The 43,419-nt window shown below is 63.0% G+C and carries 44 protein-coding genes and 2 pseudogenes; 25 read left to right on the plus strand and 21 right to left on the minus strand.

What is annotated here, in order from left to right; genetic code table 11:
• Positions 1-368: 368 nt before the first annotated feature.
• From erpA to clcA, 3 genes are all read right to left on the minus strand, one after another.
• Positions 369-719, minus strand: a complete 351-nt coding sequence (gene erpA, locus CAK78_RS07685; RefSeq protein WP_005304404.1) for an iron-sulfur cluster insertion protein ErpA — start codon at positions 717-719, stop codon at positions 369-371.
• Between the two features lie 90 nt (positions 720-809).
• The gene (locus CAK78_RS07690) at positions 810-1,505 is read right to left on the minus strand and encodes a DUF6776 family protein (protein ID WP_094696903.1); all 696 of its coding nucleotides are present in this window, start codon (positions 1,503-1,505) and stop codon (positions 810-812) included.
• 86 nt (positions 1,506-1,591) lie between these two features.
• Positions 1,592-2,986: a H(+)/Cl(-) exchange transporter ClcA gene (clcA, locus tag CAK78_RS07695; RefSeq protein ID WP_094696904.1), complete on the minus strand. Its 1,395-nt coding sequence runs from the start codon at positions 2,984-2,986 to the stop codon at positions 1,592-1,594.
• Between the two features lie 224 nt (positions 2,987-3,210).
• Here clcA and hemL point away from each other — a divergent pair, with 224 nt between their 5' ends.
• Positions 3,211-4,497, plus strand: a complete 1,287-nt coding sequence (gene hemL, locus CAK78_RS07700) for a glutamate-1-semialdehyde 2,1-aminomutase (protein ID WP_094696905.1) — start codon at positions 3,211-3,213, stop codon at positions 4,495-4,497.
• Between the two features lie 200 nt (positions 4,498-4,697).
• Positions 4,698-5,512, plus strand: a pseudogene (locus CAK78_RS07705) (hypothetical protein).
• Between the two features lie 60 nt (positions 5,513-5,572).
• On the opposite strand, the gene CAK78_RS07710 reads toward CAK78_RS07705, so the two are convergent.
• Together CAK78_RS07710 and CAK78_RS07715 are read right to left on the minus strand one after the other, a co-directional pair.
• Positions 5,573-6,484, minus strand: a complete 912-nt coding sequence (locus tag CAK78_RS07710) for a sulfite exporter TauE/SafE family protein (RefSeq protein ID WP_094696906.1) — start codon at positions 6,482-6,484, stop codon at positions 5,573-5,575.
• Positions 6,485-6,741: 257 nt separating this feature from the next.
• Positions 6,742-7,464 carry a phosphatase PAP2 family protein gene (locus CAK78_RS07715; protein ID WP_094696907.1) on the minus strand — a complete coding sequence of 241 codons (723 nt, stop codon included), beginning with the start codon at positions 7,462-7,464 and terminating at the stop codon, positions 6,742-6,744.
• Between the two features lie 211 nt (positions 7,465-7,675).
• Here CAK78_RS07715 and CAK78_RS07720 point away from each other — a divergent pair, with 211 nt between their 5' ends.
• The gene (locus CAK78_RS07720; RefSeq protein WP_176452717.1) at positions 7,676-8,203 is read left to right on the plus strand and encodes a DUF2937 family protein; all 528 of its coding nucleotides are present in this window, start codon (positions 7,676-7,678) and stop codon (positions 8,201-8,203) included.
• Between the two features lie 65 nt (positions 8,204-8,268).
• Here the strand turns inward: CAK78_RS07720 and CAK78_RS07725 are convergent, their stop codons facing one another.
• Both CAK78_RS07725 and CAK78_RS07730 read right to left on the minus strand, forming a co-directional pair.
• The gene (locus CAK78_RS07725; protein ID WP_094696908.1) at positions 8,269-9,849 is read right to left on the minus strand and encodes a response regulator; all 1,581 of its coding nucleotides are present in this window, start codon (positions 9,847-9,849) and stop codon (positions 8,269-8,271) included.
• Positions 9,850-9,960: 111 nt separating this feature from the next.
• Positions 9,961-10,842: a LysR family transcriptional regulator gene (locus tag CAK78_RS07730; RefSeq protein WP_094696909.1), complete on the minus strand. Its 882-nt coding sequence runs from the start codon at positions 10,840-10,842 to the stop codon at positions 9,961-9,963.
• 156 nt (positions 10,843-10,998) lie between these two features.
• On the opposite strand from CAK78_RS07730, the gene CAK78_RS07735 reads away from it, so the two are divergent.
• Both CAK78_RS07735 and CAK78_RS07740 read left to right on the plus strand, forming a co-directional pair.
• Positions 10,999-11,397 carry an SMR family transporter gene (locus CAK78_RS07735; RefSeq protein WP_094696910.1) on the plus strand — a complete coding sequence of 133 codons (399 nt, stop codon included), beginning with the start codon at positions 10,999-11,001 and terminating at the stop codon, positions 11,395-11,397.
• Complete coding sequence (locus CAK78_RS07740; protein WP_017766311.1) at positions 11,385-11,705, plus strand: SMR family transporter; 321 nt, start codon at positions 11,385-11,387, stop codon at positions 11,703-11,705. The genes CAK78_RS07735 and CAK78_RS07740 overlap by 13 nt, the downstream gene beginning before the upstream one ends.
• 89 nt (positions 11,706-11,794) lie before the next feature.
• Here CAK78_RS07740 and gloA2 read toward each other — a convergent pair whose 3' ends face one another.
• The 3 genes from gloA2 to hrpB all read right to left on the minus strand — a co-directional run bounded on the left by gloA2 (position 11,795) and on the right by hrpB (position 17,078).
• Entirely contained in the window at positions 11,795-12,193 is a 399-nt protein-coding gene (gene gloA2, locus CAK78_RS07745) for an SMU1112c/YaeR family gloxylase I-like metalloprotein (RefSeq protein ID WP_094696911.1), read from the minus strand.
• 42 nt (positions 12,194-12,235) lie between these two features.
• The gene (gene mrcB, locus CAK78_RS07750; RefSeq protein ID WP_094696912.1) at positions 12,236-14,557 is read right to left on the minus strand and encodes a penicillin-binding protein 1B; all 2,322 of its coding nucleotides are present in this window, start codon (positions 14,555-14,557) and stop codon (positions 12,236-12,238) included.
• 73 nt (positions 14,558-14,630) lie between these two features.
• Complete coding sequence (gene hrpB / locus CAK78_RS07755) at positions 14,631-17,078, minus strand: ATP-dependent helicase HrpB (protein WP_094696913.1); 2,448 nt, start codon at positions 17,076-17,078, stop codon at positions 14,631-14,633.
• A gap of 155 nt (positions 17,079-17,233) precedes the next feature.
• Here hrpB and thpR point away from each other — a divergent pair, with 155 nt between their 5' ends.
• From thpR to panC, 8 genes are all read left to right on the plus strand, one after another.
• Complete coding sequence (thpR, locus tag CAK78_RS07760) at positions 17,234-17,761, plus strand: RNA 2',3'-cyclic phosphodiesterase (RefSeq protein ID WP_094696914.1); 528 nt, start codon at positions 17,234-17,236, stop codon at positions 17,759-17,761.
• A gap of 42 nt (positions 17,762-17,803) precedes the next feature.
• Positions 17,804-18,547 (plus strand): DNA/RNA nuclease SfsA, encoded by a 744-nt coding sequence (gene sfsA, locus CAK78_RS07765; protein WP_094696915.1) that lies wholly within the window; start codon positions 17,804-17,806, stop codon positions 18,545-18,547.
• A 119-nt stretch (positions 18,548-18,666) separates the two neighbouring features.
• Positions 18,667-19,116 (plus strand): RNA polymerase-binding protein DksA, encoded by a 450-nt coding sequence (dksA, locus tag CAK78_RS07770; RefSeq protein ID WP_005304459.1) that lies wholly within the window; start codon positions 18,667-18,669, stop codon positions 19,114-19,116.
• 113 nt (positions 19,117-19,229) lie between these two features.
• A complete protein-coding gene (gene gluQRS, locus CAK78_RS07775) occupies positions 19,230-20,138 on the plus strand; it encodes a tRNA glutamyl-Q(34) synthetase GluQRS (protein ID WP_176452718.1) in 909 nt (302 codons plus the stop codon).
• A 144-nt stretch (positions 20,139-20,282) separates the two neighbouring features.
• Positions 20,283-21,773 carry a polynucleotide adenylyltransferase PcnB gene (pcnB, locus tag CAK78_RS07780; protein WP_094696916.1) on the plus strand — a complete coding sequence of 497 codons (1,491 nt, stop codon included), beginning with the start codon at positions 20,283-20,285 and terminating at the stop codon, positions 21,771-21,773.
• A gap of 11 nt (positions 21,774-21,784) precedes the next feature.
• Positions 21,785-22,294 (plus strand): 2-amino-4-hydroxy-6-hydroxymethyldihydropteridine diphosphokinase, encoded by a 510-nt coding sequence (gene folK / locus CAK78_RS07785; RefSeq protein ID WP_042051344.1) that lies wholly within the window; start codon positions 21,785-21,787, stop codon positions 22,292-22,294.
• Positions 22,291-23,085 (plus strand): 3-methyl-2-oxobutanoate hydroxymethyltransferase, encoded by a 795-nt coding sequence (gene panB, locus CAK78_RS07790; RefSeq protein WP_005304470.1) that lies wholly within the window; start codon positions 22,291-22,293, stop codon positions 23,083-23,085. The genes folK and panB overlap by 4 nt, the downstream gene beginning before the upstream one ends.
• 184 nt (positions 23,086-23,269) lie before the next feature.
• Positions 23,270-24,127 carry a pantoate--beta-alanine ligase gene (panC, locus tag CAK78_RS07795; protein ID WP_094696917.1) on the plus strand — a complete coding sequence of 286 codons (858 nt, stop codon included), beginning with the start codon at positions 23,270-23,272 and terminating at the stop codon, positions 24,125-24,127.
• A 64-nt stretch (positions 24,128-24,191) separates the two neighbouring features.
• Here the strand turns inward: panC and CAK78_RS07800 are convergent, their stop codons facing one another.
• From CAK78_RS07800 to hpt, 8 genes are all read right to left on the minus strand, one after another.
• Positions 24,192-24,719, minus strand: a complete 528-nt coding sequence (locus CAK78_RS07800) for a rhodanese-like domain-containing protein (RefSeq protein ID WP_094696918.1) — start codon at positions 24,717-24,719, stop codon at positions 24,192-24,194.
• A gap of 1 nt (position 24,720) precedes the next feature.
• Positions 24,721-25,161 (minus strand): MauE/DoxX family redox-associated membrane protein, encoded by a 441-nt coding sequence (locus tag CAK78_RS07805; RefSeq protein ID WP_094696919.1) that lies wholly within the window; start codon positions 25,159-25,161, stop codon positions 24,721-24,723.
• 44 nt (positions 25,162-25,205) lie between these two features.
• Positions 25,206-25,466, minus strand: coding sequence for a DUF3343 domain-containing protein (locus tag CAK78_RS07810; protein ID WP_094696920.1), 261 nt, complete (start codon positions 25,464-25,466; stop codon positions 25,206-25,208).
• Positions 25,463-26,245 carry an acyl-CoA dehydratase activase gene (locus tag CAK78_RS07815; protein WP_094696921.1) on the minus strand — a complete coding sequence of 261 codons (783 nt, stop codon included), beginning with the start codon at positions 26,243-26,245 and terminating at the stop codon, positions 25,463-25,465. Before CAK78_RS07815 ends, CAK78_RS07810 begins: the two co-directional genes overlap by 4 nt.
• A gap of 9 nt (positions 26,246-26,254) precedes the next feature.
• A complete protein-coding gene (locus tag CAK78_RS07820) occupies positions 26,255-27,406 on the minus strand; it encodes a double-cubane-cluster-containing anaerobic reductase (RefSeq protein ID WP_094696922.1) in 1,152 nt (383 codons plus the stop codon).
• Between the two features lie 234 nt (positions 27,407-27,640).
• Positions 27,641-28,414, minus strand: coding sequence for an ABC transporter permease (locus CAK78_RS07825; RefSeq protein ID WP_005304632.1), 774 nt, complete (start codon positions 28,412-28,414; stop codon positions 27,641-27,643).
• Positions 28,411-29,328, minus strand: a complete 918-nt coding sequence (locus tag CAK78_RS07830) for an ABC transporter ATP-binding protein (RefSeq protein WP_094696923.1) — start codon at positions 29,326-29,328, stop codon at positions 28,411-28,413. The genes CAK78_RS07825 and CAK78_RS07830 overlap by 4 nt, the downstream gene beginning before the upstream one ends.
• A 111-nt stretch (positions 29,329-29,439) precedes the next feature.
• Positions 29,440-29,970, minus strand: a complete 531-nt coding sequence (hpt, locus tag CAK78_RS07835; RefSeq protein WP_005304637.1) for a hypoxanthine phosphoribosyltransferase — start codon at positions 29,968-29,970, stop codon at positions 29,440-29,442.
• Positions 29,971-30,170: 200 nt separating this feature from the next.
• On the opposite strand from hpt, the gene CAK78_RS07840 reads away from it, so the two are divergent.
• Positions 30,171-30,785 (plus strand): TetR/AcrR family transcriptional regulator, encoded by a 615-nt coding sequence (locus CAK78_RS07840; RefSeq protein ID WP_005304640.1) that lies wholly within the window; start codon positions 30,171-30,173, stop codon positions 30,783-30,785.
• 73 nt (positions 30,786-30,858) lie between these two features.
• Here the strand turns inward: CAK78_RS07840 and CAK78_RS07845 are convergent, their stop codons facing one another.
• Together CAK78_RS07845 and mpl are read right to left on the minus strand one after the other, a co-directional pair.
• Entirely contained in the window at positions 30,859-31,470 is a 612-nt protein-coding gene (locus CAK78_RS07845) for a flavin prenyltransferase UbiX (protein WP_094696924.1), read from the minus strand.
• On the minus strand, positions 31,467-32,837 hold the full coding sequence (gene mpl / locus CAK78_RS07850) for a UDP-N-acetylmuramate:L-alanyl-gamma-D-glutamyl-meso-diaminopimelate ligase (protein ID WP_005304646.1): 1,371 nt from the start codon (positions 32,835-32,837) through the stop codon (positions 31,467-31,469). The genes CAK78_RS07845 and mpl overlap by 4 nt, the downstream gene beginning before the upstream one ends.
• A gap of 179 nt (positions 32,838-33,016) precedes the next feature.
• Here mpl and ppa point away from each other — a divergent pair, with 179 nt between their 5' ends.
• Entirely contained in the window at positions 33,017-33,547 is a 531-nt protein-coding gene (gene ppa / locus CAK78_RS07855; RefSeq protein ID WP_005304649.1) for an inorganic diphosphatase, read from the plus strand.
• 25 nt (positions 33,548-33,572) lie between these two features.
• Here ppa and CAK78_RS07860 read toward each other — a convergent pair whose 3' ends face one another.
• Entirely contained in the window at positions 33,573-33,935 is a 363-nt protein-coding gene (locus tag CAK78_RS07860) for a hypothetical protein (RefSeq protein ID WP_176452719.1), read from the minus strand.
• Positions 33,936-34,059: 124 nt separating this feature from the next.
• Between CAK78_RS07860 and CAK78_RS07865 the strand changes: the two genes are divergently transcribed.
• The 10 genes and pseudogenes from CAK78_RS07865 to CAK78_RS07910 form a co-directional block, all read left to right on the plus strand.
• Entirely contained in the window at positions 34,060-34,938 is an 879-nt protein-coding gene (locus tag CAK78_RS07865) for a hypothetical protein (RefSeq protein WP_005304657.1), read from the plus strand.
• 258 nt (positions 34,939-35,196) lie between these two features.
• Positions 35,197-35,739 (plus strand): annotated as a pseudogene (locus CAK78_RS07870) (YtfJ family protein).
• Positions 35,740-35,783: 44 nt separating this feature from the next.
• Complete coding sequence (locus tag CAK78_RS07875; protein ID WP_021468272.1) at positions 35,784-36,074, plus strand: hypothetical protein; 291 nt, start codon at positions 35,784-35,786, stop codon at positions 36,072-36,074.
• A 35-nt stretch (positions 36,075-36,109) separates the two neighbouring features.
• Positions 36,110-36,706 (plus strand): DUF2796 domain-containing protein, encoded by a 597-nt coding sequence (locus CAK78_RS07880; RefSeq protein ID WP_094696926.1) that lies wholly within the window; start codon positions 36,110-36,112, stop codon positions 36,704-36,706.
• A 4-nt stretch (positions 36,707-36,710) separates the two neighbouring features.
• Entirely contained in the window at positions 36,711-37,400 is a 690-nt protein-coding gene (locus tag CAK78_RS07885; RefSeq protein ID WP_017780513.1) for an ABC transporter ATP-binding protein, read from the plus strand.
• Positions 37,401-37,476: 76 nt separating this feature from the next.
• A complete protein-coding gene (locus CAK78_RS07890) occupies positions 37,477-38,724 on the plus strand; it encodes an ABC transporter permease (protein WP_094696927.1) in 1,248 nt (415 codons plus the stop codon).
• A 30-nt stretch (positions 38,725-38,754) separates the two neighbouring features.
• Positions 38,755-39,234 (plus strand): DUF3299 domain-containing protein, encoded by a 480-nt coding sequence (locus tag CAK78_RS07895; protein WP_017787621.1) that lies wholly within the window; start codon positions 38,755-38,757, stop codon positions 39,232-39,234.
• 140 nt (positions 39,235-39,374) lie between these two features.
• Complete coding sequence (locus tag CAK78_RS07900) at positions 39,375-40,241, plus strand: TIGR03899 family protein (protein WP_017787620.1); 867 nt, start codon at positions 39,375-39,377, stop codon at positions 40,239-40,241.
• A gap of 263 nt (positions 40,242-40,504) precedes the next feature.
• Positions 40,505-42,115, plus strand: coding sequence for a methyl-accepting chemotaxis protein (locus CAK78_RS07905; RefSeq protein ID WP_094696928.1), 1,611 nt, complete (start codon positions 40,505-40,507; stop codon positions 42,113-42,115).
• Between the two features lie 513 nt (positions 42,116-42,628).
• A partial coding sequence (locus CAK78_RS07910; protein WP_141214105.1) for an IS5 family transposase occupies positions 42,629-43,419 on the plus strand: 791 nt, incomplete at its 3' end.

Below are 43,419 nucleotides of genomic sequence, written 5' to 3' on the forward strand. Positions count from 1 at the left end.
GTGAGTGCCCACACAGATTGCTTGATTCAAATTGTTAAAGAGCAGGGTCTGAAACTATAACCCCAACCAGCTTGCTTTGCAAGGTGGACCAGACGCGCACTGCGCCGTGCTGATGGAGGCGCATTATAGGGATATGATTCTCGCTGACAAGCGAAAACTCCGTGTTTTTTTGAAAAAGACGTTCAGCTGTTTAACTAACCACCAATCCGGATGAAAATTACCCCAGCAATGATCCAAAAGAGCCCCCCTGGCTATTTAGCGTTACCGCCTGGTATGACCATCCCACTACAGACATGCCAAGACGGCACAGATGCAGAAACGAAAAGGACCCCATGGGGCCCTTCGATATCACGGGGTATCTCTATAGATCAGATAGAGAAGCTGGAACCACAGCCACAGGTGGTGGTGGCATTAGGGTTGGTCACGGTGAAGCGGGAGCCTTCCAGACCTTCGGTGTAATCCACACTGCCACCAACCAGATATTGCAAGCTCATGGGATCGATCACCATGGTGACCCCGCTCTTCTCGACCACGGTATCCCCTTCGTTGATCTTCTCATCGAAGGTGAAACCATACTGGAAACCGGAGCAGCCACCGCCCGTGATGTACACCCGCAGCTTGAGCTCGGGATTTTCTTCTTCGGTGATCAGGGTCTTCACCTTGTTGGCTGCCGCATCCGTCATCTGGATGGGCAACGGGGCTTCTGCTACTGCACTCATTACTGACCTCACAACCGTTAAATCCACAAACATGGAAACCGCGAAATTATCCAATACCCGACCATTCAGTTCAAGTATTCACCAAGCTTCTTACTGTGCGGCCGGCACAGGTGCCGGTGGAGCAACCACCAGCGGCTTGATCACCTCGCCCCATTCGGCCAACAGCTCCTGGGCCGGTTGCCGACCATCCTTGCCGATGGTGATCCGCACCCGGTCCGGTACAAAGCCTTCCGGCAACTGCCAGTTGCCTTCCAGCAGCTGGAAGTAACGCAGCGCATAGCGCCCCTCCCCCACCTTCATGCCCAGCTCACGGCTGCCGAGGGTTCTGGGCTTGTCACCCTGGCTTCCTTCCACCTTTATCTGTACCTGACCGCGAAACAGCTCGCGCTTCTTGGCGGGCTGGGTCAGCGCCAGCCGATAGTGATAGCGACCTGGAATGCTGGTCTCCTGCAGGGTGAGGTTGTCGATCACCACTCCCACCTGCTCGCCGGTGGGACGCATGATCCGCTCGAAGAAAGCCAGCTGGCGCTTCTGCTCCTGCACCTGGGCTTCCTGATCCTTGAGCCCCTGTTGCAACTGCTCGAATGCTGCCTTTTGGGTAGCCAGCAGGGTCTCCTTGATGCCAAGCTCGCTCTTGAGCTGGCCGATGGCCTTGGCCTGGCGCTCCAGCGTCTCCTGCTGAACCGTCAACAGGCTGCTCTGAGCCAGCTCCTGGCGATTACCGACGAAATAGCCGATGAGCGCCCCCACCATCAGCACTGCCAACCACTTCATTATCTGGGACATAAGGCCTCTTTTGTTACTGCGCATACTGCGGCCACGCTCCCTTCACTATACGCGACACAAGCAGATTCAGGCCGGCAGACAAAGAGTTAACCGGCACTGGCGCCGCTTTCTCCCCGCTTTTGACGCGCCGCGAGCCGTAAAGTTCGCTCCAGGATCTGGGAATAGATGGGGCGGCCTCCCAACCACTGGGCCACCAGGGTCGCACCGACCGTGGTGATCATCATGGGCAGGATCAGCTGATAGTTGTCGGTCATCTCGGTCACCAGCACTATGCCGGTGATGGGTGCACGTACGGTGGCGGCAAACAGCGCCCCCATACCGGCGATGGCAAAGGCACCCGGTTCGATGCCAAGTTCGGGGAAGGCCGAGTGGAACAGGTGACCGAACACCACTCCGAACAGGGTGCCAAGGGCCAGGGTCGGCGCAAATACCCCACCCGGCGCGCCGGAGCAGAAACAGATCAGAGTGGCCACCAACCGGATGGAAAAGATGAGGAACAGGGTGGCCATCGCATACTCTCCGCCCATCAGGTGAGGGATAAGTTCGGTGCCACCGCCGGTCACCGCCGGGGTGAACAGTGACAGTACGCCGAAGGTGCCTGCCACCAGCATGCCGATGGCCACGAAGCGATGACGCTTGTTTTGATGCAGTGCCAGATAACCATCCTGGCAGGCCAGCACCAGCTTGTTGAAGACAAACCCCAGCACGCCGAAAGTGGCCCCCATGAAGAGGAACAACCAGAGCGCCTTGAGGGCCGGCGCATCGTAGTGAGGCAAGCTGATCACCGCCCCCTGCCCCTTCATGTTCTGCAGCATCAGGGTCGCCATGATGGCGGAAATGCCCACCGCCTTGATGGCCAGAAAGGAGTAGCGAAACTGCGGGCGCATCTCCTCCATCACGAACAGGATCCCTGCCAGCGGCGCATTGAAGGCGGCGGCCAGACCGCCGGCCGCACCGGCCGCCAGCAAGGCGTGGCCATACTCCTTGGGCAGCCGGAAGATATCCGCCACCATCTTGCCGAGGTTGCCGCCGATCTGTACCGAGGGCCCCTCCCGCCCCAGCACCATGCCGGAGCTCAGGGTACAGATGCCACCGAAGAACTTGACCGGCAACACCCGCCACCAGCGCACCGGCCGCAACTCGTCCATGGCGCCCTCGATCTCGGGAATGCCGGAGCCCCCGGCCTCCGGCGCAAAGGTGTGGGTCAGGAAATAACCTATCATCCCCAGCAGGGCGCTGAAACCGAAGCCGAGCAGACCGAGCTGCCACCAGGGGCGATCGGCCAGCAGATCAATGCGCTGCTGCGCCAGCCAGTGAACGCCGGACTCAAACAGTCCACAGACCAACCCGGCCAGGGTACCGACCAGTGCCGCCAACAGCAGCACCAGCAGAGGCATCTTGTCTTGATGAATGATCCGCCGCAGGACGGGGCCACGGGGAGGCGAGAGCGGTTCGGAGGAGGAGAGAGCTTGTTGCGACATGAAAAAAACCACATTCGTTTGCTGACGGAGGTGACGACATCCAGCCTGCTGCCCGGCTGCCCAGCACCGGGCCTTTCTGCTATAGTCGGCCCGTTTCATTTAACACGGGGCAGTCCTTGGCCAGGGAGTCAAGAGCGCAAGCATACTCCAGCTCCCCCCGACTGCCGAGCCGCAATCGGCCACCTGCACCTGTGTGACGACCAAAATCCCATTAAGGATGATCCATGTCAAAATCAGATCAGCTGTTTGAACAGGCCCGCCAGACCATTCCGGGCGGCGTCAACTCACCGGTCCGCGCCTTCAATGGGGTCGGCGGCACACCCCGCTTCATCGATCACGCCGATGGCGCCTACCTCTATGACGTGGACGGCCAGGCCTACGTGGATTACATCGGCTCCTGGGGCCCCATGCTGCTGGGTCACAACCACCCGGCCATCAAGGCCGCCGTCATCAAGGCTGTCGAGAAAGGGCTGAGCTACGGCGCCCCCACCGAGATCGAAGTGCTGATGGCCGAGAAGGTACGCCAGATCGTCCCCTCCATGGAGCAGGTGCGGATGGTCAACTCCGGCACCGAGGCGACCATGAGCGCCATCCGGCTGGCCCGCGGCTACACCGGCCGCGACAAGATCGTCAAATTCGAAGGCTGCTACCACGGCCACGCCGACTCCCTGCTGGTCAAGGCCGGTTCCGGCGCCCTCACCCTGGGTCAGCCCAACAGCCCGGGCGTGCCTGCCGACTTTGCCAAGCACACCCTCACCTGCGTGTTCAACGATCTGGAGTCGGTGCGCGAGGCCTTCAGCCAGTACGGTAGCGAGATCGCCTGCATCATCGTCGAGCCGGTGGCCGGCAACATGAACTGCATCCCGCCGGTACCCGGCTTCCTGGAAGGGCTGCGCGCCATCTGTGACGAGTTTGGCGCCCTGCTGATCCTGGACGAGGTGATGACCGGCTTCCGTGTCTCCCTGCGTGGCGCCCAGGGCCACTACAACATCGACCCGGATCTCACCACCCTCGGCAAGATCATCGGTGCCGGCATGCCGGTCGGCGCCTTCGGCGGCAAGAAGAAGGTGATGCAGCATATCGCCCCGACCGGCCCCGTCTATCAGGCCGGCACTCTCTCCGGCAACCCGGTGGCCATGGCCGCCGGCCTCACCATGCTGGATCTGCTGCTGGAGCCGGGCCTCTATGAGCAGCTGAGCGCCAAGACCGCCCGGGTCGCCGAAGGGCTCAAAGCCGCCGCCGCCAAGCACGGCATCCCGCTCGCCATCAACTACGTGGGCGGCATGTTCGGCTTCTTCTTTACCGATGAGACCGAGATCACCCGCTACGAGCAGGTGACCCGCTGCGACATGGATCGCTTCAAACGCTTCTACCATCTGATGCTGGAAGAGGGTGTCTATCTGGCGCCGAGCGCCTACGAGGCCGGCTTCCTGTCGCTGGCCCACGGCGACAAGGAGATCGAACACACCCTGGCCGCCGCCGAGCGCAGCTTCGCCAAGCTGGCCGGCTAAGCCGTCGCCATCTGTCGCACAAGGGCCCTTCGCGGGCCCTTTTTCATTCTCCCCTCCCCATGCCCGCTGCCGGTGCAATCTGCCCGTCGGCAACAGTGATTTGTCACCAAACGGTGCAACCCCCGCCACAGTCGTTGTCATAAAGCAGGCCCACAATTTGCAGCCGTCAGCAAGAACATCCCCTTGTGAGCGAGGTAGGTATGGCGGAAATGAGCCCCATCGATGTGCTGCGACGCTATCAGGAGTACGAAGCCGAACTGGCCCCTCTGCTGCTGGGGCTGCTGACGGCGCCACCCGATTCACTCAAGGATTATCCCTTTATCCTGCATCAGGCGCCCAGCCGGGAACCGCTCGGGATCCTGCCACCCATGCCGGCGCCGCAAGCCCGTTTGCATCTGATAGTGAGAGGTCATGGCCGTGAACTGACCCTCTGCCTGAACCAGCTTATCGCCTGGCTGATGGGGGACAGGGAGCGGCGCCGGGCCATGCCCTGGTTCAAGGGGGTCTATGTGGTGCTGAGTCTGGCACTGTTTCTGATCGTCGCGACGCTTATCTGGTACGGGCTGGAGCAGCTCTACCTGCTGCTGTGCGGGGCGCAGCAGAACCGGCTGGGAGCCTTCAGCGCCATCATCTTTCTGACCCTGGCGCTGGCGGTATTCGACTTGGGCAAGACCATTCTGGAAGAGGAGGTGCTGCTGCATAAAGACATCTTTCGCCACAGCGCCATTCGCCGCACAATTACCCGCTTCATCGCCGCCATTTTGATCGCGGTCTCCATCGAGGGGCTCTTGTTGCTGTTCAAGGGTTCGCTCGGCCAGAGCGAGCTGCTCTGGCCGGCGGTGGGGGTGATGGGGTGCGCCGTGGGACTGCTGCTGGCCCTCGGGCTCTATGTGTTTCTGGGGGCCAGGGCGAGGCGGCACTGGTGCAGGCCAGCCTGCGACCTCTGCCAGCCGGGGTTGTGGCGTCCGCCGCGCCGCCCGCCAAGAAGCGGGCATGGTCTAGGAGGTATAGATAACGCCAAAGGCTTGCAATCACTTCAATACTCTACGGCCAGCACCCACACGCGCCGTCCTGGCTAACCAGTGACGCCTGCCAGCCGGGGTTGTGGCGCCCGCCGCGCCGCCCGCCAGGAGGCGTACATGGTCCAGGAGGTATAGATGACAATGAAGGCCACCAGCCATTTGAGCATCGCCATGTCCATGGACTTGACCAGCATGGCCGCCAGCACCACGCCAACCGGACCGAAGATGGCCACCGCCAGCACCGCCTTGGCATCGAAGGCACCCTTGCGGATGAAGGTGCCCGCCGAGAAGACGCTGAGCACGGCAGTGGAGCCCATCATTATGGGGAAGGCCGCTAGCGGATTCATGCCAAGCAGATAGACCAGGGTCATGCAGGGGGCGAACAGGCCGATGCCCACGTTCATCAGCACGCCGAAGATGAAGTTGCCGGCGAGCGCGATCCCGAGCTTGTAACCGGTCAGCCCCATGGCATCGCCACCGAGGGGGAACAGCCCCAGCAGGCCCGCGAAGATGAGGCCGGCCACTACCAGCAGGGAGACCGCCATCACCAGCCGGATGGTCTGGCGATCGAACGAGGCGACGTGGCGGGCCCCCCAGGCCGCCCCGGCAGCGGCGGCAGCGGCGGCCACCATCATGCCGATGAGGGTGAGCGGATCCACCTGCACGGCGCCGATGAAGATCAGCGACTGGGTGACCGTCGGCAACACGCACTGGCCGTTGAGGGTGCCCGGCAGCAGTCGATCGTCGATCAGCTTGAACTGCTTGTAGCAGGCGGTCTTCACCGCGAAGCTGCCGACCCCCAGGGTATCGAGAAAATTGGCGACAAAACCGATGGCCGCCACCGGCCAGAAGGGAGTCGACTCCAGCGCTCCCTGTTGCCGCTTGTGCCACCAGGCCCGTACCAGCATGAAGATGAAAGCCAGCGCACAGATGATGAATATCAGGCGCAAAAGATTAATTAACATACAGAGTTCTCCAGCAACGGGCGGCGATTCTAAGGCAGCAAAAATAAAAAATCTTGGCCCTGATCAAGCATTCATCCCTTACAAACGATTCCTTGGAGAAACTCTTGTTCGGCAAGCCCGAACGAATCTGCTAATACTTCTCTATGAGGGCCAGCAGGCCTGGGGCCGCCGGTGGTAGTCATGGTCATTTCGCGACGACCACAGTCACCGGCGGGAAGTAGCCAAAAAGAAGGCCGGTATGCACCGACCTTCTTTTTTTATTGCTGACTCGCCGGTGTTTTACCCGCCAGCCACTGCCAGCCCGGCAAGCGGGGCAGCCGCCGGGCGATCCAGCCGATCAGCGCATCCGACAGCCCGGTCGACAGCAACAGCGGCAGACAGAGCAGGGTCAAGGAGAGGGCGCCGACATAGACATCCGTCAGCCAGTGGGCACCGGAGAGGATGCGGGGCGCCGAGAACAACGGCACCATCAGCAGCGCCGTCACCCCTGCCCAGCGCGGCAGATAGCGCAGGGCAAAACCGGCGAAGATCATCAGGAACAGGGCGTGATCGCCGGGGAAGCTGTCGCTGGAGGAGTCCTTGGTCGGGATTTCGCTGAGCTGGGTGACCCGCAGCGCATCCGCTACCATCAGGGTCGGGCTGGGTCGACTGACCGGCAGCAGATGGCCAAACTGGTTGATCACCAGGGCCCCCAGCAGCATGACGATCCCCATGGCCACCAACCGGCGGCGCCCCTGCTCGTCCTCACGCCAGAAGCAGCGGGAGAGGATAAGCCCCATGCAGGAAAGCACGGCCAGATCGAACAACCGGTTGTTGGTCACCGCCACCAGATCGGCCCACCATTGGGCCTGACCCAGCCAGCCATTGACCAGATGGAAGACGACGAGATCCCACTGATCCCAGGGACCGTGATCGGGCAGAGCGGCCCAGCTGACGGCGATGAGACCACCCAACAGATAACAGGGTATAAATTTGCGCATACGAACTCTCCTCCCCGAAAAATGGGGCCGTATTTTAGAGCATAAGAAGCGTGACGTGAATCACACAAATGAGGGAGGAAGCAAAGTTCATGGGGAAAACAGCGCGGCAGCACAGGTTTCGTTTAAGCCCTTTCTGGAATGTTCCGATCCAGATGGCGGGCTTGGCCGTCCCCGGCCTTGCGGCTAGTATGGAACTCTTCCCTTTCGCGAGATGAACAGCAATATGCGCAGCTACCTCAGGATGATGTTGTTTGCCCTTGGCCTGCTGGCCGGTGTGCAGATCCCGGGTCTGATCGACCTCTACTACCAGCGGCTGGATGCCCGTCTGCAACAGGCCAGCCTCAGCCTGGCCCCCTTTCAGGAGACGGCGGATCAGCACTTCGACGGTGATCTGACGGCCCTGGTCAACCACTACCGAACCAACCCGGACCCGGTCTTCGCCAGGGATGCGGCCAGCCTGCAGCTGCTGGTCAGCCAGCGTCAGACCCTGCAGCAGGAGAGCGTCTACAAGAGCGCCCCCTGGTACCGGCAGCTCTCCCACCTGCTGCTGCGCGCCGAGCCCCAGCTCTGGCAAGATACCCTGCAAAACTACAGCTACGTGGTACCGCTCAAGCAGGCCGCCATCGTCTGCGGCATGGCGGCGGGCTTGCTCGCGGCCCTTGTCGGCGATCTGCTGCTCGGCCTCCTGCTGCTGCCGTTTCGCCAGCGCCAGCCGAGAGTACGCTACGGCCAGCGCTGATCCCTCAGCCAGACCCCGCCAACAACAAGGGGGCTCGCGGCCCCCTTGCTGTCTCTTGCTCTCCCCTACAGCTCGTAGGGCAAGCGCGATTCGCTGACCAGCCGGTTGAGCGCCTTCACCACTTCCGGATCGAACTGGCTGCCTGAGCGCGACATGATGTACTCCATGGTCTGAGCCAGCGACCAGGGCTCCTTGTAGGGGCGCTTGCTGAGCAGGGCGTCGAACACGTCGACCACCGCCACGATGCGGGCCGACAGCGGGATCTGCTCGCCAGCCAGTTGCTCCGGGTAACCCTTGCCATCGAAGTGTTCATGGTGGCCGCGGGCGATCTCGGCCCCCAGCGACAGATAGCTGGTTCCCTCCACCATCTCCCCCGCCTTGTGCAATATGCTGGCGCCTATGTCCGCGTGCTGCTCCATGATGGCCCGCTCATCCGGCTCGAATCGGCCCGGCTTGTGCAGGATGTGGTCCGGCGTGCCCACCTTGCCCACGTCGTGCAGTATACTGGCCATGCCGATCATGTCGACGAAGCCGGGGGTCAGCTCGTCGGGATAGGCCCCCGCCTGTTGCAGTTCGGCCACGATGGCGTCGGAGAGCTTCTGCACCCGCAGCACGTGATCGCCAGTATCCGAATCGCGAAACTCCGCCAGCGCCGCCAGCGCCACCACGGTGGCCTCCTGGGCGCGCAGCAGCTGGTTGTAGAGATAGAGGTTGTCGTATGCCGCCGAGATGCGCTGGCAAAACACGTCCAGCAGATCGCACTCGAGCGGGTCGAGGGGCTGGGTAGGGGTGAAGTTGAGCACGAATTCGCGCCCGTTCTGGGCGGCGATGTAGAGCGCATCCTGGGGATGCTCGAAGCGGTTGCAACGATTGGCCAGCGCACTCATCACAGAGTCGTGCAGGGCCGGGAAGGTAGTGAGCGGCACGTCGCTCAGCAGGGATTCATAGTCGCCGGTAGCGGCCAGGATCTCCAGCTCCTGCGAGCCGGGTCGGCGCTCGGCGCAGATGGCCCCCTCGGTGCCCACGTCGAGAATGGCGCTGATCTGCTTGAGCACCCCGGAGGCAAACTCCCGCAGCGAATGCAGGTGATAGAGATCCCCCGCCCCCTCCAGTATCTTGCCGAGCCCCTGCCGGCTCTTGTCGATGGCGCAGAGGGTCTCGTAGGAGCGCAGGGAGGCGATGACGGTGGTGTAGAGCTTCTGCACCGTCAGCTCGGTCTTGGTCTTGTAGTCGTTGATGTCGTAATCGAGGATCACCCGCTGCTCGGGGGCCTGCCCCGGCTGGCCGGTGCGCAGCACGATGCGGACCAGGCCGTTCTTCATCTCGTTGCGGATCTGGTGCACCAGCCGCAGGCCGGCGTCCTCGGTCTCCATCACCACGTCGAGCAGGATCAGGGCGATGCGCGGGTTGGCCTGCAGCATGCTGGCCGCCTCGGCACCGCTGTAGGCGTTGAGCAGGGCCAGCGGGCGGGATTTGTACTGAATGTTGGAGAGTGCCAGCCGGGTGGCATGATGAATATCCGGTTCGTCATCGACGATCAGCACCTGCCAGGGGTTGGCCATCCTGGTCACCACGGCCTCATCGTCATCCAGCTCGATGATGTCGTCATCCAGCCAGATCTCGTCCTTGTCTTGGGCACTGCTCATATCGTTCACGCCTCCAGGCGCTGCATGAGGGTACAGACAGTATGTACCATCAGGCCGCGATGGATCACAAGCCTCGCGCGATCCGCCTGCCACCATCCATGAGCAGATGACTCACTCGAACGGTTCGAGATAGGCCTGGATCGCCTTGCGCAGCCAGGCCAACACCCTGCCGTGGTAGGCATTTTCCGACAGATAGACGCCGTAGTCCCGCCACTGCAGGCTGAACTTGTGCTTGAGGGTGATCAGGGAGCCTTGGCGCAGCTGACTCTGGATCAGCGGCGACGGCAGCACGGCCCAGCCGAGGCCGTCGAGCACCGCATCGCGCATCAGCTCGAAGCTCGACAACCCGATGTGGTGGCCGCCGATGGGCAGCAGGCTCTTGACCGAGAATTCATCCACGTAGGAGAGGGTGACCTGGGTGTGGCCGGTCAGATCCTGCTGCAGTACCCGTGTCAGGCTGGCCAGCGGGTGGCTCGGCGCCACCACCATCAGGGTGCGGATCGGGTTGAGCACCTCGATGTTGAGGCCGCTGCGCTCCTGCTCCTCGGTGATGAGGCCGAAGGCGGCGTCGACAAACCCCTCCTCCACCAGGGCGGGCAGCTCGGGCGGCGAGGCCAGCACCAGCGAGATGCTGGTGCCGGGAAACCGGTGACGCAGCTGGCCCAGCATCTCCCGCCATACCGCCTCGGGAATGGCATCGTCCCGCGCCACCCGCAGCGCCACCTCGGCGCCGGAGGCGTAATGTTCGCACTTGAGCTTGAGGCTGTTGGCCGCCTGCAGCAGCCGCTTGCAGTCGTCCAGCACCTGCTCGCCAATCTCGGTCAACCGACTCTGGTTGGCCCCTCGTTCAAAAAGTTCGACGCCAAGCTCCACCTCCAGTGCCGCTATCGCCGTACTGACCGCACTGCGACTCTTGCCAAGCCGGCGCGCCGTGTTGGCGATGGAGCCGCTACTGGCTGATTCCACAAAGAGTTGTATCTGGTAGAGCTTCATGATCCGGGTCGAGAGCTGGGTATCCGATGTTCACCTTACCTCGCCCGCTTCTGCCAAGGCAAACCGTCAGCATCTGAATTGTCGACGCTCAGCGATTCCAGCCTCCCGCCATGCTGCGACTATCATGGCCCCGTCGCAGCAACAAAAGGACATTTTATGTTATTCAATCGCATGCTCCTGGCCCGCATCTTCCTGACGTGCGCCATCCTGACCGAGGTCGCCGGCACCTCCAGCATGGCCATGATCCCGGAGAACGAAGCCGGCTGGCTCAACTACCTGCCCATGTGGCTGCTCATCTCCTTCTCCTACCTGTTGTTGGCCAAAGCCGCCAAAACAATCTCCATTGGCATTGCCTTCGCGCTCTGGGAGGGGCTGGGGATCGCGCTGATCACCGTCGTCTCCGTGCTGTTCCTCGACTACCAGCTGAATGCTCAGGAGTTGATCGGACTGGCGCTGGCCATAGTGGGGATTGTTCTGGTGACGATGGGCGAGCGCCACGATGAACCGGCCGCTCGCACACCCCGTGCCAACGAGGAGGCCGTATGCACCCGCTGATGATAGTACTGGGCGCGGCCTTGCTGGATATCGGCGCCAACATGGCGATCAACCGTTCGGTCGGTTTTCGTCACAAGGGGTGGGGATTCCTCGGCATCCTGCTGGTGCTGTGTGCCTTCACCCTGCTGTCGGAAGCGGTCAGCACCGGCCAGATCGATCTGGCCGTTGCCTACGCCACCTGGGGCGCCATCGGCATCCTGGGCACCGCCCTCGGCGGCCTGCTGCTGTTTGGCGAGCGGCTCAAGCCCATCGGCTGGGTCGGCATGCTGGTGATGGCCGTCGCGGTCACCCTGCTCACCACCGCCTGATCCCGAGATTGCATCCATGAAAAGCAGCCGCCCGGTACACCGGGCGGCTGCTTGTTTTTTGGCATGGCTTCATGACGGCGAGCGTCTCGTCACCAGGCTTCGTAAAGCTCCAGCGGCAGGCCGTCGGGGTCGGTGAAGAAGGTAAAACGGCGGCCAGTCAGCTCGTCCACCCGCACCGGCTCCACCTCGACGCCATGGCCCTGCAGATGGGCGATGACCCGGTCGAGATCCGCGACCCGAAAGGCCAGGTGGCGCAAACCGCACGCCTCCGGCCGGGAGGGGCGCGGCGGCGGCGCCGGAAAGCTGAACAGCTCCAGCTGGCTGCCGTCCGGCAGCGCCAGATCCAGCTTCCACGACTGGCGTTCGGCCCGCAGCCTCTCAGCGATGATGGGCAGCCCCAGCACCTGGTGGTAGAAGTGGCGCGAGCGCGCATAGTCGCTGGCGATGATGGCCACGTGGTGGATGGCATCGAACAGGGGATGTGACATGAGCACTCCTGGCAGACGGGCAGCCAGGGCTGCCCGCCGCGGTCAGTTGAAGAAACCGTTGAACCAGTTGTCCAGCGCATTGACCGGGCTGGAAACAGGGCTGGCACAGCTCATGGGCTCGGCCAACCCGGCCAGCTTGGCCGGCACCTGCAGACTGCCGGGGCAGTCGCTGGCAACCCGGGCGCCGCTGGCGCGGGAGAAGCTGGCCCAGCTCACCCCCTGCGGCATGTTCATGGCCAGGCTGTTGACCCCGCGCTGGCTCATGTAGCCGCTGAACAGCTGCAAGGCGCCGCTGGCGCCGGTCAGGCCGGCCGGGGTGTTGTCGTCGCGACCGACCCAGATGCTGACCAGCTCGTTGTTGTCGAGGCCGGTGAACCAGGAGTCGCGCAGCTCGTTGGTGGTGCCCGTCTTGGCCGCCATGGTGGCGCCGGGGAACTTGGCACCGAGCGCCCGCGCCGTGCCCTGGCTCACCGTCTTGGTCATGGCGAACAGGGTCAGCCAGCTGGCCTGCTCGTCAGTCACCCGCTTGGCCGCTTCGTCGTGCTGATAGAGCTTGCTGCCGTCGCTGTTGACCACGGCCCGGATCGCCGACAGCGGCTGGGTCAGCCCCTGGTTGGCGATGGGCAGGTACATCTGGTTCACCTCCATCGGCGAGAGCGCCACCGCCCCCAGCACCAGCGACGGATAGGGCAGGATCTCCTGCTCCACCCCCAGCTTGTGCAGGGTGTCCACCACCTTGTCCAGCCCCACCTGCAGACCCAGGTTGACGGTCGGCACGTTGAGGGAGCTGGCCAGCGCATCCATCAGCGGCACGCTCTGGCGGAACTTGCGGTCGTAGTTTTGCGGGGTCCAGATCTGGCCATCCTTGCCACGAATGCGGATCGGCTGATCCTTGAGCGGCGTGCCCAGGGTCAGGCCGTTGGAGAGGCCGGTCAGGTAGACCGCGGGCTTGACCAGGGAGCCTATCTGGCGGCGGGCATCCAGCGCCCGGTTGAAGCCGGCGTAGCGCGGATCCCGGCCCCCCACCATGGCCACCACCTCGCCCTTGTGCCAGTCGGAGACCACCATGGCCGCTTCCAGCTTCTTCTTGCCACGCTGCTTCTCGATGGTGGCCAGACCCGACTCCACCGCCTGCTCGGCGGCGTGCTGGGCGATGGGATCCAGACTGGTGAAGATCTTGAGGCCGGACTGCTTGAGCAGATCCGGGCCGAAGCGGCTCTGGATCTCCCGCTTGAGCAGCCCCATGAAGGCCGGGGTGCGGCCATAGCTCATCTGGCCGCGGGTAATGATGCCGAGCGGCTGCTTGCTGGCCAGGGTGTATTCAGCCTGGGTCAGACTGCCGTGATCCATCAGCAGCTTGAGCACCAGATCACGGCGCGCCTTGGCCCGCTCCGGGAAGCGCCAGGGATCGTAATAGGAGGGGCCCTTCACCATGCCCACCAACAGGGCCACCTGATCGATGTCCAGCTCGTTGACCGGAATACCGAAGTAGAAGTAGGAGGCGAGCCCGAAGCCATAGACCCCCTGGGAGAAGTTCTGCCCCAGATAGACCTCGTTGAGGTAGGCCTCCAGGATCTCGTCCTTGCTGTAGCGATAGTCGATCAGCACCGCCATGTAGGCTTCCTGCGCCTTGCGCCACAGGCTGCGTTCCCGGGTCAGGAAGAAGTTCTTGGCCAGCTGCTGGGTCAGGGTACTGCCGCCCTGCACGGTGCGCCCCGCAAGCAGGTTGGCCGCCATGGCGCGCATGATGGCCACCGGGGAGACGCCGCCGTGCTGGTAGAAGTCCCGATCCTCGGTGGTGAGCAAGGTCACCAGCAGGCTGTCCGGCACCTCGGCGAGGCGCACCAGCAGCCGATCCTCCCGATCCTCGGTGTTGAGGCGATCGAGCAGCACAGGGTCCATCTGGGCATAACCGAGTTGACGCTGGTTCTCCAGCGACTGGATCCCTTCCAGCCGCGCACCGTTGAAGGTGAGGCGCAGGCCGCGGGCGGCATCGGCCCCGTCATGGAAGGCAAACGGCCGGCGCACCAGCTCGATGCGATTGCCGCTCACCGCATACTCGCCCGGGGAGTGGGGCTGGCGCACCTGCTTGTAGCTCAGCATGTTGAGCTCGCGCAGCATCTGGGTCTGGGAGAGGCGCTGGCTGGGATAGAGCTCCAGCGGCCGGCTGTAGACCATCACTGGCAACTGCCACTTCTCGCCGTCGAAGCGTTCACGCACCTTGGTATCCAGGTAGATGCCAAACACCACCATGAAGGCCGCTCCCACCAGGGAGAGCTTGAAGCCCAGCCAGAACAGCGTGCGCCAGATGGTGCGTTTGGGCGCCGCCTTCTTGGGGGTGCGCTTGCGTCGTTGCGTTGCCATAAATCCTCTTTGCTTTCCTTTCTACTTGTTATGTCGCGTTCGCGAACGTCCGATCAGACTTGGCCAATCGAACCTACATCCCCATCTTCTTCTTGGTGACCCTGGTCGGCATCGCCTCCAGCGGATTGTCCGGCCAGTAGTGGCGGGGGTAGCGTCCCTTCATCTCTTTTTTCACCAGCTCGTAGGAACCGGCCCAGAAGGCGGCCAGATCGGCGGTGATCTGCAGCGGCCGCTGGGCCGGGGAGAGCAGCTCCACCACCAGTGCCACCCGGCCATCGGCCACGCACGGGGTCGCAGCCTGGCCGAACATCTCCTGGATGCGCACCGGGATCACCGGCGCCTGACCAGGCTGATAGCGGATCCGCACCCGGCTGCCGGTCGGCGCGGTAAAGTGGCCTGGCAGCGCCTCGTCCAGCCGTCTTGGCAGGGGCCAGGGCAGAGACTGGCGCAGGATGTCGGCAAGGTCGAGCTTTTTCAACTGCTCCAGCCGGGTCATGCCGCTCACCGCCGGCAGCAGCCACTGCTCGAGGTTAGCCAGCAGGCTCTCCTCGTCCATGGCGGGCCACCCTTCGTCAGGCAGCCAGTCGGCGGCGCAGCGCAAGCGGGCCAGCAGCCCCTCGCTGGCGTCATCCCAGGGCAGCACATGCAGCCCCTTGCGGCGGATCCCCTGCAGCAGGCAGCGCCCTTTCTGTTCATCGGAGAGATCCGTCAGCGGCCGCTGGCTCAGCACCAGCTCGCCGAGCACCTGCTGGCGTTCGGCCCGCACCCGTTCCTCACGCTCGTCCCAGTCGAACCACTGACGCTCGCCGACCAGCTCGGGCAGCTGGCGCACCAGCTCATCCAGTTCCACCGGCTCGGCGATGAAGATGCGGCTACCGCGCTCGTTCTGACCCATCTCGATGGCAATGAGCGCCCCCTGCCCCTGACAGGGGTGACCTTCTACCAGATCGCAGCTCACCCCGCCACTGAGCTGATAGCGGCTGCCGCTGCGCAGCTTGCCGATGCGATCGGGCCAGCCGAGGGCACACAACAGCCCCAGCCATTGCCCCTGCGCACTGGCGGGGCGAGCGCCGAGCCGCTCGAACCAGCGGGCCGCACTCTGGCGCAGGCCCCCCTGGCGGCGGTGAAACAGAACGGATAGGCGCTCCGATCCTCGCAGATCTTCTTCCAACAGCGCCACCAAGAAAGCCGCATCGGCGACAATCCCTGTCAGACCCTCGGCCTCCAGATCGCGAACGCGCAGCAGCATGCGAGCAAGCCGGGGATGGGTACCGAAGGCCGCCATGGCGCGGCCGGCCGGGGTAAGTTGTTGCTCACCCTCCGGCTTCATGGCGCCGAGGGCCACCAGCAACCGCTGGGCGCTGGCGACGGCGGCGGCCGGCGGCATGTCCAGCAGCGGCAGCTCTTCGACCTTGGCCCCCCACTGGGCGGCGTCCAGCAGCAGGCCGGTCAGCTCCTGGGTGAGGATGTCGGGCGGGCTCTGCTCGGCGAGGCGCTCCTGCACCTCGCTGCTCCAGAGCCGGTAGCAGACGCCGGGGCCGAGACGCCCCGCGCGGCCCGCCCGCTGGGTGGCGGAGGCTTTGGCAATCGGGCGGGTCTCCAGCCGGGTGACGCCGCTCTTGAGGTCGAAGGAGGCGCGCCGCTCCAGCCCGCTGTCGACCACCACCGAGATCCCCTCGATGGTGAGCGAGGTCTCCGCCACATTGGTGGTGAGCACCAGCTTACGGCGCCCAGCAGGCGCAGGCTCGATGGCCGCCTGCTGGGCCGCCATGTCGAGGCGGCCGTAGAGGGGGGCGAGGGTCACCTCGTCCGGCAGCCGTCCTTCCAGCCACTGTGCCAGCCGCTCGATCTCTCCCTGGCCCGGCAGGAATACCAGCAGGCTGCCGGCATGGGCGGCCAGCGCCTCCAGCACCACGGCGCCAACCTGAGGCTCCAGCCACTGCTGGCGATTGGCGGGACGGTAGTGGTAGTCGATGGGAAAACCACGCCCCTCCGATCGAACCACCGGGGCCCCCGGCAGCAGCGCCTCCAGCGCCATGCCGTCCAGGGTGGCAGACATCACCAGCAGCTTGAGGTCATCGCGCAGCCCCTGCTGGCTCTCGATGGCGAAGGCCAGCGCGGTATCGGCGTGCAGGCTGCGCTCGTGGAACTCATCGAAGATGACGAGCGACACGCCCGCAAGCTCAGGATCCTGCTGCAGCATCCGGGTCAGCACCCCTTCGGTAACGATCTCGAGCCGGGTCTGGCTGCTGGTGCGGCTCTCGCCACGTACCCGCAGGCCAATGCGCTCGCCCACCCTCTCCCCGAGCTGGCGCGCCAGAAAGCCCGCGATGTTGCGCGCCGCGAGACGTCTGGGCTCCAGCATGATGATGCGACCGGGCAGCCGGTGCTGGCGCACCAGTTCCAGCGGCAGCAGGGTCGATTTGCCCGCGCCGGGGGGCGCCTGCAGGATCACGCTGGCATGGTTGTCGATGGCGGCAAAGAGTGCGGGCAGCACCGACACTATGGGGAGGGAAGACAAAGGGATCAGCACCTTCTTGTTGCAAGCCGTAAAACGGCGCCTATTCTGCCACAGCCTGCCCGGCCACCGTGAGTGGATGTCGGCCGGCGAGACAGGAACGGACGGCTGCCATAGAATGGGCCACCCGTCCGCATCAAAGAGGCACCCTCACCCGAATGGCCAAACTCTTCTTTGCCCTGCCCGCCGAGGCGCTGGCCGCCGATATCGTCGCCTGGCGCGATCAACTGCCCTGGCCGGGCCAGCCGGTCCCCGCCGCCAACCTCCACCTGACGCTGGCCTTCCTCGGCGAAGCGAACGAGGCCACCACCGCGCAGCTGATGGCCGCCGTCGAGCGTCAACACTGTCCGCCGCTCACCATAGCGCTCAATGAAACCGGCTGGTTCGGCCGTGCCAAGGCCGCCTGGATTGGCCCGAAAGAGTGGCCCAACGAGCTGACCGTGCTGGCCAGGGCGCTGCGTCGCCATGGCGAGAAGCTGGGGCTTGGCAACGGCGAGCAGGGCTATCGCCCCCACGTCACCCTGTCACGCAAGGCGAGCGAACCGCCGGCGCTGCTGCCCGCCCCCGACTTTGTGCTGCGGGCCGACCGCTTCTGCCTCTATCAATCCATCTCGACCCCGGACGGGGTGCGCTACGAACCCCTCGCCTGCTGGCCGCTGCGGGCCAGAGAGAAGATGGCATCCTGACCGGTTGCCAAGCCCAGACTCATCGATTAAGAGAGCCATACCATGATCTTCGATCCCCCCTTGCAATCCGGGCAGCTGGTCGCCCGCTACAAGCGCTTCCTGACCGACGTGCGGCTCGACAACGGCGAGGTGATCACCATCCACTGCGCCAATACCGGCGCCATGACCGGCTGCGCCGAGCCGGGTACCCGGGTCTGGTATTCCACATCAAGCAGCCCCAAGCGCAAGCTGCCCCACAGCTGGGAGATCGCCGAGAGCCCGGCTGGTCACTTCATCTGCGTCAACACGGCGCGCGCCAACCAGCTGGCCCGGGAGCTGATCGAGCAGGATGCCCTCGCCCCGCTGCGCGGCTATGCCAGACTGCGCACCGAGGTGAAATACGGCGAAGAGAACAGTCGCATCGATCTGCTGCTGGAAGATGACCACCTGCCTGCCTGTTATATCGAGGTGAAATCGGTGACCCTGCTCGACGAGCGGGAGCAAGCCGGCATGGGCTACTTCCCCGATGCGGTAACCACCCGTGGCGCCAAGCACTTGCGTGAATTAATGGCCATGAAGGCGGCAGGGCACAGAGCCGTGCTGTTATTTATGGTTTTGCACTCCGGAATCGTGAGAATGCGCCCGGCAGCGCATATAGATCCGCACTATAGTCTGCTTATTGAGCAAGCAATTGCGGCAGGGGTTGAAATTTTATGCTATCGACCCCATGTTGGGGTGCAGAGCATGGTGGCGCAAGATTTTATCCCGTTTGAATCTTGTCACCTGCTACCCGAGGGCAGCGAATAAATGTTGGAGTGGGTAACATTATTGGTACGGCTTGTTTGCCTCCAAGTTACCCTTCTGCTATAGATGTCGCCCTCAATTTATGGATGGCACGGGTAGCGTGCTGAATTAGGAGACAGGGCATGCCAACAGGCGAAAACAGGAAATCTCTGGGCCCCCTGGCCATTGCGGGTGTGGCGCCTTACCAGGAAAAACCGGGTGAGGAGTACATGAATGACCAACAAAAGGCACATTTTCGCAAGATCCTGGGAGCCTGGCGCAACCAACTGATGCAGGAAGTTGACCGCACCGTTGACCACATGAAGGATGAGGCTGCCAACTTTCCGGATCCAGTGGATCGTGCCGCGCAGGAAGAAGAGTTCGCGCTGGAACTGCGTACCCGCGACCGCGAGCGCAAGCTGATCAAGAAGATCGAGAAGACCTTGCTGCTGCTCGAAGACGACGACTTCGGTTACTGCGAACACTGCGGCATCGAGATCGGCATCCGCCGTCTGGAAGCCCGTCCGACCGCCGACCTCTGCGTTGACTGCAAGACGCTGGCCGAGATCAAGGAAAAACAGATGGCCGGTTGATACCGACCTCTGGCATGACACAAAAAAGGGAGCTCGCGGGCTCCCTTTTTTATTGAGCTTTTGGCCGGGTCGTCCCAGAATGCAGCCTCAATGCCTTTTTTATCCGAATGACCATGTCCGTGAATGCCACCCCGTCATCCCCGCCCCTCCCTTATATAGGCCGCTTTGCCCCCTCCCCTTCGGGTCCGCTCCACTTCGGCTCCCTGATTGCGGCGCTCGGCAGCTTTTTGCAGGCTAGGGCACAACAGGGGCGCTGGCTGGTGCGCATAGAAGATATCGATCCGCCGCGGGAGATGGCTGGAGCCGCCGACCTTATCCTCAAGACCCTTGAGGCCCATGGCCTGCTGTGGGATGGCGAGGTGATGTACCAGAGCCGGCGTCACGCCCGCTATGACGAGATCATCGACCAGCTCTATCGGGCCGGCGATCTCTACTGGTGCCGCTGTACCCGGCGCGAAATCATGGCGAGCGGCGGCTTTTACAACGGCCACTGCCGCACCCTCGGCCTGAGCGCAGAGGGCTGCGCCGCCCGCCTGCGCCAGCATCACCCGGTCTACGACTTCGAGGATGGCCTGCAAGGTCATATCGCGGTACCGGCGGCGCTGGCCGAGGAGGATTTCATCGTGCGCCGGCGCGATGGGCTCTACGCCTACAACCTGGCGGTAGTAGTGGACGACATGGATTGCGGCATCACCGAGATAGTGCGCGGCGCCGACCTGCTGGAGCCGACGGTGCGCCAGATTGCCCTCTACCAGACCCTGGGGGCACCGGTGCCCGCCTGGGTGCATCTGCCGCTGGCGGTGCAGGCCGACGGCAACAAGCTCTCCAAGCAGAATCACGCGCCGGCGCTGGCACAGGACGAGGTGCGCCCGGCCCTGTGGCGAGCCCTGCACTTCCTCGGCCAGTGCCCACCCCCCGAGCTGCTGGCCAGCCGGGTCGACGAGATCATCGACTGGGGCATAAGCCACTGGCAACTGGCCCGGGTGCCCGCCAGCGAGAAGATCCAGCTGGCTGATAACTGAGCCGCGCAGGCAATTTTGGGGTTATTGAACGTAAATAGCCGCTGTTGGCTGTGATTTTACCGGGATGATCCGCTTCAAACGAGATCAATTGCCAGCACGGTTTTTCATTTGGTGAGGCGTGAGCTATGATAGGCCGCTATTTTTTTGGCCTCCCGTCAATTTGAAGTCATAACGAGGTGTACCATTTTTTCCCAGATCGCAAACTTTTGCCGCAAGGTGCTCGGCAAGGAAGACGGCGAGCAGTCGGTGGAGTCCCCCATTCCGGCCCGTGTCGCCGGGCAACGTCGTACCTTAAGCCGTGACCAGCACCCGATTTCGCGCAAAGAGATCAGCGAAAATGCACTCAAGGTGCTCTATCGCCTGAACAAGGGCGGCTATGAAGCCTACCTGGTCGGCGGCGGGGTACGGGATCTGCTGCTCGGGAAGACGCCCAAGGATTTCGACATCGCCACCGATGCGACGCCGGAGCAGATCAAGTCTCTGTTCAGCAACTGCCGCCTGATCGGCCGCCGTTTCCGGCTGGCCCACATCGTCTTTGGTCGTGACGTGATCGAAGTGGCCACCTTCCGCGGTCACCACCATCAGGTCAATACCAGCAAACATGTGTCGGCCCAGTCCGATGAAGGGATGCTGCTGCGCGACAACGTCTACGGCACCATCGAAGAGGATGCCGAGCGCCGCGACTTTACCGTCAACGCCCTCTACTACAGCGCCAAGGATTTCACCCTGCACGATTTCGAGGGCGGGCTGGAAGACCTGGCCGAACGCAAGCTGGAACTCATCGGCGACCCCGAGACCCGCTACCGGGAAGATCCGGTGCGGATGCTGCGCGCCGTGCGCTTCGCCGCCAAGCTGGACATGACCATCAGCCCGCGCACCGCCGCCCCCATCAAGGAGCTGGCGCCGCTGCTGCAGGATATTCCGGCGGCCCGCCTGTTTGAGGAGACCCTCAAGCTGTTCCTGGCCGGCGATGCCCTGACCACCTACAAGCTGCTGCGCGAGTACGGTCTGTTCCAGCAGCTGTTCCCGCAGGTAGCCGCGCTGTTCACCCCGCACGGCAACTCGCCCTACGAGCAGTTCATCGAGCAGGCCCTGATCGATACCGACACTCGCGTTCGTGAAGACAAGCGCGTCACTCCCGCCTTCCTCTACGCCACCCTGCTGTGGGGCTGCGTCGAGGCCCGCGGCCGGGTGCTGGAGAACGAGAGTGGCCTGCCCTGGTATGACGCCTTCATGCTGGCGATCAACGAGGTGCTGGACAACCAGGTGCGGATCATCGCCGTCCCGCGCCGTTTCACCACAGATGTGCGCGACATCTGGGCCCTGCAGCAGCGACTGACCCGCCGTCAGGGCCGCCACCCCGAGCGGGCCATGGAGCATCCCAAGTTCCGCGCGGCGTTTGACTTCCTGCTGCTGCGCAACCGGGTCGAGCGCGGCCTCGGCGAGCTGGCCAGCTGGTGGGAACGCTACGTGGAGTCCAACCCGGACGTGCGCCCGCAGCTGCAACGGGAGGCGACTCGCCGCCCGGCCAGCGGTGAGCGCGGTGCGGCCCGCAGCAACGATGGCGAGAAACGCAGCAGCAACAGCCGCAACCGTCGTCGCCCCCGTCGTCGCAAACCGAAAGCGGCCGAGTGATAACTGACGTGATGACCGAGGTATTCGTCGCCATCGGCTCCAACCTGGCCGACCCCGTCGGCCAGGCTCGCCGTGCCATCGCCGCGCTGGCGACCCTGCCGGATTCCGTGCTGGTGCAGGCCTCGTCGCTTTACAGCAGCCGCCCCATGGGCCCTGCTGATCAACCGGACTACGTCAATGCCGTGGCCCGGCTCAACACCCGGCTGGCGCCGCTGGCGCTGCTGGATCAACTGCAAAAAATCGAGCTGGAACAAGGACGTGTGCGCAAGGATGAGCGGTGGGGGCCGAGAACCCTGGATCTCGATCTGCTGCTGTTTGGCGATCAGGTGATCAACACTGAGCGCCTCATCGTTCCCCATTACGGCATGCAGGAGCGGGAGTTCGTGCTGCTGCCCCTGGCCGAAATCGCGCCCGCTCTGGTGCTGCCCTGCGGCACGCCGCTCGCACAACTGGTTGCCCGCTGCCCGCGCAATGGTCTTGCCATCATTGCCGCAAGTGCAGACGAACAGGAGCCTCTATGAGCAAGATCACCACCACCAACCTGCTGAAGATGAAGCAGGAAGGCCAACGAATCACCGCCATCACCGCCTATGATGCCACCTTTGCCAAGCTGTTCGACGACGAGGGCGCTCACGTGCTGCTCATCGGCGATTCGCTGGGAATGGTGCTGCAGGGTGGCCAGGACACCCTGGCGGTCAACATGGACGAGATGGTCTATCACACCCGTTGCGTGGTGCGCGGCACGACCAATGCCCTGGTGGTGAGCGATATGCCGTTCATGAGCTATGCCACCCCCGAGCAGACCTATCAGAACGCCGCCCGCCTGATGGCAGCCGGCGCCCGCATGGTGAAGATGGAAGGGGGTGACTGGCTGTGCGACTCCATCCGCCATCTGACCCGCAACGGCGTGCCGGTGTGCGGCCACCTCGGCCTCACCCCGCAATCCGTGCACGTGTTTGGCGGCTTCAAGGTGCAGGGGCGCGACGAGTTCCAGGCCCAGGAGATCTACCGTCAGGCCCTCGAGCTGCAGGCCGCCGGCATCCAGCTGCTGGTGCTCGAGTGCGTGCCCACTTCGCTGGCCGAGCGCATCAGCAAGGCGCTGCGCATCCCGGTGATCGGCATAGGTGCCGGCCCGGCCACCGACGGCCAGATCCTGGTGATGCACGACGCCTTCGGCATCACCTCCGGCTATGTGCCCAAGTTCACCAAGAACTTCCTGGCCGAGACCGGCGACATGCGCGCCGCCATTCGGCTCTATGTGAAGCAGGTGAGCGAAGGGACCTTCCCGGGCCCGGAGCACTGCTTCAACTGATGTGATGCCGTGACGAGAGCGGGGGCCTGCGCCCCCGTTTCGCCCTCCGGGGCAGAGTGAGCCCCCTCTTTTGATGATTCATCCCAAGGTAACCGCCGATGATGATGCCGCGCGTTGACACTTCGCGCTTATCCGCACGGGCTCCTGCCCGCCTCTCTTTGATCTTTTCGAAGGTGAACAGTTGATGTTGGTCGTTAACAATCCCGCCGCTCTGCGTGAACAGATCGGCCAATGGCGCCGTGAAGGGCGCGCCATCGCATTCGTGCCCACCATGGGCAACCTGCACCAAGGCCACCTTACCCTGGTGAAGAAGGCGCACAGCCACGCCGAGAAGGTGGTGGTCAGCATCTTCGTCAACCCGATGCAGTTCGACAAGGCCGAGGATCTCGCCAACTACCCGCGCACCCTGGAGCAGGATTGCGCCGCGCTGGAGACGGCCGGGGTGGACATGGTGTTCACGCCGACCCCGGAGATCATGTATCCGCAGGGGCTGGCCAGCCAGACCTTCGTCGAGGTACCGGGCCTCTCCACGCTGCTGGAGGGGGCGCTGCGTCCGGGCCACTTCCGCGGCGTCAGCACCGTCGTCACCAAGCTGTTCAATCTGGTGCAGCCTGACGTGGCCTGCTTCGGCCAGAAGGATTACCAACAGCTGGCACTCATTCGCAAGATGGTGGCCGACATGGCGATGCCCATCGAGATCGTCGGCGTGCCCACGGTGCGGGCCGAAGACGGGCTGGCACTCTCCTCGCGCAACGGCTACCTGACCGCCGCCGAACGGGCCCTGGCCCCTGAGCTGGCGCGCACCATGAACTGGATCGCCGAGCAGATTGAAGCGGGTGACCACCACCTGCCCTCCCTGGTGGCCCAGGCCAGTCAGCGCCTCGACAAGGCCGGTTTTCGGACCGATGCCATCGACATCGTCGATGCCGCCACCCTGGAAGCGGCCACCGACGAGAGCGAGCAGCTGGTGATCCTGATGGCGGCGTATCTCGGCAAAGCCCGCCTCATCGACAACCGGGTGGTGACGCTGGCCCGCCCCTGAGCCGCTGCGCCACTGACAACAAAACCCGCATATGCGGGCTTTGTTGTATCTGGGCGTTTCCGGCCTATTCGGCGCTGACCGGGTAACCCGCCCCTTTCCAGGCGAAGATGCCGCCCGGCACCCGATAGACCTGCTGATAACCCTGGGTGACCGCCCAGGCGGCCCCGTTGTGGCTGCGGCCACACTTGACGAAGCCGCAGTAGAACACCACCGGACGGGTCTTGTCGTCCCCCAGCAGGGCCAGCAGCTGCTCGGGCGTGCCACTCCCCTCGACGATCTGGCTCCAGTCATCGCCGGACCTAGCCTCCTTCACGAAGGCAAAATTCCTGGCCCCCGGAATGTGCTCCTTCTTGTAGGAGTCCTCGAACGGCATGGTGTCGATGATCACCAGCGCCTCACCTTTGTCCATCCGGGTCTTCAGCTCCGCCACGGTCAGCAGCTGATAGCCCCCCTGCTGGGTCTCCTGGGAGAGCTGTACCGCCGCCTGCTCCAGCTTGGTCTCCTGCTCGAACTGGTTGTCGCCACAGCCACCAAGGGCAAAGCTGGCCGCAATCAGCGCGGCCATCAGGGTGCGGGATTGCAATCTCATCATGTCACTGCTCCTTTGGAACGGTAAAAACGGGGCGGGAGTGACGCAGCAAGGCGCCCGCAAGCGTCAACAGCAGCAGATCCCGCACGAGGGCCTGTGGCAGCGAGCTGAGATCAGCCCTGCCAAGACAGCCGCAAGAGATGTCGAGCCCGATGGCGATGCCATAGCCCAACACCGGAATAAACAGGGCCAAGAGGGCCACCACCAACCAGAGCCCCCAGCGCCGGTTGGCGATCACCGCAAGCCCGGCGCAGAACTCCAGCCCGATAAGCCCCCAGACGGCAAGGGGAATGAACGGCGACCAGAACAGGCCGAAGGCGCCGATCTGCTCGGCGAACAGCTCCGGCGCTGCCAGCTTGAACCAGGCGGAGGCAACGAAAAATCCCCCCAGCGCCAGCCTGGCCAGCAGCCGCAGATAAACGGCCACGGGATAGCTCTTTATCATCCATGCCCCCCACTGCCAACACCCCGAGCAGGCGTCACCATGCCCTAGCCGGCGGCCGGATAGCGGGCCAGTTCGCAATACTCACCATCTTCGTCGCAACGAAAGACGGCGGCGGTTTCGCCGCGCTGGCACCACTGCTGCCACTCCTCGGGCGGGCAGTGCAGGCGGATGGCGAGGCCGCAGCCGGCACTGAGCCGGCGCGGTACGTCGCAGACCCGAAAGGCGTGGGGCTGCTGCTCCAGCCGCTTGCGCAGCCTGACCGTGCCTAGGGTGGAGTGGAACAGGTAGAGGAACTCCTGATTCATGATTTGCCTCCCGTCATGGTGCGTGCGCCAAACAGGGCCGCCCCCAGCGCACCGGCAAACTGGGCATCCGGGTGGGTGGTCACGTCGCAGCCCAATCCTTGCGCCAGATAGTGGCGGAAGGTGGCGCAGTGGCTGACGCCGCCGGTAAAGAGCACAGTCGGCCTGGCGCCGAGGCGGCCGATGAAGTTGGCACTGCGCCGGGCCATGGAGCGGACGATGCCGGCCAGGATCGACTCGGCGGGAATGCCCGCCGAGCGCAGGCTGATCGCCTCCGACTCGGCAAACACTGTGCACATGCTGCTGATGTCGTGGGGCTCGGCCCCTTGCAGCAGCTCGTCGAGCTGTTCGACCCGCGCCCCCAGGGTGCGGGTGATCACCTCGAGAAAGCGGCCGGTGCCGGCGGCGCACTTGTCGTTCATCAGAAAGTCGGTGAGGTTGCCGTCGCCATCGAGCTGGATCACCTTGCTGTCCTGGCCGCCGATGTCGATGACGGTGTGCACCGACGGGCAGAGCAGGCGCGCCCCCAGCCCGTGACAGGAGATCTCGGTGACCCGCCGATCGGCGAACGACGCCAGATCGCGACCATAGCCGGTCAGGGTCAGATGGGGGCGCTCCGGCAGCCCGGCCGAGAGCGTCTCCCAGCCTTGCTCGATGGCGGCCAGCGGACGAAAGGGGGTTGGCACCAGAAAGCGGCGGACGATGCGCCCGCCGTCCCTGTGGTCGAACAGGATCCCCTTGGTCGCGCTGGAGCCCGAGTCAATCCCGATGGTGAGTGACACGGCGCCTCCTCACAGCATCTCGATAAAGGCCGCCAGCCGGGTGGCCAGTTGTCCCTTGTCGGCGCTGGAGTAGTCGGTCTCCACCGCCATGTAGGGGATGCCGTGGCGTTCACGCACGTGGCGCTTGATGGCCAGCGACTCCACCGCATAGGTGTGACAGGCCTGCAGGATGACGTCGATCACCCCGTCCACCTGATACTCCTCCACCATCTGGCTCAGCAGATTCATGCGCTGGTGGTTGGGGGAGATGCAGGAGCAGCCGATGGCCAGATACTTGTCGGTCAGCGCATCGAACGGATCGCCCTCCTCGCTGACGCACTGCTCGGTCGCCTTGGCGCCAGTGCAGTTCTCGTAACCCACCACCCAGCCACCGTGCTCCTCGATGAGACGCACCACCTTGTCGGCCGCGCCGCCGATGGGGCAGCCGGTGATGAGGATGCGCGGGCGGGCATCGAGCCGCTTGCCGTCGGCATAGTCGGCCTTGATGCGGCGAGTCATCTCCTGCAGCTCGCTGATGAGCTGCTCCTTGTCGAAGCGGAAGGTGGCGCCATAGACCACCTTGAGGATGTCGGTGCCGCTCAGCGCCGGCGGATTGAGCTGACCCAGCCGATAGAAGTCGGCCAGCGCACGGCGCTCGCGGTTCTTCAGCACGATGGCGTCGCGCAGCGCCTGCTCGCTGATGGGTTGGCCAAACTGCTGCTCCAGCAACGCCTTGAAGCGGACGATTTCGCTGCGCCACAGGATGCGGGAGGCCTCGTCATCGGCCCGGTTGGGCAGCTGCATCACGTGCACCGGTTTGAACTCGGCCATGTACTCGTACATCTTCTTCTTGCCGTCGCAGGTGGTTTCTCCCACCACCAGATCGGAGAAGTAGAAGTAGGGGCACTTGTCGGTCTTGCCGAACCCGTAGCTGCTCTTGATCAGCGGGCAGAGGTTGCGGGGCAGGTCTTTCTCCGCCTCCTCTATGGTCTCGTCGCTGGTGGAGCAGAGCGAGACCACCACGGCACCGGCGGCCATCGCCACCTCTTGCGGCATGAAGGTGCAGTAGGTGCCGACCAGGGGGATCTGTCGCTCCTTGAGTGCCATCACGGCCAGAAAGCCCTGCCGGCGGGCATCTGAAAAACTGTCAAAAATGGCTGGCAACTCGGTGATCAGTGACATAGGCGATCCTGCCCTGGTGAGAAAAAGAAGAGACGGAGGGCCCCCATTGTGCAGACCTTCCAACCGCGGGAATTATACCTTTGGGGGTAAGTTGAAAAGTACGGTGGATCACAAGGTGCCGGATAAAACCTTGATAAGAAGGTGGTTATTGACCCTGTTCGAGAGGGGGTCGGAGCAGGAGAGAAAAAAGAGGCAACAAAAAAACGGGCACCGAAAGGTGCCCGTGGCATTGCATCAGTGGCGCAGCCCGGTGCCGCGGGAGATGAGCCACCAGGCCAGACCGTAGAGGGCCACGATGAAGCCGATGATGATGAGATAGGCGGTGCCGAGCGGCACGTCGGAGATCCCGAGGAAGCCGTAACGAAACGCGTTCACCATGTAGATGATCGGGTTCACCTGGGAGACCCCCTGCCAGAAGGGCGGCAGCAGGCTGATGGAGTAGAAGACCCCGCCCAGGTAGGTGAGCGGCGTCAGCACGAAGGTGGGGATGATGCTGATGTCGTCGAAGGTCTTGGCAAACACCGCATTGATGAGGCCGCCCAGCGAGAAGAGGATGGCGGTCAGCAGCACGGTGAAGCAGACGCTGAACAGGTGGTGGATCTGCAGCGGCACGAAGAACAGCGACACCAGGGTGACGATGAGGCCGACACAGAGACCGCGCGCCACACCACCGCCCACGTAGCCGGCGATGATGACGTAGTTGGGCACAGGCGCCACCAGCAGCTCCTCCACGTTGCGCTGGAACTTGGCGCTGAAGAAGGAGGAGGCGACGTTGGAGTAGGAGTTGGTGATGACCGACATCATGATGAGGCCGGGCACGATGAACTCCATGTAGCTGAAGCCCCCCATGTCGCCGATGCGGCCGCCGATGAGGTTGCCGAAGATGACGAAGTAGAGGCTCATGGTGATGGCGGGCGGCACCAGGGTCTGGATCCAGATCCGGGTGAAGCGGCTGATCTCCTTGGCCAGAATGCTCTTGAAGGCGATGTAGTAAGTGGTCAGGTTCATGCTTTTCTCCCCTCCTCGACCAGGGTGACGAACAGCTCTTCCAGCCGGTTGGCCTTGTTGCGCATGCTCAGTACCTGCACCTGCTGGCTCGACAGCTGCTCGAACAGGCTGTTGAGGGACTGGCTCTTGTCCAGATCCACCTCCAGGGTGCGCTCGTCCTGCATGCGGCCGTTGAACTCGGGCACATTCGGCACGGCGGAGCCCGGCGCCAGATCCAGCATGAAGGTCTCGCGGCCCAGCTTGCCCAGCAGACTCTTCATGCTGGTGTTCTCGATGAGGCGCCCCTTGTCGATAATGCCGATGTTGCGGCACAGCATCTCGGCCTCTTCCAGATAGTGGGTGGTGAGTATGATGGTGACGCCCTGCTCGTTGAGATCCTTGAGGAAATTCCACATGGAACGACGGATCTCGATGTCCACCCCGGCGGTCGGTTCGTCGAGGATCAGCAGCTTGGGCTCATGCATCAGAGCACGGGCGATCATCAGCCGGCGCTTCATGCCGCCGGAGAGGGTGCGGGCCGGCATGTCGCGCTTGTCCCACAGGTCGAGCTGGCGCAGGTACTTCTCGGCGCGGATCTTGGCCTCGGCCTTGGGCACACCATAGAAGCCGGCCTGATGGGTGACGATCTGGATCACCTTCTCGAACTGGCTGAAGTTGAACTCCTGCGGCACCAAGCCGAGCTGGGCCTTGGCCTCTTCCAGGTGGGTGTCGATGTCGTAGCCGAACACCTTCACCTTGCCGGCACTCTTGTTCACCAGCGAACTGATGATGCCGATGGTGGTGGACTTGCCCGCCCCGTTGGGGCCGAGCAGGGCGAAGAAATCCCCCTGTTTGACAGTGAGATCGATGCCTTTAAGGGCTTCGACGCCCCCCTGATAGGTCTTCTTCAGGCCGCTGATTTCCAGTGCGTTCATTGCAACCCCTGTGATGGCTCATTCCATCTCGAGACAGAAAAGGCGGCCAAGGCCGCCTGCAGACAGAAAATGGCGCTCTGCCACCTTGCCCGTCATATTCCTGAACCTTGCTTACTCTTGCGGTATTACCTTGCCGATGAACGGCAGATTGCGGTACTTCTGGGCATAATCGATGCCGCAGCCCACCACGAATTCATCCGGAATGGAGAAACCGATCCAGTCCACCGGCACCTGCACTTCACGGCGGGACGGCTTGTCCAGCAGGGTGCAGATGGCCAGGGATTTCGGCTCGCGCAGGGAGAGGATCTCGCGCACCTTGTTGAGGGTGTAGCCGGTGTCGATGATGTCTTCGACGATCACCACGTCCTTCCCTTTGATGTCGTCATCCAGGTCTTTCAGGATGCGCACGTCACGGGTGCTGTGCATGCCGGAGCCATAGCTGGAGGCGGTCATAAAATCCAGGGTGATGGGCAGTTGGGTCTGGCGGCACAGGTCGGCCAGGAAGACGCAGGAGCCGCGCAGCAGGCCGATCATGACCACTTCATCAGAGCCCTGGTAACGGGCGGTGATCTCTTCACCCAATTTGGCGATCCGGGCGGCGACTTCAGCCTCGGAGATCATCACCTCGACAGTGTGTTTCATCACTTACTCCATAATGGCCAAAGCAAATTTGGCCGTTCATTAACGTCAAAACCGATGATTCTACCATTCAAGCCGAAGGGCGTCAGGCATACGTGATGCTTTTATCTGCTTATTTTAATTGATAGAGTTAGCAGGCCCTCGGGCATTATCGGTGACAATACTATAAACACCATAATCAATAACTATTAGATGAAAAAACTATGGAACCACGCGCAGAAATTAGACGTCGAACCCGGCTTTCGCCGGAGGCCCGACGCAATCAATTGATGGAATGTGCCATCGAGGTGTTCTCCCGTCGCGGCATCGGCCGTGCGGGTCACGCCGAAATCGCAGAACAGGCCAAGGTCTCGGTTGCTACCGTGTTCAACTATTTCAACACCCGTGAAGAGCTGGTGGATGAAGTGTTGGCCGAGATCGAACGTTTCGTGCATCAGATGCTGGAACAGGCCTACTCCGGCCAGGGCCCGGTCAGCGACAGCATTCGCCGCCACGTGAAGCTGTTTGTTGACGCCGCCTACGATCAGCCTGACCACGCCAGCATCTGGCTGGAGTGGAGCTCATCGGTGCGGGAAGAGGTCTGGCCCCGTTACGCCAAGCTGCTGGACAAGGCTCTGGAGCGCATTGCACCTCACCTGCAACGCGCCATGGATGCCGGCGAGATCCAGAGTGTGCTGTCGGCGCAGGATCTGGCCCGCTCCCTGACCGGCTTCGGCTACGTCATGATGCAGATGATCAATCAGCCACAACGCCCGAGCCGGGAAGAGGTGACCGATTTTCTGTTCAAGTACGTAACCGCCCCCATCCAGGCAGCCTAATCCGCTCCAGCAAAAAAGCGGCGCCGAACTGTTCAGGTCGGCGCCGCTTTTGTTTGTCCGCTATCCGCTCATCTCACCCTTTGGCGTAGCCCCAGCGGCGGGTCAGTGCGTGTTCGATCCCCAGATGATCGAGGATCCGCGCCACCATGAAGTCCACCAGATCCGCGATGCTTTTCGGCTCATGATAAAAGCCCGGCGCCGCCGGCATGATGGTCACGCCAAGGCGGGCCAGTTTCAGCATGTTCTCCAGATGGATGGCGGAGAAGGGGCTCTCGCGGGGCACCAGAATGAGCTGGCCGCGCTCCTTGATCACCACGTCCGCCGCCCGCTCCAGCAGGTTGTCAGAGGTACCGTTGGCAATGGCCGAGACGGTGCCCATGGAGCAGGGGCAGACCACCATCTGTCTGGGCGCCGCCGAGCCCGAAGCCACCGGCGAGAACCACTCCTCCTTGCCACAGGCGACGATCTGCCCCTCCTTGGCGCCATATTGGCGACAGAGGTAGGCAGAGAGCTCTTTTGGCGAGCCAGGCCACTCCTGCTGCTGTTCGGTCTTGAGCACCACACGAGCCGCCGAGGACGCGAGCAGATAGACCCGATAGTCCGCCTGCACCAGGCATTCCAGCAAGCGCAGGGCATAGGGGGCGCCGGAGGCGCCGGTCAGCGCCAGGGTGATCGCTTTGTTCATAGCTGGCCGTGATAGTCCTTGAGGCGGGCGATCAGCTTGTCATGAATGCCGCCGAAGCCGCCGTTGCTCATGATCAGAATATGATCGCCATCACGGCACTCGGCCACCAGCCGGTTGATCAGGGTCTCCAGATCGTTGAACACCTTGGCCGGTCGGGTCATGTGGGCGGTCACCTCACCGAGATCCCAGCCGATGTTGGGCGGCTGGAAGAAGAACACCTCGTCGGCGCCGTCGAAGCAGCCTGCCAGCTCCTCCTTGTGCACTCCCAGCTTCATGGTGTTGGAGCGGGGCTCCAACACCGCCAGGATGCGGGCCTTGCCCACCTTGGCGCGCAGGCCACCGAGGGTGGTTTCGATGGCGGTGGGGTGGTGGGCGAAGTCGTCATAGATGCTGATGCCGGCCACTTCCCCCTTGAGCTCCATGCGCCGCTTGGGAGACTTGAACTGGCAGAGGGCCGCGATGCCGTGCTCCACCATGACACCGGCATGGCGGGCGGCTGCAATGGCCATCAGGCCGTTGTTGACGTTGTGTTCGCCGATGCACTCCCAGTGCACCTCGCCCTGTTTCACGCCATCCAGCCACACCTCGAAGGCAGAGCCATCGTCGGCCAGCTTGACCGCCTTCCACTTGGCATCGTCCTGACCCACCAGCTCCACTTCACTCCAGCAGCCCATCTTGCGCACGGCGGCCAGGTTCTCGTCCCCCTTGGGGAAGAGCACTCGACCGTTGCTCGGCACGGTGCGCATCAGGTGGTGGAACTGGCGCTGAATGGCGGCCAGATCCGGGAAGATATCCGCGTGGTCGAATTCCAGGTTGTTCATCACCAGGGTACGCGGGTGGTAGTGGACGAACTTGGAGCGCTTGTCGAAGAAGGCGCAGTCATACTCGTCCGCCTCGATGACAAAGAAGGGGGCGGAGCCGAGACGGGCGGAGACCGGGAAGTTGCCGGGCACGCCGCCGATGAGGAAGCCGGGCTCCAGCTTGGCGTATTCCAGTACCCAGGCCAGCATGCTGGCGGTGGTAGTCTTGCCGTGAGTGCCGGCGACGGCCAGCACCCAGCGATCCTGCAGCACGTGCTCCAGCAGCCACTGGGGGCCGGAGATGTAGGGCAGATTGCGGTCCAGCACATACTCCACACAGGGGTTGCCGCGGCTCATGGCGTTGCCGACCACCACCAGATCCGGCGCCGGATCGAGCTGGGAAGGGTCGTAGCCTTCGGTCAGTTCGATACCCTGTTGCTCGAGCTGGGTACTCATGGGGGGATAGACGTTGGCATCAGAGCCGGTGACCCGATAACCAAGCTGTTTTGCCAACACCGCCAGACCACCCATGAAGGTGCCGCAGATCCCGAGAATGTGAATATGCATACCGCTTCCTTTCGCAGTAAAGGGAAGTGCGCATTCTAACAAGGTGACGGCAATTTGGCAGACCCAAGCTGCACGGTATCCACCAACTCTGTCGCAGTGGCCCTGAAATATGGTCATTTGACGCGACATCGCTATAATATCGGCCTGCAAACTTGACTCCAACACTCAAAGGAAACGTCATGAGCCTGAATCTGGTACCGGCTGGCAAGAGCCTGCCCGACGACATCTACGTCATCATCGAAATCCCGCAGAACGCCGACCCGATCAAATACGAAGTCGACAAGGACAGCGGTGCCATCTTCGTTGATCGCTTCATGTCTACCCCGATGTTCTATCCGTGCAACTACGGCTACGTGAACGCCACCCTGTCTCTGGATGGTGATCCGGTTGACGTGCTGGTTCCGACTCCCTATCCGCTGCTGGCCGGCTCCGTCATTCGCTGCCGCCCGGTTGGCGTGCTGAAGATGACCGACGAATCTGGCGAAGACGCCAAGATCGTGGCCGTTCCGCACTCCAAGCTGACCAAGCAGTACGACCACATCCAGGATGTGAACGATCTGCCCGAGCTGCTGCGCGCCCAGATCCAGCACTTCTTCGAGCGCTACAAAGAGCTGGAAGCTGGCAAGTGGGTCAAGGTTGAAGGCTGGGGCGACAAGGCCGCTGCCGAAGCAGAGATCAAGAGCTCTGCCGAGCGTTACGCTGCCAAGTAAGCGTAACCTTCGTGAAAAAGGCGCCTCAGGGCGCCTTTTTCGTGGGCGGTTGCTGGGACTGACCCGGTGTCACACCGCTGGGATCCCCCTGTATATAGATGTCGCGTCCATCCTGCTGATAGGGCCGGTAGTAATTCCCCCCGCAGCGATAACTGCCGCCAGCATCGCTCATCAGCTCGCAGTTCACCGGCAGCACCTCCAGCCACTTGATGGCCTGCTGGAAGCGCAGCCACTCCTGCCACTCATGTTCCTTCGCCAGCTTGTCGCGCAGGGCAAAGGTATCCGCGCTGGACATCCCCTGGTTGACGATGACAGGCCCCGCCGCGGCCGGCAGCGTGGTCAACAGCAGCAACAAGGGTGTGATTCGCTTCATGACGGTTTCCTGCATGACTTATTTCCAGAATTAAATTAAAAGCCCGATCAATCTGTTATCAAAATCACAAATGTCAGACTCATCCAAAATCGGCCAGCTCACCTAGTTGTTTATTATCACCCCGAGCAGGATGCACATCATGAAACTGGCACAAGGTCTGTTGTTGAGTCTAGTGTTCGCGTCCATGGCCGGGGCCAACGAGGTCACCCTGAGCTGGCAATGGCAATCGAGCGACGGTCAGCAGAAGCACCTGCAGCTGAACGCGGACGAGCGGGTCATCGCCGCCAGCCGCCACGAGATGACCCTGCTCGATGCCTCCCTCAACTATCCGCTGGAAACCCTCTACTCCTACATCAGCCCGCGGCTCTACAACAGCATCAACCTCATCAATCAAACCAGCCCCGAGACCGCCACCAAGTTTCGCAATCTGGAGCAGGCCTTCACCCTGCACGACGACAGCATGGAGTCGACCCTGTTCTGGCAGGCCTATCAGCAATATCAGGACGACGCCTTCTATCAGATGCGAGTGGTACCCTGCGTTCACCCCGCCAACCGCAAGCTGCCCTGTGTGCGCCCCAACTATTCCCAGCTGTTCTACCAGTTCAAGGGCGACCTGAGGCCCCTGGCGAAACAGTTCCTGGCCAAGGATCTCGCCACCAGCGTCGGCCTGCTGCAGGAGTGGCTGAGCGGCATTCCCACTCCGCCCGAGCAGATGGATCATTTCGCACCGCCGCTGCAGGCCTTGCAGAACAACAAGGCGGACAGCGACGAGAAGGCGCTGCTGATGGCAAGCCTCTTGGCCGAGCTGGCCCCCCAGTACATGCTCAGCATCATCTATCCGAACATCAGCATTGGCAGCGTCTCGCCAGCCTGGCTGGCCATCACCGCCGACAGCGGTTTGAAAGGGGATACAGTGGTGATCGGCAATCAGCGTCACATACTGCTGACCGGCTCGCCCCTGCTGGCCCAGCAGATGACCATGGCCAAGATCCCGCTGGTGAGCGAGCCGCTCTACTGAGGCCTATCCCCTTCCTCAAGTCTGGCTGCAGAGCGCGGCCAGACTCCTCAAACCAGTTGATAAGCAATTGATTTTTATCGACTGCGTGCCATCCTAGCCGCCTTTGCCAGCCAGCCCCCGTGCTGGCGGGCAGTCGAACGCCTCAATGCCGGCTTTTATTTAACACTTTTTAAACAGATCCGATCAGTTTAGGATGAGTTCGGCCCCATTCCCTCAATGCAAAAATCGTTATAACATAACAAAAGGAGTGTCATCAGGATGAAACATCTCGTACTTACTCTGGCGCTGCTGCCAACGCTGGCCCTGGCTCACAACATCAAGGAGTCGGCCCAGGTGCCGCTGGTCAACATCGGCGACAAGGGTGAGCTGGTACTGAAAGAGAAAGAGATCGGCTATCAGCCCTAGCAAAGCAAGGTACTGACCGGCAAGGTCTTTCTGATCCAGCACATCGCCGGTCGTTCCAGCGCCAAGGAGCTCAATGCCCCCATGATCGAAGCGATCAAGGCGGCCAAGCTGCCCCACGACAAGTACCAGACCGTCACCATCATCAACAGCAATGACGCCATCTGGGGCACCTCCGGCTTCGTGAAGAGCAGTGCCGAGGACAGCAAGAAAGAGTTCCCCTGGTCCGCCATGGTGCTGGATGCCAAGGGCATGGCCCGCAACGCCTGGGATCTGGCGCCGGAAAGCTCGGCCATCATCCTGCTGGACAAAGAGGGCAAGGTGCTGTTCGTCAAGGACGGTCAGCTCGATGCCAACAATATCGCTACCGTGATGGGGCTCATCCAGTCCCATCTCTAAGCCAGAGAAAAGGGGCGCTGATGGCGCCCCTTTGATAGGGGTCTATGGGTCGTACCAAGCTGAAAATCTGGTTGCTGCTGCTGGGCTGGTTGTGGCTGCAACCGGTGCTGGCACAACATCCGCTGGAAGCCGACCTGCCCGGCCACAACCACGCCTGTGTCCTCTGCGCCCTGCATCTGGATGGCAAGCTGGCACTCACCCCGACCCTGGTCATCCCCTCTTCACAGGTCGTCATCGGCAAGCTCCTTGATGCCGCCTTGCCCAAACCTCATGCCACCCCCTCAGGTCAGTGCCGCATCCGCGCACCGCCACCACTTCATCGCTTATCCGGCTAAATCCATTTTTCAATAAATTTTTCAAAGGATTAACGATGAAAGCAGTCACCCTGTTACTGGCGGCCGCCGCATTTGGCGTGCAGGCAAACCACGATGAACACGACAGTCACGGCCACGGTGCCCACGAACACGGCCACGGCCACCTCAATCTGGTGCTTGATGGCAACCAGCTGATGATCGAGCTGCAGGCCCCCGCCGCCGACCTGGTGGGCTTCGAGCATGCCGCCAAGAGCGACGAAGAGAAGGCGCAATACGCCAAGGCCGTGGCCCAGCTCAAACAACCCGATGCCCTGCTGCGCTTCGACCCGGCCGCCGGCTGCACGCTGACCCAGCAGGCGTTGCAGGCCGCCAAGGAAGATCACGACCATGACCATGACCATGACCATGACCATGACCATGACCACCAGAAGTCTGACGGCAAGCACGACGAACACCAGCACGACGATGCCGGTCACGCCGACATGGGTGCCATGTACACCTACTCCTGCGCGGAGCCAGCCAAGCTGACCGGGCTGGAAGCCACCCTGTTCAGCGTCTATCCGAGCCTGGAGAAGCTGAGCGTGCAGGGCATACTGCCCAGCGGCCAGACCGCGGCCGAGCTGACCCCCTCCGCCAACAAACTGAGCTGGTAACGCCATGAAAAATGCCGTGGTTGAGATCCGCGATCTGGCCTTTGCCTGGCCGGGTCACGAGGTTGTACTCGATCTGCCCGCCCTCACCATCGGCGAGGGGGAGCGGGTGTTCATCAAGGGACCGTCCGGTTCGGGCAAGTCGACCCTGCTCGGCCTGCTGGCCGGGATCCAGACCGCCAACCACGGCACCCTGGAGGTGCTGGGCCAGCCGCTGGCCCGGCTCTCTGGCCGTGCCCGTGACCACTTCCGGGCGGCCAATCTGGGTTACATCTTCCAGCAGTTCAACCTGCTGCCGTTTTTATCCGTGCAGGACAACGTCACCAGCGCCCTCACCTTCTCCCCCGAGAAGCGGGCCCGGCTGCAGGGCAGCCCGGCCGACGAGGCGCGCCGCCTGCTGCGGGAACTGCAACTGCCCGAGGAGGCGCTGCACAGGCCCGTCCATGCCCTCAGCATCGGCCAGCAGCAACGGGTGGCCGCCGCCCGCGCGCTGATCGGCTCACCGCCACTGGTGATCGCCGACGAGCCCACCTCGGCGCTGGATACCGACAACCGGGCCGCCTTCATCAAGCTGCTGTTCGAGGAGTGCGACAAGCAGGGCTCGACCCTGGTCTTCGTCAGCCACGACCCCTATCTCGAGCCGCTCTTCCCGCGGGTGGAGAACCTGCAACAACTGAACCGGAGGGCAACATGCTGAGCACCGTTCAACACTGCATCTCCCTGATGAATGCCATTCGCACCCACGCGGTACGACCACAAAACCGGAGGGTCACGTGCTGAAACTCGCCCTGCAAAGCCTCTGGGCCCGCCGCCTCACCGCCGGGCTCACCCTGCTGGCGGTCGCCATCAGCGTCACCCTGCTGCTCGGAGTGGAACGGGTGCGCAACCAGGCGCGCGAGAGCTTCGCCAATACGGTGTCGGGCACGGACCTCATCGTCGGCGCCCGCTCCGGCCAGGTGAACCTGCTGCTCTACTCGGTGTTTCGTATCGGCAATCCCACCAACAACGTGGGCTGGGATGCCTATCAGGCCATCAAGCAACAACCCGGCATCGCCTGGACCATCCCGCTTTCCCTTGGTGACTCCCACAAGGGATTCCGAGTGCTTGGCACCAATGGCGACTACTTCACCCACCTCAAATATGGCCAGCAGCAGGCGCTGGCGCTGCGTGAAGGGCGAGCGTTCGACACGCCGTTCGAGGCGGTGCTCGGCGCCCAGGTGGCCGAGAAGCTCGGCTATCACCTGGGGCAGTCCATCGTCATCGCCCACGGCGCCGGCAACACCTCGTTCAGCCAGCACGACAACCTGCCGTTCAAGGTGGTGGGGATCCTGGCACCGACCGGCACCCCCATCGATCGCACCATCCATGTGCCGCTGGCCGGCATCGAAGCGATCCACCTGGGCTGGGACACCGGCCGTCACAGCAAGAACGTGACCGCCGAGCAGGCACTGGCGCAGGATCTCACCCCCAAGACCATCACCGCCTTCATGGTGGGGCTCAGCAACCGGATCCTGGCGTTCCAGCTGCAGCGCAGCGTCAATACCTACCGGGGCGAGCCGCTGATGGCGATCCTGCCGGGGGCCGCCCTGCAGGAGCTGTGGAACCTGATGAGCGTGGCGGAGACGGCGCTGTCGGTGATCGCCGGCTTCGTGGTGGTGGCAGGCCTCATCGGCATGCTGACCACCCTGCTGGCCGGCCTCAACGAGCGGCGCCGTGAGCTTGCCATCTTGCGCTCCCTCGGCGCCGGCCCGGCTCACCTGTTCCTGCTGCTGGCGCTGGAGGCGATGGCCCTCACCACCGCCGGCATTGCGCTCGGGGTGGCCGCGCTCTACCTGGGCCAAGCCCTTGCTACCCCCTGGCTGCTCGGTCACTATGGCCTGCAATTGAGCCTGGGGCTGCCAAGCGCCCACGAGTGGCAACTGCTGGGGCTGGTCTGGCTGGCCGGCATGGTGATAGGCCTGTTGCCCGCCGCCCGCGCCTATCGCTACAGCCTGAGCGATGGCATGAGCATTCGCGTCTAGCCAGGCGCCCATAAGAAACGAGAAGGACAGATGATGAAGTGGAAAATCGTGGCGCTGCTGGCCGCCCTGCTGACGCTGCCGGCCATGGCCGCCGACTACAAGACCATCGACTGGGATGTGCTCATTCCGGAAGGTGAAAAACTGCTGCCCCCACCCCAGGTGAGCCACGATGGCAATCTTGCCTCAGTGCCCCAGCCGGTGGGCGGGGTCAACAAGAAGCTGGACAACCAAGAGGTGCGCATCCCGGGCTTCGTGGTGCCGCTGGAGGGGGATGCCAAGAAGATCACCGCCTTCCTGCTGGTGCCCTACTTCGGCGCCTGCATCCATGTGCCGCCCCCGCCCACCAACCAGGTGGTCTATGTGAGCTACCCCAAGGGAGCGCCGGTTGACGACCTGTGGGACGCCATCTGGGTGAAGGGCAAGATGCGCACGGTCAGCTCCAGTCACGAGATGGCCACCGCCTCCTATTCGCTGGAGGCGGTCGAGGTCAGCGTCTACGAAGAGCAGTAACCAGGCACACACGGCCTCCCGCGGGGGGCCGTTTTGTTATCCGCGACGGCAAGAACCCGGCCAGCCCCTGCCTGAGGGATTGCCCGCCATCCCGGTTGGAGTAACATTCAAGGCCTAGACCTTGCGATCACGGAGCCAGCATGGCTGACCTGCCCCCGCCCAAGAAAGAGAGTTCCATCCTGAGCAGCCAGGAGCAGACCCTGCGCCTGGCCCGCAGCCGCGGCATCGACGGCATGCTCACCCGTAACAGCGACAGCACCTTCGAGCAGCGCGCCGCCTTTCGCCAACTGGCGGATCAGGCCGCCCGCCAGCGCAACCTGGAGTCCATCATGGTGATGGCCTCCCGCCATTGCGAGGAGACCGCCGCCGGCGGCGAGATGGACAGCGACTGGCTGACCCACTTCCTGCAACTGGCGGAAGACATCAGCATGGTGCCCATGCAACAGCTGTGGGGCCGCATCTTCGCCATCGAGATCGCCACCCCGGGTCGCTTTTCCATCCGTGCCCTCTCCACCCTCAAGGAGATGACCCAGCGCGAGGCCCAGCTGTTCCAGCGCATCTGCTCCCTCTCCTGCCACTACGTGGGCAGCGACGAACAGCGCCTGCTGCTGGGGCTGCACAAGGGGGCCAGCCTGCTCAGCCGCGCCCGGGTGACCCGGCTCGGCCTTGGCAAGTACCGCATCCCCTACAACGCCCTGCTGCAGCTGTTCGAGCTCGGCCTGCTGCACCGGGGCGAGCTGGAATCCGGCCCGCTGCCTGCCGACGGGGTGGAGCTGGAGTTCGGCGATCAGCGCTGGCGCCTGCAGCGCAAGCAGACCAACATCACCCTGCTCTACTACCGGCTGACCCCGGTCGGCAACGAGCTCGCCCAGCTGCTGCAGGAGCCGCCGCTGGAGGAGTACCTGCAGGATCTGAAAACCGTGCTGGTGCAGGGGCTGCAGATCGAGACCATGATGCTGACCCCGCCTGCCGGGCCTGAGCCAGCCCCGGCCGAACCGACCCCCTGATCCTCCGGAGCCCGTCAGGGCTCCGCTGTTTTGCGCTCCCCAGCGCCGCTCGCGAAATGGCGCCGCCGTTGCCAAAACGGTTCCTGAAATGCAAATCCGCCGCCTCTGACTCACCAGCCCCACACTCTCAGATCCGCTCGCCACCGGCCATCGCCCCCCGCCGTGCCGCATGAGTGCCGCATGATCGACGATTTCCGCCCCCGCTGGTGCAGCCCTTGCATTGGTGATGACACCTTCCCCACAACCCGGTTTCGGAGCACACCATGAGAGTCAATCAGCCTGTCACCCAGCATGAGCGTCGCTATCCCGAACACCAGCACCTCATCTCCACCACGGATCTGGAGAGTCGCATCACCTACGCCAACGAGGAGTTCTGCCAGATTGCCGGCTTCACGCTGGAGGAGCTGCAGGGGGAGCACCACAACCTGGTGCGCCATCCGGACATGCCCAAGCAGGCCTTCGCCGACCTCTGGCACCATATCCGGGCCGGCAAGAGCTGGATGGGGCCGGTGAAGAATCGCTGCAAGAATGGCGATCACTACTGGGTCAGCGCCTTCGTCACGCCGATCAAGGATGCCCACGGCAAGGTGGTGGAGTATCAATCGGTGCGTACCGCCCCCAGCGAGGAGATCAAGCAGCGGGCCGAGCGCATCTATGCCGGGCTGCGCGCCGACAAGGCGCCGCTGGCGCTCAGGCTGCCGGCCTTCTCCCACACGCTGGCAATCACCCTCTGCCTGCTGCCGAGCCTGGTGGCCATGATGGCGCTGGGGTATGAGCAGGCCTCCGGCTGGCTGCTGGCCCTGGCCGTGCTGCCTTTGCTGCTGGCGGCCATGATCACCCAGGCCCTGAGCCGTCGCCTCGGCAAGCTCGACAAGCTGGCCCGCAGCCGCTTCGACAACCCGCTGATGCAGCTGCTCTACACCAACAAGGTCGACAACATCGCCGCCATCGAGCTCGCCATGCTGATGAACCAGGCCGAGTTCAACGCCGTGCTGGCGCGCACCCAGCAGACCTGCAGCCGGATCCTGCACTCGGCGGAAGGCGATCTGCGCAATGCCGAATCCATCACCAGCAACCTGCAGCAACAACAGGCCGAGACCAATCAGGTCGCCACCGCCATCACCCAGATGGCCGAGTCGATCCGCGAGGTGTCCCACAGCTCCACCGCCGCATCCGACCTGCTGGATGAAACCGCCGACCTGTTCCGGGAGGGCAACCGCAGCGTGCAGGAGACCATAGGGGCGGTCGAGGGGATGCACGGCGAGATCGCCACCTCCCAGACGGTGATCCACACCCTGGCGACCCAATGCCGGGATATCGACGGCATCCTCGATGTCATCAACAGCATCGCCAACCAGACCAACCTGCTGGCCCTCAATGCGGCCATCGAGGCGGGCCGCGGTTTCTCGGTGGTGGCGGACGAGATCAGATCCCTGGCCATCAAGACCCAGTCCTCCACCGGCGAGATCCAGAAGATGATCAACCTGCTGCAAACCAGCGCGGCCAACGCCGAGCAGGCGATGGAAAAGGGGGGGGATCTCTCCGCCAGCTGCCAGCAGAAGGCCTCCGCCACCGGCACCATACTGCAGCAGATCAACAGTATGTTGCAGCAGGTCGCCTCCGGCAGCAGCCAGATAGCCCAGGCCGTGCAGGAACAGTCCCAGGTTACCGTCGACATCGACCGCAACGTGCTCAGCATCAAGACCCTGGCCGATGACTCCAGCGTCGGCAGTCAGCATGCCGTCCACGGCATCAACCAGCTGGTGCGGCAACTGAGCGACCTGGATCGTCTGGTTCGCCAGTTCCAGCAACAACCCGCCTCTCCACAACTTGCCAATCCCAGCCCCGCCGGCCAGGTGGTGCTGGCCCGCTGATCCCAAGACCGTGCGCTAACAACAAAAAAGGGCCCCTGTCGTCACCGGCAGCTGGCCCATTTATCTTGGGAAACGCGGATTTGACCGGGTAGGGACGCCCACGCCATTACTGGCCCGGCCTTGATGTCATTACCTTGGCATCTGCTCTGCAACTCATCCAACAGAGTGGCATCCCGCAGTTCATTCCCCCCGCCCAAATGCGCAGCGAGCATTGAGAAAGTACGGACGCTGAGATACCCCATCGCTCGACCGCCACCCCATAACGGTTCAATTTATTGATCTTGCCCGAGAAATCACCCACTCCCCCTTCCCTAACCAGCTCCGTTCGGTAACATGCCCATCAGGATCACCTCTTGTCGGAGTCAGCCATGTACCAGACCGGAGCCACACCGCAGGGAAAGCGCAGCAGACTGGAGGCTGAAATTCAGGGGCGGTAGCCTTGCTTGGGAAAGTGCGAACAAGTCCTTGATGTGAGATCATGAACCCCACTTGGCATCAGGGATGAGGTTCAGCATGAGTCACCAGCTCACCTTCGCGGACTGCGAGTTCAATGGCAAACGCCGTAAAACCCGTAAAGAGATATTCTTGGCTCGCATGGAGGCTGTGCTCCCATGGCCAAGGATGCTGGGGGTCATCGAACCCGTCTATCCCAAAGCTGGTAACGGGCGTCGTCCCTACCCACTCGATACCATGCTCCGCATTCACTGTATGCAGCAGTGGTACAACCTCAGCGACGGCGCCATGGAGGACGCACTCTACGAAATTGCCTCAATGCGTCTGTTTGCCAAACTCTCCCTGGACCAGGCTATCCCTGACCGCACTACCATCATGAATTTCCGGCATCTGCTGGAGCAGCACCAACTGGCACGCCAACTATTCGAGGCCATCAACCAGTGGCTCTGTGACGCTGGCATCATGATGAAGCAAGGCACGCTGGTCGATGCCACTATCATCGAAGCCCCCAACTCCACCAAAAACAAGCGGGGAGAGCGTGACCCCGAGATGCATCAGACCAAGAAAGGCAATCAGTGGTATTTCGGCATGAAGGCTCATATCGGCGTTGATGCCAAGAGTGGCCTCACCCACAGTCTGGAGACCACGTCAGCCAACGAGCACGACCTCAATCAGGTGGGGAATCTGCTCCATGGCAAGGAAGAGTTTGTGTTCGCTGACGCGGGATATCAGGGGGCAGAAAACCGTGAAGAGCTGGCCGATGTGAAGGCTGAATGGGCGATTGCCAGGCGCCCTGGCAAACTCAAGGAACTCAAAAAGCATCCTCGTAAAAACAAGACAGTAATTGCTTT

Origin of the sequence: Aeromonas sp. A35_P (assembly GCF_002259925.1) — a bacterium.
GTDB classification, from domain to species: domain Bacteria; phylum Pseudomonadota; class Gammaproteobacteria; order Enterobacterales; family Aeromonadaceae; genus Aeromonas; species Aeromonas dhakensis.

What these genes read in the sequence shown, in the direction of transcription:
- CAK78_RS07810 (WP_094696920.1), bottom strand. Translation starts at nt 25,466, where the DNA reads ATGAATCAGGAGTTCCTCTACCTGTTCCACTCCACCCTAGGCACGGTC.
- gluQRS (WP_176452718.1), top strand. Translation starts at nt 19,230, where the DNA reads ATGTCCGTGAATGCCACCCCGTCATCCCCGCCCCTCCCTTATATAGGC.
- CAK78_RS07720 (WP_176452717.1), top strand. Translation starts at nt 7,676, where the DNA reads ATGAACAGCAATATGCGCAGCTACCTCAGGATGATGTTGTTTGCCCTT.
- thpR (WP_094696914.1), top strand. Translation starts at nt 17,234, where the DNA reads ATGGCCAAACTCTTCTTTGCCCTGCCCGCCGAGGCGCTGGCCGCCGAT.
- CAK78_RS07710 (WP_094696906.1), bottom strand. Translation starts at nt 6,484, where the DNA reads ATGTTAATTAATCTTTTGCGCCTGATATTCATCATCTGTGCGCTGGCT.
- CAK78_RS07825 (WP_005304632.1), bottom strand. Translation starts at nt 28,414, where the DNA reads ATGAACCTGACCACTTACTACATCGCCTTCAAGAGCATTCTGGCCAAG.
- CAK78_RS07845 (WP_094696924.1), bottom strand. Translation starts at nt 31,470, where the DNA reads ATGAACAAAGCGATCACCCTGGCGCTGACCGGCGCCTCCGGCGCCCCC.
- CAK78_RS07805 (WP_094696919.1), bottom strand. Translation starts at nt 25,161, where the DNA reads ATGATAAAGAGCTATCCCGTGGCCGTTTATCTGCGGCTGCTGGCCAGG.
- CAK78_RS07800 (WP_094696918.1), bottom strand. Translation starts at nt 24,719, where the DNA reads ATGATGAGATTGCAATCCCGCACCCTGATGGCCGCGCTGATTGCGGCC.
- CAK78_RS07905 (WP_094696928.1), top strand. Translation starts at nt 40,505, where the DNA reads ATGAGAGTCAATCAGCCTGTCACCCAGCATGAGCGTCGCTATCCCGAA.
- CAK78_RS07865 (WP_005304657.1), top strand. Translation starts at nt 34,060, where the DNA reads ATGAAACTGGCACAAGGTCTGTTGTTGAGTCTAGTGTTCGCGTCCATG.
- hpt (WP_005304637.1), bottom strand. Translation starts at nt 29,970, where the DNA reads ATGAAACACACTGTCGAGGTGATGATCTCCGAGGCTGAAGTCGCCGCC.
- panB (WP_005304470.1), top strand. Translation starts at nt 22,291, where the DNA reads ATGAGCAAGATCACCACCACCAACCTGCTGAAGATGAAGCAGGAAGGC.
- CAK78_RS07740 (WP_017766311.1), top strand. Translation starts at nt 11,385, where the DNA reads ATGCACCCGCTGATGATAGTACTGGGCGCGGCCTTGCTGGATATCGGC.
- sfsA (WP_094696915.1), top strand. Translation starts at nt 17,804, where the DNA reads ATGATCTTCGATCCCCCCTTGCAATCCGGGCAGCTGGTCGCCCGCTAC.
- CAK78_RS07830 (WP_094696923.1), bottom strand. Translation starts at nt 29,328, where the DNA reads ATGAACGCACTGGAAATCAGCGGCCTGAAGAAGACCTATCAGGGGGGC.
- CAK78_RS07820 (WP_094696922.1), bottom strand. Translation starts at nt 27,406, where the DNA reads ATGTCACTGATCACCGAGTTGCCAGCCATTTTTGACAGTTTTTCAGAT.
- folK (WP_042051344.1), top strand. Translation starts at nt 21,785, where the DNA reads ATGACCGAGGTATTCGTCGCCATCGGCTCCAACCTGGCCGACCCCGTC.
- CAK78_RS07880 (WP_094696926.1), top strand. Translation starts at nt 36,110, where the DNA reads ATGAAAGCAGTCACCCTGTTACTGGCGGCCGCCGCATTTGGCGTGCAG.
- mpl (WP_005304646.1), bottom strand. Translation starts at nt 32,837, where the DNA reads ATGCATATTCACATTCTCGGGATCTGCGGCACCTTCATGGGTGGTCTG.
- ppa (WP_005304649.1), top strand. Translation starts at nt 33,017, where the DNA reads ATGAGCCTGAATCTGGTACCGGCTGGCAAGAGCCTGCCCGACGACATC.
- CAK78_RS07690 (WP_094696903.1), bottom strand. Translation starts at nt 1,505, where the DNA reads ATGTCCCAGATAATGAAGTGGTTGGCAGTGCTGATGGTGGGGGCGCTC.
- CAK78_RS07735 (WP_094696910.1), top strand. Translation starts at nt 10,999, where the DNA reads ATGTTATTCAATCGCATGCTCCTGGCCCGCATCTTCCTGACGTGCGCC.
- mrcB (WP_094696912.1), bottom strand. Translation starts at nt 14,557, where the DNA reads ATGGCAACGCAACGACGCAAGCGCACCCCCAAGAAGGCGGCGCCCAAA.
- CAK78_RS07730 (WP_094696909.1), bottom strand. Translation starts at nt 10,842, where the DNA reads ATGAAGCTCTACCAGATACAACTCTTTGTGGAATCAGCCAGTAGCGGC.
- CAK78_RS07715 (WP_094696907.1), bottom strand. Translation starts at nt 7,464, where the DNA reads ATGCGCAAATTTATACCCTGTTATCTGTTGGGTGGTCTCATCGCCGTC.
- hemL (WP_094696905.1), top strand. Translation starts at nt 3,211, where the DNA reads ATGTCAAAATCAGATCAGCTGTTTGAACAGGCCCGCCAGACCATTCCG.
- CAK78_RS07875 (WP_021468272.1), top strand. Translation starts at nt 35,784, where the DNA reads ATGGGTCGTACCAAGCTGAAAATCTGGTTGCTGCTGCTGGGCTGGTTG.
- CAK78_RS07860 (WP_176452719.1), bottom strand. Translation starts at nt 33,935, where the DNA reads ATGCAGGAAACCGTCATGAAGCGAATCACACCCTTGTTGCTGCTGTTG.
- panC (WP_094696917.1), top strand. Translation starts at nt 23,270, where the DNA reads ATGTTGGTCGTTAACAATCCCGCCGCTCTGCGTGAACAGATCGGCCAA.
- CAK78_RS07725 (WP_094696908.1), bottom strand. Translation starts at nt 9,849, where the DNA reads ATGAGCAGTGCCCAAGACAAGGACGAGATCTGGCTGGATGACGACATC.
- erpA (WP_005304404.1), bottom strand. Translation starts at nt 719, where the DNA reads ATGAGTGCAGTAGCAGAAGCCCCGTTGCCCATCCAGATGACGGATGCG.
- CAK78_RS07900 (WP_017787620.1), top strand. Translation starts at nt 39,375, where the DNA reads ATGGCTGACCTGCCCCCGCCCAAGAAAGAGAGTTCCATCCTGAGCAGC.
- CAK78_RS07885 (WP_017780513.1), top strand. Translation starts at nt 36,711, where the DNA reads ATGAAAAATGCCGTGGTTGAGATCCGCGATCTGGCCTTTGCCTGGCCG.
- CAK78_RS07840 (WP_005304640.1), top strand. Translation starts at nt 30,171, where the DNA reads ATGGAACCACGCGCAGAAATTAGACGTCGAACCCGGCTTTCGCCGGAG.
- gloA2 (WP_094696911.1), bottom strand. Translation starts at nt 12,193, where the DNA reads ATGTCACATCCCCTGTTCGATGCCATCCACCACGTGGCCATCATCGCC.
- CAK78_RS07895 (WP_017787621.1), top strand. Translation starts at nt 38,755, where the DNA reads ATGATGAAGTGGAAAATCGTGGCGCTGCTGGCCGCCCTGCTGACGCTG.
- dksA (WP_005304459.1), top strand. Translation starts at nt 18,667, where the DNA reads ATGCCAACAGGCGAAAACAGGAAATCTCTGGGCCCCCTGGCCATTGCG.
- clcA (WP_094696904.1), bottom strand. Translation starts at nt 2,986, where the DNA reads ATGTCGCAACAAGCTCTCTCCTCCTCCGAACCGCTCTCGCCTCCCCGT.